Raw genomic sequence first — 57,671 nt, 5'->3', positions numbered from 1 at the left:
GAAAGAGACAGCTCAAAAGCAAGAGCTAGATAAAAAAGTTTTTAAACTGTTTAATAAACTTAATTTCTTCATTAAAGAAGATCAGAGCGATGATAAAAAAGATTTGTACTTAGAAGGAATAATTAAACTTTCATATAACTGGAAGAAAAACTTAGACGTTTTATACAAAGATCAAACTATTTTATTCAGATTGGGAAAAGAAAAATATTTTGATGATACAGAATATACAGATTTGAATTTGATCTTAAATGAAGAATTGGTCTTCACCCTAACTCTCTGTCGATCTAGAACCTATGATGTATTTGTGGGATATGAAGACTGGAGTATATTAAAGATTGATTCATATATCCCAGGGGAGTGGCAAGACCTCATAAATGAAATATATGATGAGATGATTAAAGTGGAACAAAAAAGAGAAAAGAGTAGAAAACTAGATTTAACAGAGACCAATGAATTAAAAAAGAAATTTGGAATTAAGTAATATATTACATTAAAGAGATAAGCTATGTGGTACACAAGACTTCAATCACATTCAGTAGAAGGCTGGGAGATGCAATTCGCATTCTCAATTCCATTTGTATTCCTAATTGCTTATTTTGTTACTCAGATACGCTTAGCAAATGAAAAACTTTCATTTGAAAGAGATGATCAGCGAAAAATCTTCTATATAAAACGAATCAGGATAATGAAGATCGGGATGGTAATAACATTTATTCCCTGGGGAGCAGTCTTGCTTCTCGCCTAGTTTGGTCTGGTCAACACACGAAATGCCATGAAATCAAATGAAATACGATGAGAGGAAAGAAAGGTAAACGACTGATTTTACTCCTAAGTCTTTGTTAATATTGAATTAGTTTTTGCGTCTGGATATCCCCTTGGGAGTACCAGTTTTATAAAGAAGCCAGACCTAGTCTGGCTTTTTTATTTTCTAGACCTTAGTTTTCATTAAATTAAAAATTTCATAGCTCATTAACGAGAATGGAATATCTACAGACTCTAAAATAAATATTTTCTAATTAGCTCAAAAAATTATAGTTAACTATCATATTGAAATTTCACTTTAAGTAAAAAAGGAATAGATAATGAAATATTTTATTGCTGGCGCTTCCCTATTATTCACATCAATGCTTTTTGCAGAAGAGAAGAGCTTTGAAATCTCAAAAGGTATACTTACCCTTGAAAACTCTAGTGGGAATGTTTCAATTACAGGTACAGAAAGTAGCTTAATGAAGATCTCTTACACAAAAAAAAGCTGGGACGAAGGCTGCAACTTAAATATTGAACAAAGTGATAATGTTGTAAGTGTAAAGGTTCAAAAGACTAAGAAAAAGAGCTCTGGCTGGTTTTCTGTTGGGCCACAGTGTGAAGTAAACTTTAATATTACAATGCCAAAACAAGTGAGGCTATTATCGAAACTAGGCTCTGGAGATACGTCAATTACAGGCCTTAATGCCAACAGTGATCTTAGCTCAGGTAGCGGACAAATTAACATTACAAACTCAGCAATGGACTCATTAAAAGCATTCCTTGGAAGTGGAGATATAAATGCTAAAGGTCAATTTAAAGAGGTAGGCCTTGAATCAGGAAGTGGTAATATTAAGCTTATCAATCCACAGATCAAAACACTGAAGGCCAATATTAGTTCAGGTAGTGGTGACATTACAGTGATTGTCCCAAAAGGCATGAAAGTGAATTCAAAGCTAGAATCGGCCAGCGGAAAACTTACAAATAAGGCCGGAAGTAGTGACGACTCAAAAATTTCCATTAAAGCAAGTACTGGAAGTGGTGACGTTACTATCGAAAACATATAAGAAACTCAGTTTAGAAAGCGCCATGATAAAAAGTGGCGTTTTTTATTTTTAATTTTAAGATATTAAAGAGATGGTCAAACAAAGACATCATGAAATAGAACAACAAAAAACGAGAGCTATTGAAAAGAATATCTCTAAATAGTTACTGAGGAATTATGAAAAAACTTATTTTAATTTTACCAGTTATCTTAATTGCGATTTATTACTTAGTCGTAAATCCTAAACAAGCACAAGATGACACTTTAGCGACAACAACAAATGAAGTATCAAAAGAAGTACAACAGGCATCGACAGAATCATCTTCGACTCCCCTAGTGGAAAATAATATATTAAAGAAAACAGTTGATACACCGGAAGTACTAAGTGAAAAGAAAGTGCTTATAAAAAAACTTTTGAAAGAAATATCAAAAGCTAAACTTAATCAAACATTTGAAAATGCGTTTAAGAATAAAAAGTTTAATGAGCAGGCTCCTGAGAAAAAAGAGAAGCTACTAGAACTTGTGAGAAATTTTCCATTTCAAGAAAAACTTGAGAAGTCATACGAGAACTTAAGTCTTGATGAGCTTCAAGCAATCGCAGAAATTCAAGATAGTGAGACTTCTAAAAAGCTGCAAGAAAATGCACAGCAAACTCAGGATAAAATAGTCTACCACATTACCAATGGGAAAGATTACGAGCTTACAGAAGACAAAAAAGAGTTAGTGAATGGCATTATTGATGAAGCCTCTCTTCTAGAGCAATCAACTGCCTCATCTAAGAGTTTAATCCAGGCCATGATGATTCATACTGAGCAGGAAAAGAATCCTACGATGAATATAAATGAGGTCGTTGCCAATGCTCAAAAGCAAACAGATGCGATCTTGGCCGCACAGGGAAAGAATATAAAGATGGCACTCGATATGTCATACGAAAGCCTTTCAAAAGAAGAGCTTGAAGCTCACCTTCATATGCTCCAAAAAGTCGATGCAAAGAAAGCCTACCAAGCGGCCCTTAAGGCCAGCAACTCCGTTTACAAGGAGTTTATGATTGAATTCTTAAAAGTTATGAAATAAACCAAGGCCGCTTCTTTAAGCGGCTTTTTTCTTCCCTTCAAAGTCACTAAATTTACGTAAATTCTATAACTTACTAAAATTACGTTAAGTAATACTGGACTAAATATGTACTTTTTTCAAATATAATGTATTGTATAATGATTATACTTTTAAGAGGTTATAACTACTAGTCAGTTAATTATGTTTGGACAGGACAAAATTTTGGTTAATGATTATTACCATTTAGATCAGAAATATAAAGAATTCTTCGAGATGCACTTTCTCGCAGTTCTCCTAATGTCTGTTCTGTATGTCGTCTTCTATTTTTACAATATTGAACCACACCTATTAACGACGTTCAATTATATGATCGCCTTCGATTCCATTATGGCAGTCGTCTTTTATAAGAAGCTTTTTAAGAATAACCTTACGTTTGTCATCTTTTTCTCAGTTGTTGTCGAAAGTCTAATTTGGTCGATCTACCCACGCCTAGCAGACTATACTGCTACAAGCTCCCTATGCTACATTGGTGGAATCATTGTCCTCGCTTTCCATCTTCAGCATACAAATATCAAGTACTGTCTCCTACATTTTATAATTATAGCTACAAATAACTACTTTCTTGACGACCAAAATCTCGTTCTCGTAACTTTTCTTCATATTTTTATAACGACAGTTAGTTCCATTCAGTCCATCACCTTCAAGAAGAATGCTAATCAGATTTGGCACAAAAAAGAACTTCATAAAAATATTTTAAACTTAAAGAGTTACTTTACTCACAATTTATTAAATCCTATCAACAATATGCTTGCGATGATTTCTTCCGGACTAGACGATAGGGATAAGATCAAAAATAGCTTAAGGGCCAACAGTAGTCGTATGGAGGACTTTTTAAAGAAAGAGTTTGATGATGTTGATCACTTACTCGACCATCAAGTTGATATATTTAATGTACCAATTTTTAATAATTTCAAAAGGTCTTCGATCATCGTAATCCTATCGATGAGCGTCTTCTATACTTTTTTTGCAGTTGAATTATTCAGGCCAATTTCAAATATTTCTTATACTGGCCTGGCAATTGTTTTAAATTTCTTACTCTTTGCTTTTCATTTGTATAGAACAACAAATCACTTTTCGATTCAAAAGATCAGCTATATTTACCTTTTTAATGCTCAACTACTATTTACTTTTAAATTCTACTTGAGCTCAAACTCACCGATTGCGCTTCCACTGCTTTTAAGTAGTTACTTATTTACGATTGTCTTGGCCGCCAACACCAGAGTTAAATATATCTATAGTCTCACACTGACAGCATGCCTACTGTCACTTGTCGTTAATGATATTATCGACTGTATTTTATTTATATCTTTTATTGTTTATTTTTCAAAAGTTGTACTTGGCTTCTTTCATAAACAAGAATCTATTTATAAAAGTATTAAGAAACTTGTTAAGCAAGAAACTTCAATGATGTTCTCTCAAGAGATTGAACTAAGACTCCTTCCTCTTTTTCAAAAGCTTCAAGATAGTATCGACCACTATTTGTATAATGAAGAGCTTGAAAGCGATACTGAAGAAGTCATCGAAAGTGCCCATAACTTCACAGAAGTTGTCCACTTATTAAATAATGACGATCATCTTAAAAGAACACAGGATAGCCTGTAATCAATGTGGAATTAGCTTCTTTGAGAAAGGGAGATTGCTTCTTGTATTTCATTACCCTTAAATCCACGACGTTCTATATAGCGCCTAAAGAAGCCACTGGCCTTCGCAACTAAAGTCTTGCGCTTTGGGATGACGACAAGTTCCGCTCTCTCTTCAATACCACTTATGATATCAGAGACAACCTCCTCAATAGTAATCATCTTCCAAGGTCCTTCTTTATTACCGCCCCATAGTTTGTTTCCTACTGGATCACTTGTCACTCCATCCATTAATGGCGATGGAAAAAAAGTTGGGTGATAACTTCCAACATCAATTCCCAGATGCTTCACTTCCATTCTAACGCTGTTACAAACGGCATGAAGCCCTGCTTTACTAGCGGCGTATGATGCCTGAAGTGGACAATGGACAAATGAGGCCATGGAACATATTGCGGCCATATAGCCAGAACTTTCAGAAATATAAGGAAGGGCAGCTTTAAAAGTTCGCCAAGGCCCATTGAGGTTGATATCGATTACCTGTGAAAAATCTTTTTCACTTGAAGAAATCATTGGGGCCATTTTTGTAATACCTGCATTTGCAATAATGATATCGATTTTTCCAAAATGATCATTGGCCTTTGCCATAGCGGCCTCAATTGAATCCAGGCTTGTCACATCAACTTCAAGCGCTAGGCCACTTAACTCACTTGCCTGTAGCTTTAGCTTTTCAGAATCGATATCCATTAGGGCCAACAAAGCACCCTTCTTTGCTAACTCTAAACTTAGAGCTTGGCCAAGGCCTCCTGTGGAGCCCGTAATGGCAATAACTTTATTCTTTAGGCAAATTCTATTCATAGTGGGCTGCTTATAACACCGAAGTGGCGAGCAATGAGATTTATTGTAAACAATACAAGACATTCTTAATTTAGTCCCTATAACATACTAAAATTACAGAGCTTCATTTTTCTAAACAAGCAAAGTTGGCCATCTATAAGCTGTGAGATATTGAAAGTGATACAATTGTTTAATGAAGTTGCTCTTCATCTTATCCCTATTCACCTTGGCCATCTCTACTTTTGCGCAAAGTAAGCCCAATAATGAGTTTTCAATCAAGATTGATAACGATGCTGCTTTTCAGACGGACCAGTACTATTCCAATGGCCTAGAACTCATGTATCAAAGGAGATTTTACTCCCAGGGCTCCCTTACGAAGTTTCGCCTCGGTGTCTCCCACAAGATCTACACCCCAGAAGCAACATTGAGTACGACAGTTGTTGAAGGCGATCATCCATATACAGGACTCCTCTACGGAATATTAGGGTTCTCCCACGTTAATAGTAACTATTACTTCCGCGCTGATCTTTGGACAGGACAACAAGGACCAAATGCGAAGGCCGGTATCTTACAAAATCTCTTTCATAAGATGACTCCCTCTTCACAAGTGAATGGTTGGCAAAATCAAACAAGTAATCAATATTTTTTCAATGGTGAGTTTAAAATTATTAAGATAAATCGTGGCCCAATTTTTGAGTTATCTCCATGGCTACAAGGACACTATGGCGGTCTCAAACGTGACATTGAAATTGGCCTAAAACTTGGAATGAGGCTTGGCTTCTTAGAATTCTTCGCCAATGGCTCAGCTGTTGCAAATTATTTTGATGCTGTCCTTCAGGGCTCAAAGAAAGTCGATTCGGTCTATGTTATTGCAGATGAAGACATGGAAGATATTTACTATAAAGTAGATGCAGGATTTAACTTCTTCTTTAGTGCTATGAGAATCACACTAAAGGCCAACTGGCATGGACCTCAGTTTAAAGGGGCCTCTGACCACACATATGCAACCCTTGAGACATCATTTTATTTCTGATCTTAAAATTGAATAGTACTTCATATCCCAATGCTTTCCACGATGATAGATTTCACTTCGAAGAAGTCCCTCATACTTAAAACCTAGCTTTTGCATGACCTTTTCACTTTGTATATTCTCGGCCTTACAACGACACTGAATTCGCTCAATATCAAAATTCTTAAAGCAGTAATTAACAACTTCCTGGGCAGCCTCAGCAACAATCCCCTTCCCCCAAAAGTCATCATTGAGTACATAGGCAAGCTCCATGCACTTATTCTTTGTTGAAACCCAAAAACAACCAACACAACCAATTAGCTTATCATCACCTTTAAGGGTAATTGCAAATGGCTCAGGAACCTGTTGTTCGTAGTTTGAAAAAGCATACTTCTCAATAAAGTCGACACTATCTTCCACCGTCTCATGAGGCTCCCAAAGGGTATACTTGGAGATATGTGGCTTCTTTCCATATTCAAATACTGCATCCTTGTCACTGAGCCTTACTTCTCTTAGAACAAGTCTTTTTGTTTCAATTTTTGGAGGTTGCCACATAATTTATCCTTCTTTACCCGATCTTAACTGACAGATTTTATTATATCGACAAAAGTTTTACACAAAAAGTGTATTTTTTTATTGTACGGAATTTAGGAAAGGAATAATATATAACCAAGTTATATAACTAGGATATATAATTACATTATATATTTAACATAAACCAATGAGGATTAATTATGAAAAAGTTATTACTTCTAGTTCTACTATCATCAGCTTTCGTTTCTTATGCTAATGAAGATTGGTCGGATTCAGTTGCTACAGATGAATCAGCAGTAGTTGAAGAGTCTGCTCCAGCAGCTGATTGTACAGTAACTGGTGATTGTGTTGAAACAACAGAAGCTTCAGATACATCTCTAGATGCTGAACTTTCAGACGATTCTGATCTGGAAGTTGTGCAATAATTAAAAACCCTTCCGCAGCAGCTCTCCAGCTGCTGCATTAATTTACGATCGGTGTCTCCTTGGTTTATACTAAAGACGTGAAAGACCTAGAATTTTCAAGAATACTTTTAGATGTAATGCCAATCATTATCCGCTCAATTCGTAGTGAGCTCAGACAAGCGGCATCCCCTCATATATCCTATCCTCAATTTAGGGCCCTCTCTAATATTGGAAGAGGATTAAATACTGTTGGGGAATTGGCCGACCACCACGGAATTAGCCAGCCGGCCATGACTAAAACAATTAATATTTTGGTAGATGAAGACCTTGTGACTAAGAATAAATCGAGTGAAGATGCGAGATTGACGATCTTAACTCTAAGTACAAAAGGTCAGAAGCTATACAATGATGTGTGGAGCGAAGTTCAAGAAAAGATTTCACTTAAGCTAAAAGACTTTCCAATCAAAAATCGCAAAATGATGGTTGCAAATCTTCAAAAGCTAAAGAGTATTATTGATTAATTTTTTTGAAAACGATTGATATACGTACAGTGCTGACAAAATTTCTCTACACGAATATTATTATCGAAGCCCTCTCTCATTGCGACCGCTCGAGGTGAGCTTAGAATACTTTTTAAACTCTCATCTAAAACATTACCAAGTGGTATCTGGCTCTCTTTATCAAGACAGCAAGGAACAACTGTACCATCTGCATGAATTCCAATATGAGTCTTTAAAGCGTGACACTTCCCTACTTCCCCTTGGTTAGGAAGGTCCCAAGATGGCCAATCAAAATGAGAGTCAAAATGAAGATATACCTTATTCCAAATTCTCTTACTCTTTATCGATTCAACTTGCGTACGACGATTTATTTCAATATCGTAGAAACGCTCGAGAGTTTGAAAGACCTCTTCATTTTCTTTCATGATTTGTTCACTTCGCCCCAAATTCCATAAACGATAATTTACATAAGTTTCAGGAGAAACTTCATGAAGTTCTCTAGAGAAGTCTAAAATTGGTCTTAGGTATGTATTAAAATCTCGATTAGGAAAGTTATCTTTATAACTTTGGATAGAAAAATTAATCTGTCTTAAGACTTTGCTCTTTAATAAAACATCCTTACGTCCTGCAATGACAACTCCATTAGTAGTAATCTGGACAGGAACACCATTGTCTTCACAGATGGCCATTATCTTTGAAAAATTAGGATGGGCCAATGGCTCCCCCATCAAGTGAAGACATACTTGCTTTGCCAGAGGCTTGGCCTGAACGAGAATTTTTTCAAAATCCTCTGGCCCCATAACTTTCTTATCGCGCTCAACAACAGGACAAAACGTACACTGTAAGTTGCAAATATTTGAAATTTCGATAAAGATTCTATCTAGCATGGGACTTTCTAACACGCTTCATCAAGATTTGTCAGGTTTTTTTGACGAAGAAGAATTACGACTCGATAATATTTATATTAAATAAATTTAGGGGGAAAGAGGTGAAACAAATTCTATTAGTCGTGATTATATCTTTAATCGCATTTGCATCGGAGGCCAATCTTGATTCATTCTGTGCCTCTAAAAAAGGCGATACTGGCCATTATAAGTCGGGAGATAATTACTATATCTTCAAAGGGCCATTTCTTTATAAATTCGAAGAGGAACAAATTAGGTTAATCTTTTCAAAGTACGAGATTCGTTCTGTTAAAGAATATAATGGAAAGCTCTACATTCTCACTCCTGATTATATCTTTGTTCATAGTCTTAATGATTACGAGTTCATCACAAGTTTCCCATCGACAAATCAGAAAATAGTAAAGAAACATCAAACAGCTCAAGATATGACTATTATGAATGATAAACTCTTTGTCGCTCATGGCTCACTTGGACTAATTAAGATTGATCTTACTGCTTATAGTATTGAATCAATTCACAGTTTTGATCTTCCGCATGATCCAAGCCAAGTATCGACTGCAACAGGTATCGACAATGATGGAGAAAAGATCTTTGTTATGCTCGATAATGTCACTTATAATTTTTCAACTAAGAAGAGGGCCTTTGAGGGGCTTGTCGTGTTAGATAATAATATGAATCAGGATAAAGTAATATCGATTCGTCAAAATAGAGAAGCTCTACATATGCCTAAGGCGATCGTTCATGACGGATACTTAGTTTCAAAAAATATTCAAAACCTTTATTTTTATAAGATCAGTGACTTTGCAAAGGCCAAGACTCTTTGGCCTAAAAGAAGACTCTATGATTTTGCAGGTGATGACCTAGCATCAACTCCTGCAATTATCGATGGGAAAGTTATTGGCTGCTTCAATCAATATGATGGAATAAGTTTTAAATACTTTCACAGAGAATTTAAATTATAAAAAAAGCCTAGGATCACCTAGGCTTTTTTTTTATTTCAATCCGTATAATGATTCTAATTTTTGATCAAGCTCTGGCACAGTCAATTTCATCTTAATATAAGTATCTATTAAGTTGTCATTAAGAAGTAGATTTAGGTCTTCACCATTTTCAAGTTGTTCATTGATATTGTGGCGAATCAGGTCACGTAATCCCTCAAGCCCTTCAATATCACCTCTTTCAATCATCGCCTCAACTTGTGCTCTTTCTTTTCTATTGAAATCAAAAAGATGTGAGATCCCAGATGTTGCCTGAGAAACAAGATAAAAAGCAGCTCCAACACCTTCGGATGTTAAAGTGATCCCTTTACCAGTGTACTCAGTACCCTTCTCAAGATTATCAGCGCCAATTAAAAGCTCAGTTAACTTTGACGATTCAACACTTGCCTTCTCAATTAATTCCAATATCTCTTCAAGAGTCATTCCAGTGATATCAATTGGCTTCTCAAGAACCCTTGATAGAAATTCATTAAGGTCAGTTAGTAGCTCACTCCCTTTAGTTGTTCCATCCAATGCTAACTCAATTAATTTTTCAATATGAGTCATTCGTGTCGCTTTTGAAAGAAGATCAGCGATCTCTTCAGTGGCCATTGTTGAAATATCAAGAGGCTTTTCAAGAACTCGAGATAAGAATTCATTGATATCTGTCAATAGATCCGATGCTTCAGATGTTCCCTCGAATGCGAGATCAATAATCTTAGTTAAGAACTCTTCTGACTTATCTGAACTAGGCTCTAAATAAACATAGATCTTTCTTGAAACCTCAAGAGAAGACTTCGTCGCCTTACCTGAGACTTCAAAAACCATAGCAATTCCGTCTGCAGTTAAACGGAATGCCGGCTTTGAGAACTCTGAGAGGTTAACAATTTCTTTAGCAACTTTTTCCGAAGCACGATACGAAGATTGAAGTCCTTTAGAGATAAGGGCCTCTAATTTTTCACGAGAAAAGTCTGCAACTTTAATCGTTTGTCTCGTTGTACTCTTACCTGCATCATAGATAGCTTCTGAAACTTTTGAAGAAGCATCAAATGCAGCGTCTCTTATATCAGCTCCTACTGCATGAAGAGATAAAAGAGTAAATAGAATAGTCGAAGTTGTTTTTTTCATTATTAATCCCTTTATAGTTTAAATTATTTTACAATTTGGTTACCGTAGATTTCTTCTAACTTAAGATCTAGATTAGGAACTGATAGTCTAAGCTTGATATAAGTATCGATTGCATTGTCATCTAGAAGTCTATTTAGATCTTCTCCATTTACAATTTCTTCGTTGATATTGTGTCTAATTAGATCACGTAGACCTGCAAGACCGTCTACATCTCCTCTCTCAACCATTTGCTCAATTTGCTCTCTTTCTTTTCTGTTGAAATCAAATAATTGAGAAATACCTGTTGTGGCTTGAGATACAAGGTAGAATGCAGCTCCAATACCATTTGAAGTTAGAGAGATTCCTTTTCCTGAGTACTCAATACCCTTTTCAAAATTCTCTGCACCAAGAAGAAATTCTGAAGCTTCAGAAGATTTCTCGCTTGCTTTTCCAATTAACTCAAATATCTCTTCAAGAGTCATTTTTGTTACATCAATTGGCTTCTCTAGTACTCTTGAAAGAAATTCATTGATATCAGTAAGAAGCTCAGAAGCTTCTGATGTCCCTTGGAATGCAAGTTCTAGAAGCTCAGTTAAAAATTCACCTGTTGCTTCAAGTGTTGGCTCAAGGAAGATATAGATTTTTTTAGATACTTTTAAAGTTTGTTTTGTTCCCTTTCCAGAGATTTCAAATACCATAGCAAGGCCATCAGCAGTAAAACGGAAAGCTGGCTTAGAAACTTCAGATAGTTTAACGATTTCTTTTGCTAGCTTCTCTGATGCCTTATAAGACGACTCTAAGTTTTTAGAGATAAATGCCTTTAGGTGCTCACCTGTGAAGTCAGCAACTTCAACTGTCTTATCAGTTGCGCTTTTTCCCGCATCGTAGATTGCTTCAGAAACTTTAGAAGAAGCACCAAGAGTTGCATCTCTTACTTCAATAGCATTTGCTTGAAGTGCAATTAGTGTCATAAGTGTAGCTGTAGTAAGTCTTTTCATAATTTTTCTCCTTTTTTGTTTTTTTATAAATTGTTATTTGCTATATGCTTTCATTGAAATAATTCTTGCTTGATCACGAATATTTCTAATTAAATCGAGTAGTCTTGCTAGGTCCTGAACCTCTTTTTCATAATTACTTTTTACGTCTTCTAGTAGTTGATTTTCGATCTTTTCAAGCTCGGCGCTTTTAACATTATGTCTATCAAAGTCAGAGTCTCTTAAAACTAATGGAATTCCGTAACTAGAGTCATTTGCCTTCACACGACTAGACTTTCTCATTTCATTCCATTCTTGGATTCTCTTACCAAGTGGAGTTTCTTCTTCCATATTCTTGTCTAAAAAGTTCCCAACCTCTTCATCAATTGAAGACTGTTTAATTTTAAAGATTGCGCCTGTTAGAATTGAAAGATCGTTTAGCTTTCCTTCAACATCAACAGTTTCACTTAAAGCATTTAATTCTTCGAATTTTTCAAATAAACGATCGACATCAAAGTCTTCTAAGATATCTTTAATAAATTTTTCTCTTTTTACTGTTTTGTACTTATGATCACGCCCTGGAATACGACGTCTTTTAATGTTGTAGTCTGACGCCTCAGTACCAAACAAAGACTTTTTCACTTCTTTAAGAAGCTCGATATCACTTGGAAAGAACATTCCTTTCTTTTGTGCCTTCTCAAGGTTTTCTAGATCATCTTCATTTGAGAATTCACTTTCAGTGAACTTATCGAGAAGTGAATAAGGTAGAATAACTCTTTCATAAGCAAATTCATTATTTGGTAGAGCTGATTGAAATAGCTCATTTGATTCTGATGCACAGTTATTAGTGATAAATTTATAATCACCTTCGTACTCCCAATAAATCTCTAAAACTTTATTGATGAAGTCCTTCTTTTGTTCCTCTGATAAATAGATTGGCTGACTAATAAGATCTCTTAACTCTCCACCGTTATACTCATTAATAACCTCAGGGAAAGAGAGCATGAATAAAACTGAGTCATATCCACCAAGAACACCTTTTAACATGTCACTTTTAATATCTGTTACGTTGGCACGGTAAGAAAGAACGACATGATAGAGCTTATCTTTTAAACATTTCTCGTCTACCTTCTTTCTAAAAGGAGCACAAAGAACTATTCTAAACATTGAGTGACCAAACCCAGAGATCATTGAGTCACCTTTTGAAGCCAGTAGGTAATCAATTCGATATACACGACTTGGATCGATATCTCTCGTCACCTTTAGGTCATCCAGAACGATCTCAGAAAAAATCTTACAGTCGTAATTAGGAAATGGAACATGATTAAGTAGTTCACTATAGAACTTGTAGTAAGATGGCCTTCTACACTTATACTCTTTATCCATTAGGAAGAACTCAAAGTTAACAGCATTATGCTCTTTTAAGTTTTCAAATTCATATGCATCCACAGATCTCTTCGACGAAAGATTCTTTGTCTTCTTAGAAAAGAAGCCTTTCTTCCAATTTGCAAGTTTGTAGAATGAAAACAATCCACTAATCGAGTTTCGATTCGTATCTTGGGAAAGAACTGCACGACACTCATCACTTAAATGATTGCGCTCTTCTTTTTCGTTACGACAAACTCTTGCTTTTTGCTTATGCTCTTTTGTTCTAACCTTTTTTAGATCATAGAGGTGTGCTAGCTCGTGTAAAATCGTTGCCTGTGCTTTTCTCACATAATTCTTATGGCCACAGTTAAACTGTTCAATACTTTCATCACCGTTAATAATTTCTTTGATAAACAGAGACGTAATCTTGATCTCATCGCGATTAAAATAACTCACACTTCCGTACTTAATAGGTACAGATTCGTTACAACGATCTTTTGGAAAATTTCTAATATTTTTATTCTCTTTAAAATCAGAGAAAGTTACTTCAACTTTTTCACCAATAGCATCTCTTACTGAAGCAGGAATTTTTTCATCAACCTGAGTGATAAATACTTCAAGAGTTTTCACAAATTCTTTTGGAACGCTATCCTTATTAAGCTTAAGAACTTGCCCACTATAAGCAAATGTCGCCCCCGTTAATAAAGTAGTCAGTAAACTCTTGAAAATTAGGTTTCGCATAATATTCCTTAAACAGTTGTACAAAGTTTGTTCAGCAATTAAGTCGATAGAAGGCTGTAACTTCGTTCAATTTCTTTTATTTGGAATATTATGTTGCAATAGGTATGCCAGTTTTGAATTGGTTCATTGCTATTTAGTAAAGACGAATTCGATCACTCTTCAATGTACTTAGCTCTTCACCGCAAATATTGATTGGTGCTTGCCCTTGCGGCCCGAGAGGAACTGTTTCCAAAAGGGTTCCCTCTACATCTCTCTCATCAACGTGCCCTCGGCATTCGATTGCACTAGATGTATATGAAATAACTTTATACTGGTAAATGCTAGCAGGTGCTCTTAGGGGGGAATCCACTCCCTCATTAAAACATGATAATAAGAGAATGATGAAGAATACAATTGAGAATATTTTCTTGAGTGACATAATCACTATTTCGGACAGCTTGCGATATGAGCAGACTTAATTAAAGTAAAAAGGGAGCCATAGCTCCCTTATTATTAATTCGAATTAAGTCCACCTAGTAAGTGGCGCGAAGTGAAGCGTATATAATCAATACTCTCCTCTGCTCCAAAGGAAGAAGTGTAAGCATGAAAGCTTGATAGGAAATGATGCCAAAGCATTCTTCTAAAACCTTCTTCCTCTTCAGTGCGAATAATAATTCCAGCACTTCTAAACAGTGGTTGCACCCACCCCCAATAAAGATCAACGATCTGTGGAGTCAACCTCGCAGCAACAGAGTCACTATCGGCCATATTCTTAGTATTGTACGCAAGAGATAAAAATTCATCAGCGATATTCTTATGAATCATTAATTCTTGAAAAATCGCTTTGTAATTATTTGCAAGATTATCTGCGTTTGTTTCATTTTCTTCAACGCGGAAAGGCTTGTTAGTAATTGCAGAATTTAAATTTTCTCTAAATAGACTGAAAATGACATCCTCTTTCGACTTAAAGTAATTATAGTAAGTTCCAATCCCCAATCCACACACCTGGGCCAATTCTCGCATTCCTACTTCATCAACCCCTTTTTGAGTAAATAATTCCATTGAGTTCTTTAGAATCATTTCTCGCGTTCTCTGTTTCTTGATTTCTCGTAAACCTGCCATAACACCTCCTTCATGGTCAGCGTAGAACAAGTAGCTCCCGAGCTAATTGGTCGAGAACTCTTTCTATTTTGATCATAGTCGATTCATGGATGACGCTCATCTTAATTAAGTTAAAAGATGGTAATTCGTAGGTAAAAATTTAGTCAGCTGATCTTCATCATTGCCCATTATATGGACTTTTTGAGAAGTTATTGTCTAACATATAAACACTGGTTTTTTTTAAATTGCTTAATTTACGAAGAATCTTAATTTTGAGATAATGGTTAAATGTCTATATTATTAAAGTTAGTTCCTACATTAGTTTCTTGGTACCTAAGATTTGTTAAATTCACATCAAAAGTTGTTGTTCTAAACCCAGAGAACTTAGATCTTGCTAAAAAGATGGGAAAGTACGGTAACTACGCTTTAGCTGTATGGCACGAGCACTACCCTACTTCAGTCTTAACAGAGCTAGACACTGGAATGGTAACAATGGCCTCTCAATCAAAAGATGGAAGCCTTGCCGCAGATACAATTTCCAAACTTGGTTTTACGCCAACTCGAGGAAGCTCTTCTCGTGGAGGGGCCAAGGCACTACAGTCCATGATTGAGCAAATTAATGAGAATAGACTCAATTCTGCCATCACTGTCGACGGCCCTCGTGGACCAAGCTATGTTCCCAAAAAAGGAATACTAGTCGTTAGTCACGAATGCGAAGCACCGGTTCTTTGCATCCAGTCAATATCAACTCGTCGTTTTTGTATTAGCAAAAGCTGGGATAAAACGAAGATTCCAAAACCATTTGGTCGCATTTATGTTGCCTATGGCCGTCCATTTCAGGTAGAAAACCTAAATAATGACTATTTAAAAACTTATAGCGAGCAAATTGTCACAACGCAACAAGCTCTTGCAGAGCAAATTCGTAAGCATGTAGAATACTAAGTCATTGAAATCATATTAAATTGTCGAGATTTTTTGATGAATTAAGTCGTGAAATAATGTGTCGTTAGTGGTACAAATTTAAGTTACTATTAAGATTTCAAAAAGATTTTATTATAATTAAGAATTGATCAATATTGTTTAAAAAGTGAGATGCTATGGCAGAGAATATGCTGGAAATTAAAAACCTTACAGTTGAATTTCAAACAGAAGATGAAAGAGTTAAGGCCGTAAAAAGCTTAAACCTAAGTATTCCTAAAGGAAAAACTGTTGGGCTTGTTGGTGAATCTGGTTCAGGTAAGTCAGTAACATCTTTAGCAATTATGGGGCTTATTCCTAACCCTCCTGGAAGAATTAGCGAAGGTGAAATTCTATTCAATGGTGAAGACCTAACAAAGGTTTCTAACGAAAGAATGAGAGAACTTCGTGGTAATAAGATTGCAATGATCTTTCAAGAGCCAATGACATCTTTAAACCCAGTTTTTACAACTGGTAATCAAATTGATGAAGTACTTATGCTTCACCAAGGAATGAATAAAGAACAAGCTCGTAAGAGAACAATTGAACTTTATGAAGAAGTCGGTATTCCTTCACCAAAAGAATCAGTTGATAAATATCCACACCAAATGTCAGGTGGTCAAAAACAACGTGTAATGATCGCAATGGCAATGGCATGTGAGCCAGAACTTCTAATTTGTGACGAGCCGACAACAGCTCTTGACGTTACAATTCAAAAGCAAGTTCTTGAGCTAATGTTTGATCTTCAAAGAAGACATAATATGAGTATGCTTTTCATTACTCACGACCTAGCAGTTATTGCTGACATTGCTGATGAAGTTGCGGTTATGTTCAGAGGTGATCTAGTTGAGCAAAATACAACAAAAGCACTTTTTGAAAATCCAAAACACCCTTATACAAAAGGTCTCCTAGCTTGTCGTCCAAGTCTAGATGAGAACCCAGTAAGGCTTCTTACTGTTGATGACTTCCTAAATGCAAAAGAAGATATTGATGTTTCATCTCTTGAAATGAAAAAACCAAGAGATATTAATGAAACTGATAACCCAGTACTTCTAGAAGTTAAGAACTTCAACAAGCACTTCCCAATTAAAGGTGGAATCTTTGGCCGTACAGTTGATTGGTTTAAGGCCGTTGACGATGTAACTCTTCAAGTAAGAAAAGGTCGTACACTTGGTCTAGTTGGTGAGTCAGGTTGTGGTAAAACAACTCTTGGCCGTACAATCCTTAGACTACTAGAACCAACAGCTGGTGAAGTAATTTACGACGGTATTAACGTAACTAATTTAAATAAAACACAAATGAGAGAGATGCGTGAGAGAATGCAGATCATTTTCCAAGACCCGTACTCTTCTCTTAACCCACGTATGACTATTGGTGACATTGTAACTGAACCAATGGTTATTCACGGTATCGGCGGAACAAAGAAAGATAGATATGCAGTGGCCGCTGACCTTCTAGAAAAAGTAGGTCTTAAAGGTGATCACCTTAACCGCTATCCACATGAGTTCTCTGGTGGTCAACGTCAAAGAATCTGTATCGCTCGTGCTCTTTCTCTTAAGCCAGAATTTATCATCTGTGATGAGTCAGTTTCAGCACTAGATGTATCTGTTCAAGCACAAGTACTTAACCTACTTCAAGATCTTCAAGATGAACTAGGTCTTACTTACATCTTCATTTCACACGACTTATCTGTTGTTAAGTACATCTCTGATGAAATTGGTGTAATGAACAAAGGTAAAATTGTTGAATACGGTCCAGCACACGAGGTTTACCGTAACCCACAAGATGAGTATACGAAGAAGCTTCTAAGCGCTATTCCTAGAGGCGTTCCAAAAGAGCTACTTTAATTAATTTTCTAAACTAAATTTTAGATAAATTTATAAGAAAGGAGGTCAATGACCTCCTTTTTTTATTTTCACTTTTTGCGCTATAATACGGAGATGGAGGAAACGAAATGCCTGTTATCGAATCAAGCTATACTTGTCATCAGTCTCTACAAAATGGTCACCTACAAACGATCATTCCATTCTTTATTAGAAGAACTCCAAAGCATAAATTTGAAAAGAGAACTCTAACGACACCAGATGGTGACTTTCTTCGATATTATAAATCATCAACTGACTCTCCTCTTGAGAAAAGACACCTTATCATCATCTCTCATGGACTAGAGGGTAACGGCCGCGATCGATACATTCTCGATATGATGAAGAAGTTTAACTCTCAAGGTTATGATGTCATCTCCTGGGATATGCGTTCTTGTGGAGGTACCCTAAACCGCACTCAAAAGTTTTATAATGCTCAAGACTATCATGACTTAAAATTTCTCGTTGATAGTGTTTCTGAAGACTACGATCATGTTTCTCTCATGGGTATAAGCCTTGGTGGTGCTATAACAGCAAACTACCTAGGACGACACCCAGAGCTCGTAAATCACAAGATTTACCGTGGCTTTATTCTCTCTTCTCCTATGGATTTAAATGGCTGTTCAGTGAAATTAAAAACTGAAATTTCACGCCATATTTATCGACATGTCTTTGTTTATTCCATGAGAAAAAAGGTTATTGAAAAGGCCAAGCTCATGGAGCTACCAGTAGATCTGAATAAAGTAAAAAATATTAAGCATATTGATGATTTTGATGAGTATGTTACTGCCCCAATTTACGGCTATCGCGATGGTTATCACTATCGTGAAGAGGCTTCACCTATCTCTCACTTGGAAAAGATTCGCGTCCCAATCTACATACTGAATGCTTACGATGATCCCTTCCTATCGGAAGAAAGTTATCCCTATGAGCTGGCACAAAGGAAAAGTAATTTATTCCTCGAGGTCCCAAGAAATGGTGGTCACGTGGGCTTTATCAAATCTCCTTCAGAGAAATATTATTGGTATGAACAGCGAATATTAGATTTTTTAAAAATGAAGATATAAGAAAGGCCTCCGATTGGAGGCCTTATTTTATTTTTTAAATTGAACTTTATATTTTGCTTTTGCTCCCGCGTAACCATAAACCTTGATATAGTAAGTATTAGAAGAATTCACTCTTAATCTCACGGCCTCATTGTCACTTGACGATTCTTTACGAGAGACAACTTTAAAAGATGATCCCATTTTCTTAAGAACTTCAAAGTCTAGATCACCTTCGCTGTGTGAGAAGAAGATTCTAAAGTCTAAAACTTCACCTGCTTTCATTTCAGCTTTATAGAAATCAACATCTTCTTCACTGTCGATTTCAACATTTTCAGAGAATCCTGAACCTAACTCTGTTGCCGTTTGTGCTGTATCATTATCAGAGCTTGGCTTATCTGTTGAATCGCTATCATCTTGATCTTGCGCTAAAACACTTGGGAAGTTTTCTAGGATAAATGGAACAATTCGACTCATTGATACTGCACCATTATAAACTCCGCGTCCTCCCCATCCGCCGTAACCAGCATGGTGGATAGCATATACCTTATCAGAGTCTGCATTAAATACTGGTGAACCAGATGAGCCTCCTAAAGTGTCAGCATCGTATAAAACATCTCCTCTAAGTCCTACAACCTTTCCTTCAGATACTTTCTTCGTCCAGTCACAGTTGTAATCAGTATAGTAATCACAGTTTTGGTGGATAACATAAACGCTATCTCCCTCTACTGGTTCAGTTGTATCTAAAACAACCTTACCGTAAGTCTGACCTGGCGTCCCTTCACACTTAACAAGTGCAAAATCTAATTCCTCATCATTACCGATGAACTCATCACATGTGATCTCACCTTGGCCTGACTTTGAAACACCTTTTTCATGTTTCATAAAAACTTTCATTCCCACAACATCTGCTGCACTTGTGATGCAGTGATGATTTGTCATTAGAACGTTATCCGAGATTAAAAAGCCAGTACAACGGCCAGTGTTTGAAAATTGAATATCAGCTACTGCTTTTGAGTTTTTTCTAATATCTGAAGAATCATCAAAAGCTATTACTTCTTGCCAGTTAACATCGCCAACAATGATTGAGCCTGTTGCTACATCTGCATCCGCTGAAGCTGGAACACTTTTCCCACATGAAACTGTTAAGAATGTGGAAACAACTACTAATAAAAACATGGAACTTCTTACTGACATTACCCTCTCCTCCAATCTTCCTTATGGAATCTTTCAAGCTCTTTTGTGAACTTGTTGATTGAGTAATTTATAGAAAAATAAACATGATATAAGAACCTGGGTGTCTTTTTTATAGGCCCATAATGCCTAAAGTTAAGCAAATGTAAGAAATTAACCAAAAATTACAACAAGCAGAGGTGTTAAAATGTCACCTAATCAATAGGAATTATTGAAAAATCGGCGTTTTTAAAGCTCTTAAGCTCTTTTGGAATAACTTTAAGGATCATTCCTTCCAGTACATCAATAACCTTCTCTTTGTAGAAGATTCGGCCGTAAACTATTGAAACTTCACGAGTTGGTACCGGAGGCGTAAATGAGCGAATCATTTTCTTTCGAACACCTGTTAAATCAAGCATATCGAGATGAGGAATAATCGTATATCCACTATCCTTGGCCACAAGGTTCTTAATTGTCTCAAGGGATCCACTTTCAAAGTGCTGAAAGCCTTTAACTTTCTGGCAAAGATTTAAGACCTGGCCACGTAGACAATGACCTTCTTGAAGGAGCCAGAGCCCATCTTTGTCTAGGTCAGAATATTCTAATTGGCTCTTGTGATAGAGTTCGTGATCTTTTGCAATAAAGCCATAGAGTGGTTCATAAAACAAAACTCTTTCAACAAGCTGATTATTATGAAGTGGAGTAACAAGAAGTCCTGCATCTAATTCGTCTCGATCAAGTTTTTCAATAATTTCATCAGTCGTTCTCTCTTCAATAATAAGATCAACTTTTGGAAATTCTTTTACGAAGCGACTTAAAAAAAGAGGTACAAGATACGGTGCTAAAGTTGGAATTACACCTAGTTTGAACTCGCCTTCTATACCGACTATTGGATCACTTGCAATATCTTTTAGTTTTTTAAATTCTTTATTAACAACTCTAGCTTGAGCAATAAAAGTTTCACCTTCAATAGTTGGAACGATAGGATTCTTAGAGCGATCAAATATAACAAAACCTAAGCTATCTTCTAGCTTCTGAATTTGCATACTCAATGTTGGTTGAGAAACATGACACTCTTCAGATGCCTTTCTAAAGTGACGGTGTTTATCGACTGCTAATACATATTCCAGTTGAGTTATTGTCATAACAAGAGTTCCTGAAGGTTGATTTATAATTTCTATACTATATCATACTCCATAATCGGAGACTATATGAACAACAGCATTGATTTATTTCAAAGTCTATCATCTTTAGACTTATTTATATTTTTTGCCATTTTAGGCTTAACTATAGCCAGTGTTATTTACGGTCAATATCGCATGAATAAATCCACAGAAAAAGAGTCATTCCTCGATCTTCTGATCATGGGAAGAAGACTCACCCTACCTCTTTTTGTCGCAACACTTGTTGCAACTTGGTACGGTGGAATATTTGGAGTAACTGAGATTGCCTTCAATCAGGGGATTTACAACTTTATCACTCAAGGTGTTTTCTGGTACATCGCCTATATTATTTTTGCATTCTTTCTCATTGATAAAATTGAGCCTTATCACGCGGTTACTCTACCTGATTTAGTTGAAAAAATGTTTGGGCCACGCTCAGCAAAACTCACCGCAGTTTTCAACTTCTTCAATGTTCTCCCAATTGCTTACGGAATTAGTTTAGGTATTTTTCTGCAACTAATTTTTGGAGGATCGCTATTACTTAACACAAGTCTTGGCGTTGGATTTGTTGTTCTCTACTCTATGTGGGGAGGGCTAAGGTCAGTTGTATTTTCCGACCTCATTCAATTCTTTGTTATGTGTCTTGCAGTTGCTTTAGTTCTTGGATTCTCTTTCTTTGAGTTTGGTGGCATCTCCTATTTAAAAGCAAATCTACCTGAGTCCTACTGGTCTTTAACGGGTAAAAACTCATTAGCAACAACTTTTGTCTGGGGTTTTATTGCCCTCTCAACTCTAGTTGATCCAAACTTTTATCAACGCTGTTTTTCTGCCACAAGTGGAGAAGTTTCAAAGAAGGGTATTCTGATCTCAACTTTCATCTGGTTTTGTTTCGATATCTGTACGACGTTTGGAGCGATGTATGCAAAAGCCGCAATACCAGATGCACAGAGTGCACATGCTTACCTAACATATGCAATTCAAATCCTGCCTCATGGACTTAAAGGATTTTTATTAGCGGGAATTCTTGCAACAATATTATCAACACTCGATTCCTACCTATTTATCGCTGGAACAAACCTGGCCTATGACCTTGCACCAAAGAAATACAAGGGTCGCATTTGGATTCACCACTTTGGAGTTATTTTTGTTGCCGTTTTAACAGTGATTATGTCTGAATACTTCCAGGGAAATATAAAATCTGTTTGGAAGACTCTTGGTTCATTTTCTGCATCATGTCTATTGCTGCCAGTTGTCTATGGTTACCTCTTTCCGAAACGAATTAGTGATAACCAGTTTGTGACGGCCTGTCTGGTAGGAGTTGTCTCAACGGCCACGTGGCGTCATATTTCAAAATCTGGCTTCTACGCCAATATTGACGAGCTCTATATTGGTATTATTGCAACAAGTCTAACTCTGTTCATTTATCACCTAATTAGGGATAAAAAACTAGTCGGATAAGGGCCAACAAGTGTATCCTTTGTACTTAATTTCGTAGGATTTTAAGTTCAAAGGATTACATATGACTGATAATAAAAAAGTCACAGACAAATCGAGCGCGGACGCTCAAAAAATTCAGAAGGCCCTTGATTACCACTCAATGGGTAAACCAGGAAAGATTGAAGTAGTTGCAACAAAGCCATGTTTAACTGCTTCTGATCTAACAAAGGCATACTCGCCAGGTGTAGCTCACCCATGTTTAGAAATTGCGAAAAACCCTGATGATGTTTACAAGTACACTGCTAAAGGTAACCTTGTTGGTGTTGTTTCAAATGGTACGGCCGTTCTTGGTCTAGGAAATATTGGAGCAGCTGCAGGTAAACCAGTAATGGAAGGAAAAGGGATTCTTTTCAAGCGCTTTGCTGACATCGATGTTTTCGATATCGAAGTTGAGGAATCAACTGTTGAAGGTATGGTAAATGTTGTTAAAGCACTTGAGCCAACTTTTGGTGGTATTAACCTTGAAGATATTAAAGCACCAGAGTGTTTTGAAATTGAAAAGCAGCTAATTGAAAAAATGGATATTCCTGTTTTCCATGATGACCAACATGGAACTGCAATTATTGCAGCAGCTGGGTTCCTTAACGCTCTTGAGTTATCTAAGAAGAAAATTGAAGAAGTAAAGGTTGTCTTCTCAGGTGCAGGTGCTGCTTCAATGGCATGTGCAAACATCTTCTTCGCTCTTGGAGTGAAGAATGAAAATCTTTTAATGACTGACTCTCGCGGTGTTATCTATAAAGGCCGTGCAGATGGAATGAATGAATATAAAGAAAAATATGCAGTAGAAACTGATGCAAGAACTCTAGGTGATGCAATGGTGGATGCTGATGTTTTCATCGGTTGTTCAGCTAAGGGTGTTTTAACAAAAGAAATGGTTAAAACAATGGCAAAGAGCCCAATCATTTTTGCAATGGCAAACCCAGATCCTGAAATTCTACCAAGTGAAGTTGAAGAAGTACGTGATGATGCAATTATGGCTACAGGACGCTCTGACTTCCCTAACCAAGTTAATAACGTACTAGGTTTCCCTTCAATCTTTAGAGGTGCACTAGATGTTCGTGCTCGTAAGATCAATGAAGAAATGAAACTTGCGGCAGTTCACGCTCTTGCTGATCTTGCAAAAGAAGAAGTACCTGATGAAGTTAAACTTGCTTACCAAGGTGAGGACTTCAAATATGGAAAAAATTACATTATTCCAAAGCCATTTGATACACGAGTTCTTGTTAGACTTGCTCCTGCTGTTGCAAAAGCTGCAATGGATACAGGAGTTGCAAGAAGTCAGATTACTGACCTTCAAGAATACTCAGAGCACTTAGCAAGTCGCCTATCGGCCTCTGGTGCATTCATGAAAACTGTTCGTGACCGTCTCGCTTCACAAATTAAAGCTCGTGATGGAAAAAAAGTTAGAATGGTTTTTGCAGAAGGTGTAAACACAAGAATTCTTCATGTTGCAAAAACTCTTGCTGAAGGTGATACAATTCAACCAATTCTTCTTGGACATCCAGATGATATTAGAGCAAAAATCAAGTCACTAAGCCTTGATGAGGTTCTAGATGAAAGTATAGAAATCATCCGTCCACGTAAGGCACCTAACTTTAAAGAGTTCTACACTGAATACTGTGAAATGAAACAAAGAGAGGGTGTCTCTTTAAGTGCAGCTGAAGACCTAATGATCCAAGAAAACTACTATGGATCAATGATGGTTAAGAAAGGGCTAGCAGACGCTTTTATTGCTGGACCAACTCTAAACTACAGTGACTGTCTAAAGCCAGCTCTAAGTGTAATAGGGGCCCAAGCAGGAAAGAAAGCTGCCGGTGTTTTCATCTTAGTATTTAAAGACCGTGTTCTATTCCTAGCTGATACGACAGTACAACCAGACCCTTCAGCTGAAGATCTTGTTGAAATTGCGAAATCAACTCAGCATCTTTACAAGTCACTAATGAGAAGAGAGCCAAGAATTGCTTTCCTAAGTTACTCAAACTTTGGGGATTCAAAACTTCCAGGTGCAAGGAAGATGAAGAATGCAACAAAGATGGCAAAGGAAAAATACCCAGAGCTTATCATTGAAGGTGAAATGCAAGCAGACGTTGCAGTTAATGCTGGAATCATGGATCACCTATTTGACTTTAGTGAGCTTGGTGGTTCGGCCGATATTCTTATCTTCCCTGAACTTAACTCGGCAAATATCTCTTACAAGCTACTTGCTCAACTGAGTGAAGCTTCTGCTATTGGGCCAATTCTTGCTCCAATGAATCAGACAGTTAATATCATTCAAAGAACAGCTTCAATTAAAGAGATCGTTGACTCTTGTCGCTTAACGGCCCTTAGGTCATTAGAAGAGCCAAAGCACGACTAATAGGAAGGATTATTATATGAGCTTTAAAAAGAATATTATTGCAACAGATAAGGCACCAAGCGCAGTAGGAACATACTCTCAAGGTGTTGAATATAACGGAACTTACTTCTTTTCTGGTCAAATTGGAATTGATCCAGCGACTAGTGAATTACAAGAAGGATTTGTTCCTCAACTAAATCAAATTATGAAGAATATTGATGGTCTTCTAGAGTCTCAAAACCTAACTCGTGAGCACATCATCAAAACTTCAATTTTTGTTACTGACCTGGCCAATTTTGGTGAGGTTAATGCTGCTTATGAAGCTTACTTTACAGCTCCATACCCAGCAAGAAGCTGTGTTCAAGTTCCAGCACTTCCTAAGGGAGCTGTGGTAGAAATTGAAGTTATCGCAGCGAAAGGATAGATAATACTGTTTTATGTTTGATAAGAAGTATGTATTTGAAACAAAACAAACAAGATCTTGGAGAAAGGCCCTCGAGCTTTTCTCCAAGTTTGTTATTTTCATCCTAGGCTACTCACTTCTTTCATATACCCTCATCCTCTACTCTCAAAATGAAAATGTTAAAACTAAAGAAACTTTCTATAAGAAGCGACCTGATATTATCGTCGTCTTTACTGGAGATAGAGGCCGTATTCAAGAAGCAATTCGCTTAGCGAAGGAATATAATCAAGAGAATATTCTCATTTCAGGAGTTCATACAAAGAATAATGTAAGTACTCTTATTCAAAGTCATCAAATCACTGATGAGATAAACCATGATTTTCTCGACATTGATTACAATGCGAAAAATACATATGAGAACGTATTAGAAACACTACAAGCTCTTCGCAAAAAGAGTAATATTGATTCAGTATTGATTGTGTCACATGATTACCATATTCTTCGAATCAAATCGATAATCGAATATCGTCGTCGTAAGAACGATCACTACAAGTTCTATTTCTGGGGAGTGAAGTCACCACTTACCTCTTTCAGAAGTCTTAAAATTATCTACAAAGAAGTATTTAAATACTTCAGAACACTTACTTACTTGGCCTTGGCCAGTGAAGATTAAAATTTAAATAGGAGGAATAATGAATATCGTTCCATCAATCATGGCAACTAAGAAAAGTGGCCCAAAAACACTTCGTTCAACAGTAACGAGAATTTACTTACTAACAGCTAGTGCATTAGAAGAAAGTAATATCACTCATTCTGAGCATATCCCTGAGTGGATCATTGACAGAATTGGAGAAGAGAAAGAAGTTAGTATCCTTGGTAGTGAAGGACCTATTATCTTCAAGGTTATTGAAGAAGTTAAAACTGAAGAGCAACATTATAATCTTATTGCGGATAGCAACTACTCTCTTGCAAGAGAGGCCCTAGGATCTCTTGTTGGTCAAATCACAAAAGAGAGATCAAAGAAAGTAGAAGTTAACTTCTACGGACTTGATAAAGAAATGATTACTGGTGCAATCGTAGGATTAGAACTCGCCCTTTACCGCTTTAAAGAAGAACTTAGCTTTGGTGCTATCTCTTTCTTTGACGACGGAAAGAAAGTAACGAAATCAACTGTAGACTCAGCTCTATCAGTGGCACAATCAATTAATACAGCAAGACACCTCGTTAACCTTCCAGCAAATATGCTAAATCCTGTAACTTATGCAAATGCTGTTAAGAAGTATTTTGCAAAATCAACGACAATGAAGGTTGCTATTTATGACGAGAAGAAACTTGCCAAAGAAAATTGTGGGCTAATTCTAAGCGTTGGACAAGCATCTGCAACTCCTCCAAGAATTGTTCACCTTAAATACAGGCCAGCAGGAGCAAAGGGGAAACCTACTGCAATCGTTGGAAAAGGAATCACATTTGACTGTGGTGGTTTAAATGTTAAAAGTGGCGCCGGTATGGGCGTAATGAAAAAAGACATGGGTGGTTCAGCTACAGTTATGGGCTTTGCTACTTGGCTTGAAAAATCAGGCGTGAAAAAGAAGATAGACCTTTACCTAGCACTTGCAGAAAACTCAATTAATGAATTAGCTTCTCGTCCAGGCGATATCTATACTTCTCGCAATGGCCTAAAAGTTGAAATTGGTAATACTGATGCAGAAGGAAGACTAGCTCTTGCGGATGCTATGGATATTGCAATCACTCAAAAAGAAAAGCCAGAAGTTTTAATTGATTTTGCAACATTAACAGGAGCCGCAAAAGTCTCGATGGGTGATTTTGTCACAAGTATGTTTGCAAACGATGACGAGCTTGCAGACAAACTTCTAAAGGCTTCACAAAAGAACGGTGACCTTTCTTGGCGTATGCCTTTATATAGACCTTACTACAAAGGCTTCAAATCGAATTTTGCCGATATGAATAATATGTCTAAGGTAAAAGGCGGCTCAATTGGTGCAGCACTTTTCCTAGAGAAATTTATTGGTGACACTAAGTGGGCACACTTTGATATCTTTGGTTGGACAAGTGGATTTAGACCTTCACTGGCCCAAGAAGGTGGTTCTGGTCAAGGTGTTGAAACTTTAATTGGATACTTTCAAGATTAATTGCATAAGAGGAGCTTTCCCATTACTCCTCAGACAACAAAGCCGGGCTTGAACCCGGCTTGTTGAATATAAATTTCATTTTATTGCGATGGTTCGCTATCCTCTTGTAACAGAGATCACGGAGTCTAGTGCTTCAAGTCCAGAAATCGTCTTAAGAAGTTCCGAATAATCCTTAACTTCAATTTCAAAAATTAAGCTACCCTTTCTATCTTGCGTTGACTTCGCCATCGCTGAGCGAATATTAACACCAAGATTTCCAATTTCTTTAGAGATCATTGAAAGAATACCTGGACGATCATGAGTAAGAACTCTGATATTTACTGGATGCTTGAATGTGAAATTCTCATTCCATTCAACGGCAATCTGTCTTCCAACATCACCTACATCGTAGCGAGTACAGTCTGAACGATGAATTGTAATTCCACGTCCACGAGTAATATAACCAATTATCGGATCACCAGGAATTGGATTACAGCAACGGGCCATACGTACCATTAAGTCATCCATCCCATCAACAATTACTGCATTATCTTTATGGGCACGCTTCTTAGCTGTACGAGAAATAGTTGAAGTAAGAGATGAGATCTCCTTCTTTTTCGCATCATCAACTTTTTCGTCTTTAAGACCTGGAATACATTCGATAACCTTATCAACATGAAGTTTTCCAGCACCTACGTTATTATAGATTTCACTATATGTTTTTACATTCGTTAAATTTTCTTTCGCATAATCAAGCTCGTTACGCTTTAAAACTGCTTTTAAAGTCGTACCAAGTACCTTGAATGCCTTATCAAGAGTTTCTTTACCAACTTCAATATTGCGCTCTCTTTCGGCCTTGAGAAGCCATGATTTAATCTTGGCCTTTGCCTTAGAAGACTTAACAATATTAAGCCAATCTTTATTAGGTGTTTGAGTTTTAGAAGTTAAGATCTCAATCGTATCACCTGAGCGAAGAACGTACTTTAATGGTACCATTCTGCCGTTTACTTTCGCACCAACACAACGATGTCCAATATCGGTGTGGACACGATAGGCAAAGTCTAGTGGTGTTGAGTTATCTTGCAATTCAAAAACATCTCCATTAGGAGTGAAAACAAAAACTCCACCAACATCTAAGTCATTCTTAACATGTGACATGAACTCAGAACTATTGTCAGTATCTTTATTATACTCAAGAAGTTCTTGTACCCAATCTAGTTTCGTCTTACCAGAAGACATCCCTTCTTTATACTTCCAGTGAGCAGCAATCCCTCGTTCAGCAACTTCATGCATCTCTTGGGTACGAATCTGTATTTCAATTCTTTCTGCCTTAGGCCCAACAACAGTCGTGTGAAGAGACTGGTAGTTGTTAACCTTTGGAATCGCAATATAGTCTTTAAAGCGGCCAGGAATAGGAGTGAATGCAGAATGAATTACACCAAGGGCCTTGTAGCACTCTGTAATATTATTAACTATAATTCTAAAAGCTAGAATATCGTGAATTTGTTCGAAATCAACACCACGAGAAACCATCTTCTTATAAATTGAATAGAAGTGTTTAGAACGCCCTGTAATATCGGCCTTCACCGAGTATTCGAAAAGCTTTTCAGTTACGACACCAATCGTGTCTCCAATATAGATTTCACGATCACTCTTTTTCATCGCAACTTTTTCGGCCAAACGATAATAAACATCCGGGTGTAAGTAGCGAAGACAAATATCTTCAAGTTCAATCTTAACTGAGTTGATACCTAGTCTCGATGCTAAAGGAACATAGATATCAAGTGTTTCTTCCGCAATACGCTTTTGTTTTTCTTCACGTACATACTGAAGGGTTTTCATATTGTGCATACGATCTGCAAGCTTAACAATAATAACTCGTAAGTCTTGTGCCATCGCAACAACCATTTTACGGAAGTTTTCCGCTTGTGATTGTTCCTTAGACTTAAACTTCATTTTAGAGATCTTAGTTAGGCCAACAACAATTTGAGCAATTTCAGTCGTAAATTCTTTTTCAATTTCTTCAGGAGTGACACTGCAATCTTCCACGACATCGTGAAGAAGGCCTGCAATAATCGTATCAAGGTCCATATGAAGCTTAACTAAAGTTGCAGCAACATTCAGCGGGTGAATGATATACTTCTCTCCAGAGCTTCGCATTTGTCCCTCATGGGACTTTTCTGCAAAGAGATAAGCTTTTCTTAAAAGAGTGAAATCCGCGTCTGGATAATAAGTTTCGACACGTCGACAAAGTTCATCAATATTTAATTCGCGCTCATGGGCGAAATCGAGTTGCTGGTACATTACTTTCTTAAGATTCCTTCAAAAATATCTTTTAATTCAATATATGCCGTCTCAAGGTCGTCATTAACCACAAGATAATCGTAATCATTCTTTCTTAGTAATTCACGTTTTGCATTATCAAGACGAATATTTAAACTTTCATCTGTCTCTGTACCGCGGCCACGAAGCCTTTGCTCTAATGCTTCAACACTAGGTGGTGCAATAAAGATCACACGTGCTCGGTCACCAAAGTATTCCTTAAATGAGTCAGTACCCTGAACATCAAGATCGAAAAGTAGATTATGCCCTTTGGCAATTTCACTCTCCACGAACTCTTTTGATGTACCGTAATAATTTCCGTGAACTTGTGCCCACTCTAAGAATGCATCTTGCTCTTTCATAGCAAGAAACTTTTCTTCCGTAATAAAGTTATAGTGCTGTCCATTTTCTTCACCTTCACGTGCCTTACGTGTTGTAAAAGAAACAGATTCCAAAAGATCGTGGAATTCATTTTTAATTCTCTTAATCAGAGTTGATTTCCCTGATCCAGATGGTGCAACAATAACTATAATTTTACCTTCACTCATAATACTACTCGAGGTTTAAACCTTGCTCTCGAATCTTTTCTAACTGAACCTTCATTTGAACAACGGCTTCAGAGATCTCTTGAAGAGTTGACTTCGATCCCGTTGTATTCGTTTCACGGTTAAGTTCTTGAATAAGAAAATCTATTTGACGGCCAACTTCTCCACCTTTTGTAAGGAGATCATTAAGTTTAGAAAGGTGGGCATTAATACGATTAATTTCTTCGTGAATATCCATCTTTTCTAAGTAGAAGATTACCTCTTGCATAAAGCGAGGTTCATCTACTGGCATCGCCGTTTTATATTCATCAAATCGCTTCTCAAGCCTTTCCTTTACGGCCGCTTGGAATTCATCTGACTTATCATTTACAATATTAAAAAACTCTTCATAAGATTGCTGATGCTTCTTAATAACATCGACCATTTTCTGACCTTCAACCTTACGAGACTCTTTTAAATTTTCAATGGCACCCTTTAGGGCATCAATTGCAAATGTATTCATCTCATCAATTGAAGACTCATCGACTTCTTTCATAAATTCATTACGTAAAAAATCAGTTGGCTTAATATCAAGTTGAACATCATTCTTATCGGCCAGATGCTTCATCGAGCTGATAAAAGCGTTCACTTTTTCAGTATCAATATCATCAAAACGTGATTTCGTTTCTAGGCGTTTATAACTAACGTTTATATCAAAGCTTCCGCGTTTGAAATTTTGTGAAATAAGATTTCTCATTTCAAGTTCAACACTATTGAATAGTGAAGACATTTTAAATCGAATATCTTTAAAACGATGATTTACAGTCTTGATCTCGACTGTAACCTGAAGGCTTTCACTACCTGCTTCGGCCTTACCAAAGCCAGTCATTGAATAAATATTTTTGGCCATTTCCTCTCCCAATGAATGACTTTTTTAACTCAAATACACAGCGATATCAACCGCTAGAAGTAATAATATTCGATATTTATTATACTTCCTTAACTATTGGCCAGACTACTCCAGAGACCAACCTTCAACCTTTCCTTGGCTAAAGTAGACATATTTACGGTCTCCATTTTCAAAGAAGGTCCATCGCTCATTTTCAAGCTGTGGATTACCTGCTGTGTCAACGCGATGAGGGTTACCCCATCTATCAATTACATTCTTTTTATCCATTCCCAGAGCTATTTCGCGGTGGGCCTGAGCTCTTGGTGAATAGTGAAAAATTGAAGCAGGCTTACGTGCCTCAAACTTTCTTTGTCTCTCGTACTGCACAAGAGTTTTTCCATATTGATGCTGCTCAACTCTGGTCAAAGTTAAGTAGTAGAGCTTCTGTGAGTCATTATCAAACATCCTTTCCTTGCGACGAAAAGCTTCTCGATCTTCCGGGCGCATACTATCTAGTTTTGCTTGAAGCTCCATTTTTAATCGCTTTTCTTGCGACCATGCAGGATAATCCTCCTCACTAGATGGCGTTCTTTTCATCATCTCATCCCTACTATATTTAACATAGCTTGGGTCTCCACCAACCGTATCAAAGGCCTGACCGGGGCTAAATAGTGAGAATCCCTCATCTTCTTCTCCCATAACATCAAGAAACTGGCGATCTATCGAGATCGGCCCACATGAAACAATGGCCAAAAGTGAAAGTAATGTTAATGCTCTAAGCATGTCTTCTCCTTAAATAATTCTCCCCATCACCCTTCTTTACGGTGTAATTATTGGGATTTCTTAAGAATCCATTCAGCTTCCTCCACATCCAGAAAAAACTTCCTAGCCTATTAAATTACTCAGGAATTGACTCCACAGACTCAGGTATTTTGACCACTTGCCGATAAGCACTATAGAGATAGATTTGGGGATATTTCGTAATGATGAATAAATGGCTAAAAATTGAAAAATATTTAAATGGTTTGCTTACAAATCTGGCCAATTTCTTTACGGGAATCACACCTGACAAGATCAAGCATCTCTATCGTAATTTCTTGGCCACAATTACCGGCCTTATCAAAAAGATTTTATCTCTACCAGAGTTTCTGACTGGACCAGCGAGGAAATGGTTTAGGCTTAAGCTTGCTGCATTCGTCACATTCATGCTGGCAAAGAAGCAAAGTTTGGCCACTATTGGCGAGGCCTTCAAAAACTTTAAGCTTTCCGGAGAAATTCCTCATATGGCATACAATGCAGCCAAGGGATTTTGGTCAAAGAATGTAGCGATGAAGCTTGCAGCAATCTCACCAGCAAAGGCCGTTGGTATAACTTGTACCCTAACAGTGTTTTCACTCACAGGGATTTCTGTTTATCAGAATATTCAGGAAATCTCAGATAAAACTTCTCCTAAGCAAGAAAGAAAAATCGCAAGTGCAGATGAACTTGAAAAAGCTAAATGGGGCCGTTCTCGTTACCGTCTTGCAAATAAGAGAACCATCTTTTTGAGAAACGTGGATGTTCCTATTTATATTAAGAATAGAAATGGAATGAAGTCTCTTCTTATTGATGTACTTCTAGAGACTAATAACCGCTACACAGCACAATATTTCTATAAACCAGAAAATGAGATTTTAATACGTGACCGTCTTAATGAGTCACTTCAAGCAGTTGTACCGAACTTTCCCCTTGAGCCTGAAGGTAAGAAGATCATCAAAGAGAAAGTACGCTACGAAGTCAACAAATTGATAGAGGACTTAAAAATCGACGGCCACGTTGAAAGAGTTTATATCGATTCAATTCTAAATGGATAAAACAGTTCGAAGTGTCTGATTTGTAACTCCTAAGACCTTTGCTGAAGCTTTAATATTCTGATCACAATGATTATATATTTTTAGAAAGTAATGATACTTCATTTCTCGATAGGAATAAAAATGATGATCATCTTGAGATACCATTTCCATTTGATTTAGCTTCATGAGAGATTCATCGATCTCACAATAAGTCAGAAGATTAGTCTTCCCTTTCAAGTGCTTCTTTCTAAGGTGAGCATTGAGTTGTCTAATATTTCCAGGCCATGAATAATTTTGGTAAAACCTTTTTAGTTTCGGATGAATCGTAATACCATGTTTAAATTCATATGAGTTAAGCAGTTGATCTAAACGCTTCTCACAATCACGTAAAGAATCAAGTCTGATCACTTCCTCCGAAGACACTCGAAAGAAAAAGTCGGCCCTCATCTGCCCTTGCTGGACTAGTTTTTCAAGAGGACGACCAGAGGCAACGATAACCCTTGTCTTTATAAATTCAGCTTGATTTGATCCAACAGGATAAAAAAGCCCATCATCGAGAAATAAGAGCAGCTTAGCTTGTGTCTCTTTTGAAATTGAGTCAATTTCATCTAAGAATAACGTCCCTCCACTTGCAATTTTTAATGCTCCATCTTTATCACTTAAAGCACCTGTAAATGCCCCTTTCTTATGGCCAAATAATTCTGATTCTAAAATGTTTTGAGAATATGAACTCAAGTTTAAGTGCACAAAATTTCCACAGACTCCACTTTGCTCGTGTAGACTTTTTGCTAAGTGTGTTTTCCCTGTTCCAGTTTCACCTTCAATTAATACGTTAAGCTTTGGATGAACTCGATAGTCCAGGCCAATTTCCTGCTCAACATCATCACTTAAGCAGCGAATACGATTACGGCCAAAGGCGACTTCATCACCTTTTCTTAAATAGGCATGTGATGAAAAAGTGCCATTGATTCTAAATGTCGCTCCATTTATACCTGAAAGACAGAATGTATCACCAACATTAGTCTTCACAATTGATAAATTAAACTCGGCCTCCTCATTTTCTGATAGTATTGGTAGAGTGATTCTTAAGGGCCCTACAATGAGATCTTTTCCTGTTAAATCAATATGATAGGCTGTTCGATTCAATAAAATTCGACGTTTTGGGCCAAATAAAGGTGTAATCTCTATAGAATTTCCATGGGCACAAAATGTGTCTTTTACAAGCTTGTCTAACTTTGGTACTTCTAGCATATATAACTCCTTAGAATTTAAGCAGAATCGTTGATAAACGGAAGAGAAGTAAAATGGAATATAAAATTGCCAAAGGGACAACTCAATTCAGATACGGAATGACAGACGTTAACCAATTAATCGAATGGTTAAACGCAGAGAAACCAATTGGTGTAAGTTTTATTGGCCGCTCTAATGCGGGGAAGTCATCAACAATTAACTCTTTATTCGGTAAGAGCACAGCTGTTACTTCTAAGACTCCAGGACGTACACGCCAAGTTAATATTTTTTCTTTTCAGTTAGAAAAAGAAGGTAAGATTGTAGATAATATTCCACCGTTTTACCTATTTGACCTTCCAGGTTATGGACACGCGAAAGTATCAAAAGAGATCCATGCTCATTGGGCAAATCTAATGGATGAGTTCTTCAGAAATTGTGGGGAACAAAACCTAATGCTTAACCTGCAAGATGCTCGTCACCCTAACCAAAAGGCCGACCTAGTTTTTAGAGACTACCTAAGTCCATTTGGTCATGAAGCATTTTTATTATTTAATAAGCTTGATAAACTTAAGACACAAAAAGATAGAGCGGCTTTAAATAAGTTAAAACCAGCAATCTTTAAAGAGCACAAGTGGGTAACTCAGATTCACTTTATTTCGGCACTGAAAGGACAAGGTGTTCCTCAACTAGAAAATGCCATCATTAATTATCTGTTATTACAATATGAGCTAGCAAATACTCAACGAGACTAAACTACTCTTTTGAGCATTTGGACTTAATATTAGAGACATCTTCTTCCATGAGGTGAAGTTGATCTTCATATTCCTTAATTTCTTTTAAGAGCTCATCAACCCTTGGGTTTTCCCACTCAAGAATCCCAGACTTTAAGTGCTTAGCGGCCAGTTGTCCCAACTCTTGATACTTCTCATTAAGCAAAGTATTTGTATGGGATGCCGTAAGCATCTTCTTTCCAATTACAGTTGCCTTTGATAGTTCCTGAGAACACTCGTCAACTATTTTCTTAAGCTTGGTTTTCCATTCCTCTTTTTGCATAATTCACTCTTTCAGATAGAATAAATAATAGATCGTCCCCTATTTTACAAAAAGATAAGTATGATTTCATTAGATTTTTTAGCAAAAAAATTTTCTTCTTTTGAACAGGTTCTTGAAAGCAAGCTTGCAAGTTACAAGGACATGCTCACTAATGAAGAAAAAGATAATCTTGAAAAAACTTATCAAAGTCTATTGGAACTATATGGACAAAGTGAAGATCCATGGGGACTTAGTATACCTAAAGCGCGTAAAAGCTTTGAGATCCTCTACACCATTTATCGCCACTACTTTAAGGTGCGTCTTTTTGGAAAAGAGAATATCAAAGATGAACAGTATATGGTCATTTCAAACCACTCCGGTCAAATTGCCATTGATGGCCTAATGATAGGATGTGCCTTTGCGTTCGAAAATGAACCACCACGAGTTCTTAGGCCAATGGTTGAACGCTTCTTTACCGCCCTACCATTTATCAACAAGTGGTCTTCAGAATGTGGCGCAGTTCTTGGTGATCGCGATAATTGCCTAAATCTTTTAAAGCGCGGGGAATCTCTTCTCATCTTTCCAGAAGGAGTTAGAGGAGTTTCAAAAAGCACAAGTAACTTTTATAATGTCCAAGAATTCACACCAGGCTTCTTTCGCATGGCCCTTAAAAGTGGAGTAAAGATTCTTCCCGTTGCCGTAGTCGGTGCTGAAGAAATCTTTCCTTATGTCTATCAGGCAAGCTCTGTTGCGAAGTTTTTAAAATTACCAGCTCTTCCAATAAGTGCTAATTACTTTCCACTACCGTCTCCTATTGATATTCACGTAGGGAAACCAATTGAATTACCAACTGATATCAATTCAGACAGTGAAGACAGCTTAATCAATCCACATATTCGTGAATTAGAGCGAGTTATCCAATCAATGCTTAATGAAGGAAGAAAGACTCGTAGGCCATGGGCCTTTACAAAGAAAGTGACAAAGGAAGAGGCCGATGAATAGCAAACGTTCAATCCTGATCATCGGTGCTTCAGGTGGCCTTTCAAATATTCTCTGTGGGCTACTCGCAAAGAGAATTCCTGATGCGAGAATTATTGGAATTGACTCAAGAAGAATGAAGAATGAAGTAGATTTTGAAAATTTCACTTTTCATCGCATGCGCTATACTCGTAGAAATTTTGAAAAACTATTTCGTGAAAATAGATTTGAAACAATTTATCAGATCGGTAGAATAACTCCACCAGGAGGAAGTGCCGAAGAACGCTTAAGCTTTAGCCTTATCAACACAAGTAAGGTCTTAGAACTTGCTGAGAAGTATTCTATAAAGAAATTCATTATGCTTAGTACCTTCCATGTCTACGGTGCCCAAGCTGATAACCCAGTCTTTATTAATGAAGACTATCCTTTAAAAGTTAGTATCAAGCATCCAGAACTTCGAGATGTGACAGAAGTCGATGCTCTTTGTACAAACTGGATGTGGAAAAATAGAGAAAATATTGAAACCGTTGTTCTTAGGCCATGCAATATTATTGGGCCACAAATTGATAATACGATATCAAGATACCTTACCTCTAATATGACTCCAGTACCTATCGATTTCAATCCAATGATGCAATTCATTCATGAATATGACATGGCAAATATTTTATTTCAATCTCTCGACAAGCTACCAACAGGTGTCTACAACGTTGCCCCTAGTGAGACAATCTCTCTGCAAGAGGCAAAGAAAATAACTGGCACTAGAGACTTTCCATTTCCTGTTTTTACCTTGGAAGTACTATCGAAAGCGATTCGAAAGATCTGGCCATTTCCTAGCTACTTCATCGATTTTGTTATGTACTCATGTATTATTGATAACTCAAAAATAAACCAATTTATCCCTGAAGATATTTATCAATATAACAGCAGAAAAACCCTTTCGCTAATACGAAAGGGCTAAGTCTATTTATTCCTCTTCACTTGCAAGAGTTCTTTCTTTTACTGTATTTAAAGCTGGATCGTTTTCCCAATCATATATAACATCGAAATTAGAAAAGGCTTCAACAACTTCTTCTCTTGTCCCCTTTTCAATTCCTATATCAGCAGAAGCAATAAAGTCATCGACTGTACCGAAATTATTATACAGCTTTGTAAATGTATCTTTATTCATATGAACTTCCAGATCTTTCATCTTATCAATTTTTCTTCTATCACTTACAAAGTCAACTACTGCATTTCTAATATGTAGGCCGTATTTTTCACCATAACCAAGATTAATGGCAATGAATTTATCTGTCCCTTGCGCTCGACCTGGGTTAATTCTAATACGATAATTATTCACAAATGAACTAGCATTACCTCTTACTTGATTAAATGTAGCTGGAGCATTCTTAATAATTGCAACCTTTCCTTCTGCAGCTCTGGCCTGGCTTAATGCCCAACTTCGTGCAGTTGTTGCAAGGCTTCGATAACCAATTTGTTTTAAACAATTTGCTTTAATTTGATTATTGTCACTGCTCTTATTTACGCGAACTAAGTAATTCGCAAGCTGACAAGACCACTGGTAGTCTCCATCTTTGTATGCATAATCCGCAAGGGACTTGACTCTAGTTTCCCCTCCCATAGCAAGAACGATCCTCTTCGCCTCATCATCAGGGTGAAGACGGTAGAGAGTTGTTGCATCACGATTAAATTGTCCAAAAATGGCATTATAAATTCGTGGTGGCATTGAAGAAATTGGACCATAATTTTCAATCAATGTTGGTTCTGTTTTTAGGTAGTCTGGAATTGTCACAAAGTATCTTAGCTCATCCGGACCCATACCCAGTGAAATACCTTTTAGAGTTTGATCTAAAACAAAAGAAAGCCCGTCTTGGTAATTTTGTAAGCGTTGAGCAACCCTATCGCTACCTTTTATACTCGTAGAATGTGTACTCATTAGGATTTCAGGTTTTAGCTTCTTAATAAACTCAACAGACCTTTTCCAATCTTCAGGGTTTCGATACTTTCCGCCACGAAGACTATAAATATTTGGAAACCATCCCCACATGACATTATTGAGAACGGCCTTCTTCGAAGGTATATGTACTAAAACTTGGTTAGAAGTATCTGTCCCAATATCTTTCGTATAAAATGTCATTCCAATGCCTGCTATCGTTAACTTTTGGCCATTTCTCACAGGTGTGTTTACTGGAACAAAACCATTATTATCGGGGATGATCGTATTCTTAAATCGCGCATCGTCTCCCTTATCCGGTAAATAAAGATTGAATTGCTCAACTGACCTGGCCATCAGCACTCCACCAACTTCAGGATGAAGGGCCTCAACACCACCAGAAACGGCCATAACTTTATTCGTATTTGGGTGGCCAATAATCTTGATATTTTGATTCCCTCGTCGCCTTTCTTGATCAACAAAGAGCTTGGCACCAAGGCTATAATGCTCATGAGAATAGATGATTGCCCTAACAGGAAGTCTTGTTACCTTTCTCATTTCGTTATAGAAAACATTAGCATCGTGCTCATTATCACCAGTGTCGTACACAATCACGCCATCTTTACCGATAATGAAATGCGAGTTAACAATGCTGTCACTTCCAACAGTGAAGAGTCCGCTTCCTAAGTTAACGGTTGTTAATTTATCATAGGAGCCACGCTTTTCACTTTCCTGTGCTAAATTCCAATAATTCATCGTCTCGCTATCAACAAGTGCACCATTTTCAAGTTTTGATAACTTCTTATCTTTGGCCTTCATCATAGGATTATCGTGGATGAGGGTATTTACACTAAGAGCACTTCCCATAAAGGATGTCCCTCTTCCCACAAAAAATGAGATTGCACACAGAATAAAAACGAGAAATCCAACTTTCATAATTCTTCCTTTGTAGAGTTTCTTCAATGAGTCTTTCGACATCTAACAAAGAAAGAAGAACCTAAGTTCAGTTAACAATAGTGAATTAATTTTAAGCACCACAGAGAAGACACAGGGCAAAAATAAAAGTTAGAAATTATTAATAATTGACTGATTTCCATGAAATGAATAGACTTATTCTATTCTCAATGGCCCGGTGGTGGAATGGTAGACACAGCGGATTCAAAATCCGCCGGTAGCAATACTGTGCGAGTTCAAGTCTCGCCCGGGCCACCATTAAAAAGACCTTAGGTATGAGCGTAGCGATTATCTAAGGTCTTTTTTATTGTTGCGTGGGTAATAGATCTTTAACTTGATTCGAGTTTAGGAGCAGGATGCGACGTATGTCAGCGAAGGCAGGAGCCGAAGCTGACCAAGTCTCGCCAGCATAAAGACAAGCCCCTACTCTAAATCATCAAATGAGATAGTCCACTTGTAAGGATTAAATCCACAAGAAGAACCAGTAATTGTCGCTTTTGAAACTTGTGTAAATGAGTTAATCATTACCGAAGGAACTTCGACACGATCAAAAAGATATACTAGGCCAGTCGCTTCACTATCTTCTAAAAGATAAGTCATATAGCCTGCATTTAAGCTCCATACAGCTGGATTGTATCCTTTAATACTATCGATAATATTAAATTCAACCTTAGTACATGGGCCACTTACTTGAAGCTCAACTTTATATTGGTTAGCAAGATTAACGACAAGTTGAGTTTCTTCATTAGTTAAATTCTTTGTTACAGACTTTGCCATAACATTTACTGATACTAGTGAAATTAGAGCTATGATCATTGATTTCATCAATTATCTCCTGATTTAAGTATTAATAATATTTTGTGACTTATAGCACGCAAGAACAGTTAAACAAGACACCCTAAATAAAATACATATAAAAAAAGGCCAGCTAATGCTGGCCCCTAATTATCTTGAAATTGTCGAAAGGTTTGAACATTTATGGACTTTATAGAATTTTTGAAGCCCAACTGTTTTGTCACGATTATTAATGATTTCCATCATAATCTGACCAAGTCGATCTCCTCTTAATCCCTTTTGCCCAAATTTATTATCAAGGTAGTCCTGCGCTTCTTCTAGCGTAAGACTCTTCCCATAAAATTCAATATTACGAACAACACCTTCTGCTTCTGTAAGAGAGTATTTCTTTCCTTCAACTTCAACATCTTCACGCCCAAGCTCTCTTTGCATTGCAATCTTCTTTAGGTAGTTTCTTGCTGTGATAATACGACGAGCAAGGATGGCCGAATCATTATGTGACTTAATTCTCTTTCTATCAGCATTGTCTGCATCACCAAAGATATCGTTATTTGTTGCAATGAAGTCATAACCAAGCTCAGAAAGCTTTTGAGCATAAACCCAAATCTCTCTCGTTGTCTGTACATCAACACAAGCATTTAATTGTGCATCTTCGCCAAGATCTGCTGAGTCACCAGAATTAGTGATTTCGTAATTCTTTTCTAGGTCTTTATACTTTTGATTAAAGTTTTTATTTTGCTCTTCTGAAAGACTTCTCATCTTATCTAAGAACTCACGTCCATACTTTCCATAGACGTGATTGCGAACGATATCAAGAGACTTAATAATTTCTCTAAGGTCACCATCTTTTGAATCTTCAGAAGAATACTCTTTCTTTGCAATAATGGCCGCTAAACGATTATCAACTTCTGCAATTGCATTATAAGCGTCAGTAATTCCCTTTTCTCTCTTTTTAAGATCATCACTCTTTAGAAGTTCTTTATACTCTTTAACTGAGATACTTTCTTCACCAAGTGAAATCATATAAGTATCATCGAAGTTATCACGGGCCTTTTTTCTCTTTTCTTCAATATTGTTTAGAACACGATTAAATGAGCTGGCCATATCTGTAAGAAATTGCTGATTGAAATCCTTTACACTTAACTCCATTAACTCCATTGCATTGTCTAGCTTACTTAACTTCTGCTTAAATAGCATATTTAAGAAACGATCCGCACCTTGAGATTCTGCGATATATTCATCTAAGTACTCTTCTAGTAGTGGTTTAGAGTAAGCAAGCTCTCCAAGGATTTCAGCTTGTTGATATGTAGCTGATTTTCCCGGCTTATCAGAAAGAGGACTTTTCATTTTTTCATATAGACCAGCAATTAGCTTCTCAACGTCAGCATCAACTTTAGCAACTTCAGCTTCCTTGATCTTTTCGAACTCGACTTCAACACTGTCTTTAGCTTTCTTCAGTGACTCTAGCTCTTTCTTCACTTGAGCAACAAGTGCCTTTGATATTTCTTTGTCTGTATAGTGTCTATCAGTATCAATATCAAAAACCTCAAGTGCTTTTACTTGGTTTCTAACATCATAGTATGCACAATTAAGTTTAACGAAAGTATTGATATCTTCTTCGTTTTCAAACTGGAAACGGTCATTAAAAATATTATTCACAAATCTTAGAATTGAAGCGACTGCTAAACCACCATAAGCAACTGTTACACCAGATGGAGAATAGAGACCGAATTGTGAAAATGTCTGAATAACATCAGCAGAGCGTTCTAGGAAAGAAGTACGATCAAGGCTTGAACACTTATTATTTGAAAAGAGTGTGTTTACTCCATTCATAACCTGCATTAGAGGAATACCATTGATATCAACTTCATCAGCAGAAGGAATCACATCAACTGTTTCTTTCCCCTGTTCTTCTTTTAACTTATTTAATTCCTCTTCAAGTTCATTTGAACTATTAAGCACTTGCTCAATTAAGGATTCGTTTCCATCAAAACAATCGTCTTTGAAAACTGTAACAATTGCCTTTAGGCTACTTAGGGCCTCTTCATAAGAGCGCGTATTATTTAAAGGACAAAACTCTGGACGAGTAAGTGGAAGCTTATTGCGAGTAACAATATTCTTAATATCTCCACCAAGCTTAGAGTCGAGCTTGCTATACTTTAAGGTTTTTACATAATTCTCAAAATCACCGGCCGTCGCACTAACTGATGTGACCAATAAAAGTGACGACAGAAATGTAGACATTACTCTTTTCATAATTATCTTCCTCCAAAATTACGCATAGCGCGATTATGCCAGTTTTATGAACGATAATTAGAAAATAAGAGTTATGCTGTAATTATTACTAAAGATAAACAGCTGAAATTGCGTACTTTCAAGTACTTAACTGAGTTAAATAAGAGGTTTACTCTTTGTTCATTAGAACTTTAACTTCCTTGAGAACCTTTCGGATTTCGCTATCATTTAAGTTCAATGCCTTCAGGCACGCCCGATTAATATGCTTAATAATAACAATTCCCTTGTCCAATAATTGCTTTTTTTCTCGTGCTCTAAGGGTAGACAAGACAGTAATAGGATAAATTCGATAGCGCTGGATTAAATGACAGAATGTATTCTTCTTTGGGTAATTCATTGAAAAGAGAAGTAGGTCTACACCCTTAGCATACTTAATTGCATCTTCTGAGAATTGTGTATTTGAGATTAGAGCATATTTAAAATTCAATTCAGGATTGGCCTCTTTAATATCTAAGTAGCGGGCATGAACATAAAGAGGTATCTTCACATCATTTTTATAATACTTTCGATTATGAAATTTACATTCACAGTAAATATCACCGTCAGGCCTAGTTGCAACAACATCAACCTCATGGCTAACAAACTTACCTTTCTTAATAACAGAAACTTTTGTTTTATAACCTTTCGATTTTAACATCTCAGCACAAAGTATTTCAAAAGGATAACCTGTAGGCCCTAATTTATAGATGGCCCTTTTGATATTATAATTAGCTGCATCTAATTTAGACCTCTTCCTCAGAGCTTGATAAGTCTTCTGGTGGATGGCATTAGTTGTTGAAAATGGGTCCAACTCTTCTGAGATCTTCTTAACAATTTCTTGAGTAGCTTCTTCAGAAACCCCGGCCGCCTCTAAGCTTTTCTTAAACTTTTTCTTATCAAATTCTTCAAAAGTACGATTCACCTTTTGAACGATAAATTTTAATTTCTTAGCTTTCTTGCTCTTTTTCGTGCTTTTCATTATTTAACAACTGTTTTCAAAATCTCAACACCACTTATGATTTTATCCATAAATGACTTTTTGCTATCAACAAAGTAAAAGTTCGGATGAACAGACCAAATCTCTTTTAGCTTATGATCTAATTCAATTGCCTGACGATTTGTTTCACTACGATAGATATTATTACTCGTGATATCACCACCAGAGTTTGCACCAGTTTCAAAAAAAATAACGGCGTCATAACGATTTAGTTCGTGATCATAAGTTGAATTGATTTTATCAAAGAATGATCCACATTCATCTGGCCAATAGGCCATTCCATCAAGGGTTCCACGGTCACAGAGTAAAATCTTATCAGGATTCTGTTTCTCATATATTGATTCTAGATTCACTTGATAGTCATAGATCATTTTTTGAATATCTTTTACAACTTCAGGTCTCTTATCTCTAGCAACACCACTTTGAAAAACAGAAGTTGCAGCTTCAGGAACAACAACAATATTTTCTACTAACTCTCTTTTAAAAAGATCAAGCGCTGTAGTTTTTCCTCCACCAGGACCACCAGTAACAACAATTTTCATTATTCCCCCAAAATATAATCGATACCATCTTCAACATTGACGGCCTCAAATCCTAAGCTCTCTTGAATAGTCTTTACAAAGTTTTCGACAACAGGCTCTTCACCGTGATTAACAAAAACTTTCTTTAAACTAGTTCCTGAGTTTTTAATATAATCTAATAATTCATCGCGATCGGCATGGGCCGAAACAGATTCCAGTTTTTCAATATGTGCTCTAACATTCATCGTGTGACCTAAGAGGTAAATCTCTCTTTCATCATCCACAAGTTTACGCCCAATAGTTCCCTCTCCTTGAAAGCCAGTGATGAGAACAGTGTTATTTTCATGTTTTGCGTACATATCCATATACTTTAAAATTTTACCACCGCTAATCATTCCGGAAGAACTGATTAAAATAAATGGCTTTTTCGCTCGTGCAAGTTTCTTTGAATCACTACTATATTCAACAAAACGAACCTTTTTCATGGCATCGATAAAGCGCTTTGAATCAACTTTTAACTTCTCAGCTTCTTGCATATATAACCTAGTTACTCGCACCCCCATCGGAGTGTCGAGATAGATAGGAATTTCAATTTCAGGATATTTTTCAAAAAGCTCAAATAGCTCATAGATAATGACTTGCGTTCGGGCCACTGCAAAGGCAGGGACCAAAAGCACACCTTGTGTCGAGATGATTCTTTTAATATGTTTTTTTAGTACCGATTGCGTATCTACTTTCTTATGAAGACGATCTCCATAAGTCGATTCAATAACGAGATAGTCGGCCTCTGTTTCCTTATGTGGTGGCAGGTGAATCAAGTCATCCTTACGTCCAACATCACCAGAAAAACAAATCTTAGAATCACCATTATCAAAAGTAATACTAGTGGCCCCTAAGATATGGCCGGCCTCTTCAAAGATATAGCGAAAGTCCTCACCTAGCCATTTGCCTTTCTCAACCACTCTAAAGTGAGTCATGGTTTTATCGACATCATCTAAATCATAAAGAACTTCACTTATTTTCTTTTCTTTGAAATCATTTTCTTGAATATTAGCTGAATCCCTTAGAATTATTTCAACAATCTTCTTCGTCACTTCTGTACAATATATCTTTCCCCTGAATCCATTTTTTACTAATACAGGAAGATAACCAGAGTGATCATAGTGAGCATGAGTAAGGAAGATCGAATCAATTTCCGCAATATCAAAATCAGGAAGTTTACTATTTAACTTATTAGAGTCTTTTCCACCTTGAAACATTCCACTATCAATAAGAATATTCTTACGATTAATTGTTAGAAAGGTTTTAGAACCAGTGACAGTAGATGTCGCGCCATAAAATCTTAGTTTCATTTTATCCATGAGGATAATTATATCGACAATTCACTCAAATTCAAAACTAAAGTAAACAAAAAAGGGCCCGAAGGCCCTCTCTTAAACTAATATCTTAAGAAATTAAGTGTTTTAGATGATCTTCGATAAAAGAAGCGATGAAGTAGTAACTATGATCATAACCTTCACGGTAATTAACAACTAATTCCTGATTAAAATCAGCGCAAACATTCTCGAAATTCTTAGTTTTTAACTGTTCTTCAAAGAATTCGTCAGCAAGACCTTGTTCTATTAAGATCTTTTTAGAGTGAGTTTTCCCACTTCTAATTAGTTCACAAGCATCGTATTGTTTCCAATCTTCTTTATTATCTCCGAGATAGCCTGCAAAAGCTTTCTTTCCCCAAGGAACTTGAGTAGGATTAACAATTGGAGAAAATGCAGAGATAGCATGAAATAACTCTGGGTTATTTAGGCCTATAACAAGTGCTCCATGTCCTCCCATTGAGTGTCCAGTAATAGAAAATCTCACATCACCATAAGACTCTTTAAGCATTGGTATAAATTCACTAACGATATATTCATACATCTTATAATGATCTTTATAACCTTCTGTCGTTGCATTGAGATAGAAGCCTGCACCTGAGCCAAAGTCGTAACTATCGTGTTCACCTGGTAGGTCAAGTCCACGAGGAGAAGTATCTGGACAAACAATCATTGTCTTACTATCAGCAAGATAGGCCTGTGCTCCAGCTTTTGTAATAAAGTTTTCTTCCGTACATGTTAGACCTGATAACCAGATAATTATATTTTCAATTTTATCACTAGCAGGCTTGAAGTATGAAAACTTCATCTCTGTCTTTGTTATATTTGAAGTGTGAAGACAAAAAGCCGTCTCCCCACCAAATGATTTATGTGATTTCAATTTTTCAAATTTCATAATAATCCTACATTGTGTAATCAATTACAGTTCTAATTGCCTTTCCTTCGTGCATTAGATCAAATGCCTTATTGATCTCTTCTAATGGTAACTTAAATGTTACAAGATCATCTAGGTTAATTTCACCAGACATATAACGATCAACATAACCAGGAAGCTCTGTTCTTCCTTTTACGCCACCAAAAGCACTACCACGCCAAACGCGTCCAGTTACTAGTTGGAATGGACGAGTACTGATCTCTTGTCCAGCTCCGGCAACACCAATAATAATTGATTCTCCCCAACCTTTATGACAACACTCAAGGGCCGATCTCATTAAATTTACATTACCAACACATTCGAATGAGTAATCAACTCCACCGTCAGTTAATTCAACAATAACTTCTTGAATCGGCTTATCGTAATTTTTTGGATTAATGAAATCTGTTGCACCAAATTTCATGGCCATTTCTTTCTTGTCGTCATTAATATCAATAGCAATGATTCTGCCAGCTTTGGCCATCTTTGCACCTTGAAGAACTGATAGACCAATTCCTCCCATACCAAATACTGCAATAGTTGCACCTTCTTCTACTTTGGCAGTGTTGAAAACAGCACCAATACCAGTTGTAACACCACAACCGAGAAGACATACTTTATCAAGAGGAGCTTCTTTACTTACTTTTGCAAGAGAGACTTCAGCAACAACTGTGTACTCGGCAAAAGTAGAAGTTCCCATATAGTGATGAATCATTTTTCCATCTTTAGAGAAGCGACTTGTCCCATCTGGCATAAGTCCTCTACCTTGAGTTTCACGAACAGATGAACATAGATTTGTCTTTCCAGACTTACACATCTTACACTCACCACATTCAGCAGTGTATAGAGGGATAACGTGATCACCGACTTCCACACTTGTTACACCTTCACCTACTTCAACAACAACACCGCCACCTTCGTGACCGAGGATAACTGGGAATAAACCTTCAGGATCGGCCCCCGAAAGAGTAAATGCATCAGTATGACATACACCAGTAGCATGCATCTTAACTAGAACTTCACCTTTCTTTGGTCCCTCTAGATCGACTTCTTCAATTTTAAGTGGCTCATTTGGTCCCCAAGCAACAGCTGCTTTTACTTTCATATTTAGTACCTCCGGTATTTGTTAATTAATTGATCTATTTTAGGCCCATTTTAGATTGTTGACAATCGTGACGTTACTCGACAAATTGTTTACATATGGAAACAATAAAAGACCTAAGTCATATCTATAGTTTTATAAAAGTTGCACAATATCGATCATTTACAAAGGCAGCTGATGCCCTAAATGTGTCACGTTCACATTTAAGCAAGGCGGTTAAAGAACTTGAGGACAAGTTAGGACAACCACTCCTTAAGAGAAATACGCGCTTCATCGACTTTACTGACTTTGGTAAAAATTACTATGAAATTTGTGCGAATCATATCCAAGAAATAGAAAGATTTACTAAGCAATCTAAAGAAAGTTTTGAGGCGACTAAAGATAAAATAAGAATCTCTTTGGCCGGTGCATATGGAGAGGATATCATTGCTCCGATGATCTCAAATATTATGATGAAACATCCTGGTATTGAGGCCGAATTAGTTTTCTCTACTGAGTTAATTGATATTACTTCTCATGAGTTTGATCTTGCCATTCGAGTAACCTCTAAAAAACCAAAGAAAGGCTTTGCAATTCAAATCGCTGATCGTATGGAGTTTGTTTGTGCTTCACCAAATTATATTAATAAATTTGGACAGCCAAAGAAACCAAAGGATCTTAACTCCCACAATTGTCTAATTGGAAATAACGATACTTGGCAATTTTCCAATGATGGCCAAAAAGAAAGTATAAAAATTAAAGGGAATTTTAAAAGTTCTAATGGACGTGCTCAAATGAATGCTGCCTTACAAGGCCTAGGCATTTGTAAACTTCCGGCTGTCTATGTTTTAGATCATATTAGAAATAAGACTTTACTGCCTTTGCTTAGTGAGTACACAAATCAGTCAATTCCAATTTGGGCAGTAACGCCGTCAAAGAAGTCAATTTCACCTACAGTGAAATTGATTCTTCAAGAGTTTGGTGTTGTACTTTTCTAGATAGCGGCACCATTTCTATTTTCATAATTTGAAAGAAATGAATACATAACTTCATTTTCGTAATTCATATGCCTACAGAGATTATCAACGGCCTTCCTTACTTTCTTATAAAGGCCTTCCCATTCAGGACAAGTCTTTTCTTGAAGCTCATAATCTTGTACCATTTTAATCAGGCCTCTAAGTTCTTCCTCTTGTTCCATATGCTCTTGAGTCATTTCTTTAATATACTCATATGCATCACTACAATTTCCCCTAAGTATTAAAGGGAAAATATACCTTTCTTCATTTTGCATATCTGCTTCAAGGGTTATCCAAAATCTTAATAGAAATTCTGAGATCCCACGAGGGGCCCCTGGCCTATCTTTTGAAGATTCCCCTACTGCCTGCGATAAAATAATTAGACTTTTAAATTCTGTACGAATTTGTTGATGAAAAGAAACAAGCTTATCGACTTGCTCTTTAAAATTTGAAACTTTACTCACTTACTTTACCCCTGCAGTAATAACTAAACTTCTAATAAGTATAGCAACCTACGCAGGGCGCAACATGATTTACATCAGCTTTGTGATTTTATGACATAAATCAACTTGTCGTATTTAGTGTTTTCTTGATCTATTTAAAGATATCTAATTTAAGGTCTAAAATTTCACCCATCCACAGAGTATTTTGAGTATGATCAAGATAATCATTTCCCGTATTAGCATGTGTAAAAACAGTTAAGTCATCTCTATTTTCAAGTAACCAAGGAATCATCTCGTTTAATTTATCCGCGGCAAAAAGAAACTGACAGCTCCAACGCGGGTGTGGCCCAACCTCTTTCTGGTGCGCTCTTCCGACTTGAACATAATCTAAAGTCTTAACTTTCTCTATAACCTGTAAGGCCTTCTCATAAGTCGATTCATCGTAATATAAATGTGCATGATATGATGTAATTTCCATGACCGCATCTTCTTAAATTTTTTCTTAAATTGCAACATTCTCATCATCACCATTAAAATTAATTTATTTAAAAGGGAAAGCTATCATGAAATATGAAGTAAAAATCATTAGGCTTATTTGCGTTATTGCAATTGGTGCATTCATTTGGAGTCGATCGATACCGGACGGCCTTGAACCAAAAGCATGGCATCTCTTTGCCATATTCTTAAGTACGATTTTAGGAATTATCATTAAGGCCATGCCCATGGGATCGATGTGTATAGCGGGACTTTCAATAGGTCTACTGACACAGACACTTAAGATAAAGGGTGAGGCCCTGACAGGCTTTTCCAATAGCACCATATGGTTAATTGTTACGGCCTTTTTTATTGCACAAGGCTTTGTCAAAACAAGACTTGGATCTCGTATTGCCTACTACTTCGTCTACCTACTTGGAAGAAGAACACTAGGCCTTGCTTACGGCCTAGCAATAAGTGACTTGATTCTTGCACCTGCAACACCTTCTAATACAGCAAGAGGTGGAGGAATTATTTTTCCAATCATGAAGTCTTTAAGCCTCAGCTATGATTCGAAACCCAACGATCCTACCAATCGTAAAATTGGACACTACTTAACTCTTAGTTGCTTTCAAGTTTGCATGGTGACGTCTGCAATGTTTATTACTTCAATGGCGGCCAATCCACTTATCCAACAATTTGCCGCAGATAATGGAGTCAAGATAACATGGGGAGGTTGGGCCCTTGCTGCCATTGTACCAGGTATTGTTTCCTTAATTATTGTTCCTCTAGCTATCTACTTTGTTTATCCACCAACAATAAAAGAAACTCCTGGTGCACAAGAAATTGCAAAAATGAAACTTGAAGAAATGGGTCGCATGAGCAAGCAAGAATGGATTATGATAGCGACTTTTATTTTCCTTATCACTTTTTGGATCTTAGGCAGTACATTGAAAATAAATGCAACAACAACTGCCTTTGGGGGCCTATCGATTCTTCTTATTACTGGCGTATTAAATTGGGATGACATCAAGTCAGAAAAGGGAGCTTGGGATACGCTAATTTGGTTTGGTGTCCTTGTCATGATGGCCGACTACTTAAATAAGTTTGGCTTTGTCCCGTGGTTTAGTAAGTATGTGGCAATGGAAGTGTCTGCTCTCACTTGGACACTTGCCTTTCCCATTTTAGCAGGGATTTACTTCTACTCGCACTATTTCTTTGCATCGGCCACGGCCCACGTCACAGCAATGGCAGCAGTCTTTATAGGAGTCGGAGTGCAAGTAGGGGTGCCTCCCTACTTAATGGCAATAACTCTTGGTTTTTTCTCAAACCTCTTTGGTTCACTAACACACTATGGGTCAGGACCTGCCCCAGTCTTCTTTGGCTCAGGATATGTTGAGCTATCGGACTGGTGGAAGATGGGATTTCTTATTTCCATCATAAATATCTTAATCTGGATGATTATTGGCGGTACCTGGTGGAAGCTACTTGGACTATTTTAAGACCTTAGCTTTTAAAAGATTAAAATTCATCCTCGCAATATTTGAGATTGAAATTCCTTCAGGACATTCAATTTCACATGCACCAGTAAAAGAGCAGTGACCAAATTCCTCTAACTCCATTTGCTTCGTCATTGCCAGTGTTCTTCTACCTTCTTCAACCTTTCCCTGGGGGAGGAGGTTTAGGTGAGTTAATTTCGCTGAGGTAAAAAGAGCAGCGGATGAATTCTTACAAGTTGCGATACAAGCTCCACACCCAATACAAGCGGCTGAGTCCATTGATAGGTCAGCAACTTCTTTTCCAATTAAAATTGAGTTAGCTTCAGGAGCAGTTCCTGTTTTAGCAGTGATATAACCACCACTTTCAATAATGCGATCAAGAGCACTTCTATCGACAACTAAATCCTTTACAACCGGAAATGACTTTGCTCTCCATGGCTCGACAACAATTACTACATCATCAGTAAAACTTCTCATATGTAATTGGCAAGTTGTTGTATTAGCATGTGGCCCATGAGCTCTACCATTGATAAAAACTCCACACTGGCCACAGATCCCCTCACGACAATCATAATCATATGCAATAACCTTCTCGCCTTTTAAAACGAGACTTTCATTTAACATATCGAGGGCCTCTAAAAAGGACATATCTTCAGTAACGTTATCAAGCTCATACTCGACAAATTGTCCTTCTGACTTTGAATTTTCTTGACGCCAAATCTTAAAAGTTACTTTCATTATTACCTACTTATATGATCTAATCGTTGGTTGTATATATTCAAACTCAAGTTCTTCACGATGCAGTCGATAGTCTCCATCATTATATTCCCAGGCCGACACATAACTATAGTCATCATCATTACGAACGGCTTCACCTTCAGAGCTTTGAAATTCTTCCCTGAAATGTGCTCCACATGACTCTTCCCTTTGAAGGGCATCCACACACATCAATTCGCCAAGTTCAAGAAAGTCGGCCAAGCGTAGCGCCTTTTCGAGCTCTGGATTTAGCTCCTCATTAGCACCAGTTACTTTAACATTCTTCCAAAACTCTTCTTTTAAATCTCTAATTTGAGAAATTGCCTTTTCTAAACCACTACGGTTTCTACTCATGGCACATTCTTGCCACATTATTTTCCCAAGTTCTCTGTGATAATGATCGACAGTTTTCACTCCATCAATCATTAGTAGTTTCTTAATTCTTTCTGATACCTTCTCGATACATCGATCAAACTCATCATGAGAAATATCCGGTTGCTCACTCTTCATTTCATCTGCAAGATAATTATTGATTGTGTTTGGCAGAATAAAGTAGCCATCAATACTCGCTTGTAATAATGAATTTGCTCCGAGGCGATTTGCTCCATGATCTGAATAGTTACACTCCCCCACTGCATAGAGCCCTGGAATAGTAGTCATTAATTCGTAATCGACCCATAGTCCGCCCATTGAGAAGTGAGCAGCAGGAGAAATCTTCATCGGCTCTTTATAAGCATTGATGCCTGTAATCTTCTCATACATTTGAAAGAGATTACCGTAGCGATCTTTAATAACGTCAACTCCGAGCCTTTCAATCGCATGCTTAAAATCTAAATAAACAGCATTCTTTAAGGCCCCAACTCCGTGGCCAGCATCTATTTGTTCCTTAGCTGAACGTGAAGAAATATCTCTCGGTGCCAAGTTTCCAAAACTTGGATACTTTCTCTCTAAATAATAATCTCTGTCTTCTTCTGGGATATCATTTGCATCGCGACTATCCCCTGCTTTCTTAGGAACCCAAATTCGTCCATCATTTCGTAAAGACTCTGACATAAGAGTAAGTTTTGATTGTAACTCACTTGACTGCGGTAAGGCGGTAGGATGAATTTGTGTAAAGCTTGGAGCAGCAAAGAAAGCACCTTTTTTATGAGCGGCCCATATAGCAGACCCATTACAACCAATAGCAAGTGTAGAAAGCCTAAAAACTCGTGAGTAACCACCGGTTGCGAGAACGACAGCATTTGCCATAAACTTCTTAATTTCACCTGACTCTAAGTTTCTTGTGATAATCCCTTTGGCCTTCCCATCGATAACAACGAGATCAAGCATCTCTGTACGTGGATACATCTTAACATTTCCTGCTTTGACCATTTTTGAAAGTTGAGAATAAGCGGCCAAAAGAAGCTGTTGACCGGTTTGACCTCTGGCATAGAATGTTCGTTGAACTTGAACTCCACCAAAACTACGATTAGTTAAAACACCACCATACTCTCTAGCGAAGGGAACACCTTGCTGGGTAAAGTGATCGATAAGAGGGGCCGACAATTCAGCTAAACGATAGACATTGGCCTCTCGAGAACGAAAGTCACCACCCTTTAAAGTATCGTAGAACATTCTCCAAACACTATCACCATCATGTTGATAATTCTTTGCTGCATTTACTCCACCTTGTGCTGCAACAGAGTGTGCACGTCGAGCAGAATCTTGATAGCAGAAACAATCAACATTATAACCAAGTTCACCGAGGGTAGCGGCAGCTCCTGCTCCGGCCAAACCAGAGCCGACAACTATGATTGAGACTTTCTTACGATTTGCGGGATTAAGAAGCTTGCTCTCAGCTTGATAGTTAGACCACTTCTCCTTCAAATTTCCTTTAGGGACTTTAGGATTTAGCATTACATAACCTCCCTAATGAAGATAACAATGGGAATGAGAACAAAACCGATTGTGATAAAGTATGAGAACATTTTTGCACTACAGTCTATTATACGAATATGACTTAAACGATAAAAGCCTAGAGTTTTAAAGGCACTTGATAGCCCATGGTTTAAATGCGCTCCTAAAGGAACCATTAAAACACAATAGAAGATCACATAGAATGGATTCCTAAATAATGTCGTCGTTAAAAGATAAACATCTTTATATCCATTTGAGTCAGGATAAAGACTTCCTCCAAGACCAAATTTAATTTTCGCCCAGAAATTTGCCATGTGAACAACGATAAATAATAAAATGAAAAAGCCTAAGAAACCCATATTTTGAGAGGTCCAAGTTGAGATTTCTCTATTATCCTTAAGAGCATACTCAACACCCTGTGAGCGAGAATTCTTTAAGGTAATAACAATGGCCATATAGGTATGAAGAGCAATAGCAAAATAAAGAATAAATGAAACGGCCTTTATAAATATATTTTCGGCCAAAGTATGGGAATAAAGATTATACAAAGAATGTGCATATTCTTGTGGTAATAAGAGTATTAAATTTCCGCAGAGATGAATGAGTAAAAACAGGCATAAGAATAGCCCAGTAACTGCTAAAACATACTTTCTAAAAAACAACATACAAACATCCCTTCTTTACATTAATTATAAAATAGAGAGTTCATAAAACCTAGATAAAATATGGTAAAAAAAAGGGCACAACAAATGTGCCCTTCTTCTATTTAAGATATTTAAAACTTTATGCTGCTTTCTTTGTCTCAGTTTCTCTTTTAGTCTTATGAAAATTAACGACATTATTAACTGCACGTCTCGCAGACTTTATTTGAGCAATTATTAACCCTTTTAGATCTGTGATATCCTCACCAATATGATTAACCGATTGGCTTAGCTCAGTTGAGGCAGCATTTAAGTCATGTGCTGATTGACTTGTTAAGCTTGCAGAACTTGAAATTTCTTGCATCGCCTTACTTACTTCTTCAACACCAATTAGCTGTTCTTTTGAAGCATTAGCAACTTCATTTGAGTTTGCAGAAACTTCATCAAAATTTCTAAGTACCTGAGTAAAGACTTCTTGACACTGATTACTGATCTCAACACTTTTATTAATTTTATCTCTACTCATATTTAAAGATTCATTAACATCACGACTTGAGATATCAACAATATCTGTAACCTTCTTTAAGCTATCGACAAGTAGCTTTGAAATCTCATCAGCAGATTCACCACTCATCTTAGCAAGGTTACCTACTTCTTCGGCCACGACAGAGAAGCCTTTCCCATTTTCACCAGCTCTTGCTGCTTCAACAGAGGCGTTGAATGAAAGTAGCTTAGTTTGAAAAACGATATCATTAATAACTTGAGTTTTAACATTAATCTCTTCAAATACTTTAACGATTTCATTTAATTCACTATTACTTTTCTCAACTGTATTTGCTAGTGCTGTTGTACTATTATCGACATCTTTAACACCACGTCCTAGATCTCCTAGAGACTTTACACCATCAGTTACTAAGTCCTGACTTTTCTTAATTAGAGAAGCAACATTATTAGAACCATCTGTATTGCTCTTAATCATTTGAGAAATCTCATGTAAAGAGCTTGATGTTTCTGTTGCTGCCGCAGAAAGTTGTTCAGAAATAGAACTTAGTGCGACAGACTTATTCTTAAACGTATTTGAAACATTCTCTAGGTTTTGACCTTCATTAGAAATTGACTCAACGATATTATTGATTCGTCCATCAATTCGTCTTGCCATAAAAATACAGATCCCAACAGAACCAAATAAACTAATAATTGAAATAATCGACATTAAAAAGATTGAATCAGAGTAAGTCTGATCTGCTTCTTTAAATTCTTCATCACCCATTCCAAGAATTAACTCTTGAAGTTGATCAAGGCTATCTCTAGCTCCTTCAAACTTAGAGTTCACTGGACCTAATGAGTTTTTAATAAGTTCTGTTCTAGTGAACTTACGAAGATGTCCTTCTTTATCTAGAGGAAACTTATCTGCTGCCGTCTTTTCAAAAGCTTCTAACTCTTCATTAAATTTCTTAGAAATTTCAATTTCTTTAGGTGAGTCACCTAAGACAGTATACTTTTTAAAACGATCAACAACTTGTTGCTTATTAGTAAAGTAGTCATCGGCCAAAGATTTTCTCTGTTTATCTGATAATCCCTCAAGAAGTAGTGTTCTTTCGGCCACTAGCATCTGCTGAAAGTCTCGATCAGCTTGTACTAGACTGTTGATACTTGGAAGTCTTTTTGAAAACACTGTATACAAGTGCGACTTCACTGATGTTAATGATTGATAACCAACAAATGCAATAATCAGCTGAATGGTAAGCATTGTAGCTGATAGAGCAATTAATTGTTTCTTAATTGTCCATTGTCCCTTCATAAATAACCCTCAAACTCCCTCAAAATTCTATTTCTTCGCAACCCTCGTTAAGATTTGCTCAGTAATTTTATCCAGCGGTAGTGAAATACACGAAGCACCTAATTCAAATGCTTTCTTTGGCATTCCATAAACAACTGAACTCTCCTCATCTTGTGTAATAGTAAAAGTATCATTCTCTTTCAACTTAAGAAGCCCTTTGGCCCCATCTGCTCCCATTCCCGTTAGAAGTGCTGCTGTTACTCGATGCCCTTTTAGTTGGGCAAGATTTTCGAATAAGTAGTCAACGCTTGGACGGTGTCCAGAATATATCGGAGTTTCACTGTCTAACTTGATCATTAATTTACTCTTTCCAACAACTCCCATATGAATTCCACCTGGGGCAATATAGACAGTATTATGCCTTACCTCTTCTCCGTCTGTTGCTTCGACGACGTCAAACGGACATAACTCGTTTAGACGATTAGCAAATGCTGTCGAAAATACTGGAGGTATATGCTGAACGATAAGAACTGGTGGAAACTCTTTTGGGAAGCGCATTAGTAGTTGCTTAATCGCTTCCGTCCCTCCTGTTGAGGCACCAATTGTAATTAACTGACTTCCAGAGAAATCGAAGTTATTAGACCCAACCCAGCTTGTGAGCTTTTGTCTCTTTGACTTAACAATACTATGATAAGCAAGGTCAATTTTTTCGAGTAAGGCCTTCTTGAATTTAAAGATATCGTCAAAAGATGGCTTCTTTAAATAATCAAACGCACCATCTTCAAGACATCTCATTACGATATCACCATCGCTCTTGCTTACAGAACTAATCATGATCGCCTGTAGCGACTGATCCTTTGGTAGATTTTTAAGAACGTCATGCCCGCTCATTTTTGGCATATTAATATCTAAGGTAATAACGTCTGGCTTAAGTGCTTTAATCTTTTCTAATCCATCTTGTCCGTCGACAGCTTCACCTACGACCTCATAGCCTGGATCACCAGTAAGACACTTCTTAATTAGCTTTCTTACAGTACCAGAGTCATCGATAATGAGAATCTTCTTCACCTGAGCTTCTTTCACTCTAAGACTTCTTTTTGTTTCATGATTTGTCTTAAAATAAATTGACTGACCAAGACTTTGGAAGCCTTCATGTCGTCTTAGGGTTTCAGAAATCCCAATTAAAAGATATCCCTTATTTGTGACACAGTTTGAGAACTTTTTGATAACTTTATCAATTTGTTCTTCATTAAAGTAGATAAAGACATTACGACATAGAATCAGGTCGTATTTGTCACGATACTCAGGACTATTTTGATCTATTAAATTATGAACCTTAAATTTACAAAATTTTTTAAGATCATCACTGACTTTAACAAAGGGTGCGATCTCGCCGCTGCCTCGATACCAGTTGCCTTCGAGATATTCCTTAGGAACCTTCTGAAGTTCTTTCCAGTAATAAACACCTTTCTTTGCGTGCTTAATTGATTTCTCACAAATGTCAGTAGCAATAATTTCAAATTTAAAGCTAGGATCAATCTCTTTGATATGTTTTTTAAGAATCATAGCAAGACTATAAACTTCATCACCCTTGCTACAGGCCGCACACCAAATCTTTAATGTGTCACGCCCACTATTTTTTACTCGTTCAACCATCTTAGGAAGGGACTTGATGATAAAATCAAATTGATTTCTCTCTCTCATAAAGAACGTGTAGTGCGTTGTCAGAAGTGATATTAGCTCAGTCTTTTCCTGATTACCCGGAGATTTAATTAACGTTAAGTACTCATCAGCATCTTTTAAACGAAGCTCGACAATTCTCTTGTCAATACGGGACTTTACCATTGCATCATTTTGCGCTGTAAAGTGTGTCCCTGTCTCCTGTGACATCATTTGAGCTATTTCAATATAACTTCTAGCAAGATTACTCATTCAATCTCTTCCTAATTTAAATTAATTATTTTTAAACGGCCTTATCAAACCTAGCATCGTTCTCACTTGGGTATTCATCAGAATCCACTTCTAGTACTGGATCATC

At 37.0% G+C, this 57,671-nt stretch carries 55 protein-coding genes and 1 tRNA gene (2 of these 56 running past the window's edge); 24 read left to right on the top strand and 32 right to left on the bottom strand.

Annotation, left to right across the window (positions count from 1 at the left end):
• The 5 genes from ABMA76_RS00795 to ABMA76_RS00775 all read left to right on the top strand — a co-directional run.
• Positions 1-481, top strand: partial view of a hypothetical protein gene (locus tag ABMA76_RS00795; protein WP_392910450.1) — the 3' portion only. 197 nt of this gene lie to the left of the window's left edge; only the last 481 of its 678 coding nucleotides appear in the window; the start codon falls outside the window, past its left edge; its stop codon occupies positions 479-481.
• A 24-nt stretch (positions 482-505) separates the two neighbouring features.
• On the top strand, positions 506-745 hold the full coding sequence (locus ABMA76_RS00790; protein ID WP_392910451.1) for a hypothetical protein: 240 nt from the start codon (positions 506-508) through the stop codon (positions 743-745).
• A 337-nt stretch (positions 746-1,082) separates the two neighbouring features.
• A complete protein-coding gene (locus ABMA76_RS00785; RefSeq protein WP_392910454.1) occupies positions 1,083-1,811 on the top strand; it encodes a DUF4097 domain-containing protein in 729 nt (242 codons plus the stop codon).
• 155 nt (positions 1,812-1,966) lie between these two features.
• Complete coding sequence (locus tag ABMA76_RS00780; RefSeq protein ID WP_392910456.1) at positions 1,967-2,863, top strand: hypothetical protein; 897 nt, start codon at positions 1,967-1,969, stop codon at positions 2,861-2,863.
• A 201-nt stretch (positions 2,864-3,064) separates the two neighbouring features.
• Positions 3,065-4,504, top strand: a complete 1,440-nt coding sequence (locus ABMA76_RS00775; RefSeq protein WP_393060643.1) for a hypothetical protein — start codon at positions 3,065-3,067, stop codon at positions 4,502-4,504.
• A gap of 11 nt (positions 4,505-4,515) precedes the next feature.
• Here the strand turns inward: ABMA76_RS00775 and ABMA76_RS00770 are convergent, their stop codons facing one another.
• Positions 4,516-5,337, bottom strand: coding sequence for an SDR family NAD(P)-dependent oxidoreductase (locus tag ABMA76_RS00770; RefSeq protein WP_393060641.1), 822 nt, complete (start codon positions 5,335-5,337; stop codon positions 4,516-4,518).
• A 172-nt stretch (positions 5,338-5,509) separates the two neighbouring features.
• On the opposite strand from ABMA76_RS00770, the gene ABMA76_RS00765 reads away from it, so the two are divergent.
• A complete protein-coding gene (locus ABMA76_RS00765; RefSeq protein ID WP_392910461.1) occupies positions 5,510-6,349 on the top strand; it encodes a lipid A-modifier LpxR family protein in 840 nt (279 codons plus the stop codon).
• Here ABMA76_RS00765 and ABMA76_RS00760 read toward each other — a convergent pair.
• On the bottom strand, positions 6,335-6,880 hold the full coding sequence (locus ABMA76_RS00760) for a GNAT family N-acetyltransferase (protein ID WP_392910464.1): 546 nt from the start codon (positions 6,878-6,880) through the stop codon (positions 6,335-6,337). The genes ABMA76_RS00765 and ABMA76_RS00760 overlap by 15 nt on opposite strands.
• A 179-nt stretch (positions 6,881-7,059) precedes the next feature.
• Here ABMA76_RS00760 and ABMA76_RS00755 point away from each other — a divergent pair, with 179 nt between their 5' ends.
• Both ABMA76_RS00755 and ABMA76_RS00750 read left to right on the top strand, forming a co-directional pair.
• On the top strand, positions 7,060-7,284 hold the full coding sequence (locus tag ABMA76_RS00755) for a hypothetical protein (RefSeq protein ID WP_392910466.1): 225 nt from the start codon (positions 7,060-7,062) through the stop codon (positions 7,282-7,284).
• A gap of 77 nt (positions 7,285-7,361) precedes the next feature.
• Positions 7,362-7,784 (top strand): MarR family winged helix-turn-helix transcriptional regulator, encoded by a 423-nt coding sequence (locus ABMA76_RS00750; protein WP_392858325.1) that lies wholly within the window; start codon positions 7,362-7,364, stop codon positions 7,782-7,784.
• Here ABMA76_RS00750 and ABMA76_RS00745 read toward each other — a convergent pair.
• A complete protein-coding gene (locus ABMA76_RS00745; RefSeq protein ID WP_392910468.1) occupies positions 7,781-8,650 on the bottom strand; it encodes a radical SAM/SPASM domain-containing protein in 870 nt (289 codons plus the stop codon). The genes ABMA76_RS00750 and ABMA76_RS00745 overlap by 4 nt on opposite strands.
• A gap of 101 nt (positions 8,651-8,751) precedes the next feature.
• On the opposite strand from ABMA76_RS00745, the gene ABMA76_RS00740 reads away from it, so the two are divergent.
• Entirely contained in the window at positions 8,752-9,630 is an 879-nt protein-coding gene (locus ABMA76_RS00740) for a hypothetical protein (RefSeq protein WP_392910470.1), read from the top strand.
• 30 nt (positions 9,631-9,660) lie between these two features.
• Here the strand turns inward: ABMA76_RS00740 and ABMA76_RS00735 are convergent, their stop codons facing one another.
• The 5 genes from ABMA76_RS00735 to ABMA76_RS00715 all read right to left on the bottom strand — a co-directional run bounded on the left by ABMA76_RS00735 (position 9,661) and on the right by ABMA76_RS00715 (position 14,936).
• Entirely contained in the window at positions 9,661-10,773 is a 1,113-nt protein-coding gene (locus tag ABMA76_RS00735; protein WP_392910472.1) for a hypothetical protein, read from the bottom strand.
• 23 nt (positions 10,774-10,796) lie between these two features.
• The gene (locus ABMA76_RS00730) at positions 10,797-11,750 is read right to left on the bottom strand and encodes a hypothetical protein (RefSeq protein WP_392910474.1); all 954 of its coding nucleotides are present in this window, start codon (positions 11,748-11,750) and stop codon (positions 10,797-10,799) included.
• Between the two features lie 33 nt (positions 11,751-11,783).
• Entirely contained in the window at positions 11,784-13,835 is a 2,052-nt protein-coding gene (locus ABMA76_RS00725) for a DUF4105 domain-containing protein (RefSeq protein ID WP_392910477.1), read from the bottom strand.
• Between the two features lie 133 nt (positions 13,836-13,968).
• The gene (locus tag ABMA76_RS00720) at positions 13,969-14,253 is read right to left on the bottom strand and encodes a hypothetical protein (protein WP_392910479.1); all 285 of its coding nucleotides are present in this window, start codon (positions 14,251-14,253) and stop codon (positions 13,969-13,971) included.
• A gap of 74 nt (positions 14,254-14,327) precedes the next feature.
• Positions 14,328-14,936 carry a TetR/AcrR family transcriptional regulator gene (locus ABMA76_RS00715; protein WP_392910481.1) on the bottom strand — a complete coding sequence of 203 codons (609 nt, stop codon included), beginning with the start codon at positions 14,934-14,936 and terminating at the stop codon, positions 14,328-14,330.
• 267 nt (positions 14,937-15,203) lie between these two features.
• Between ABMA76_RS00715 and ABMA76_RS00710 the strand changes: the two genes are divergently transcribed.
• The 3 genes from ABMA76_RS00710 (at position 15,204) to ABMA76_RS00700 (ending at position 18,801) form a co-directional block, all read left to right on the top strand.
• Entirely contained in the window at positions 15,204-15,857 is a 654-nt protein-coding gene (locus ABMA76_RS00710) for a lysophospholipid acyltransferase family protein (RefSeq protein ID WP_392910483.1), read from the top strand.
• 155 nt (positions 15,858-16,012) lie between these two features.
• A complete protein-coding gene (locus ABMA76_RS00705; protein WP_392910485.1) occupies positions 16,013-17,719 on the top strand; it encodes an ABC transporter ATP-binding protein in 1,707 nt (568 codons plus the stop codon).
• A 107-nt stretch (positions 17,720-17,826) separates the two neighbouring features.
• Positions 17,827-18,801, top strand: coding sequence for a YheT family hydrolase (locus ABMA76_RS00700; protein ID WP_392910487.1), 975 nt, complete (start codon positions 17,827-17,829; stop codon positions 18,799-18,801).
• A gap of 27 nt (positions 18,802-18,828) precedes the next feature.
• On the opposite strand, the gene ABMA76_RS00695 is transcribed toward ABMA76_RS00700, so the two are convergent.
• Both ABMA76_RS00695 and ABMA76_RS00690 read right to left on the bottom strand, forming a co-directional pair.
• Positions 18,829-19,974: a trypsin-like serine peptidase gene (locus tag ABMA76_RS00695; RefSeq protein ID WP_392910489.1), complete on the bottom strand. Its 1,146-nt coding sequence runs from the start codon at positions 19,972-19,974 to the stop codon at positions 18,829-18,831.
• Positions 19,975-20,165: 191 nt separating this feature from the next.
• Positions 20,166-21,095 carry a hydrogen peroxide-inducible genes activator gene (locus ABMA76_RS00690; protein WP_392910491.1) on the bottom strand — a complete coding sequence of 310 codons (930 nt, stop codon included), beginning with the start codon at positions 21,093-21,095 and terminating at the stop codon, positions 20,166-20,168.
• Positions 21,096-21,269: 174 nt separating this feature from the next.
• Here ABMA76_RS00690 and ABMA76_RS00685 point away from each other — a divergent pair, with 174 nt between their 5' ends.
• From ABMA76_RS00685 to ABMA76_RS00665, 5 genes are all read left to right on the top strand, one after another.
• Positions 21,270-22,571: a sodium:solute symporter gene (locus ABMA76_RS00685; protein ID WP_392910493.1), complete on the top strand. Its 1,302-nt coding sequence runs from the start codon at positions 21,270-21,272 to the stop codon at positions 22,569-22,571.
• Between the two features lie 61 nt (positions 22,572-22,632).
• Positions 22,633-24,966 (top strand): NADP-dependent malic enzyme, encoded by a 2,334-nt coding sequence (locus tag ABMA76_RS00680; protein ID WP_392910496.1) that lies wholly within the window; start codon positions 22,633-22,635, stop codon positions 24,964-24,966.
• Positions 24,967-24,982: 16 nt separating this feature from the next.
• Positions 24,983-25,369, top strand: a complete 387-nt coding sequence (locus tag ABMA76_RS00675) for a Rid family detoxifying hydrolase (RefSeq protein ID WP_392858290.1) — start codon at positions 24,983-24,985, stop codon at positions 25,367-25,369.
• A gap of 13 nt (positions 25,370-25,382) precedes the next feature.
• Entirely contained in the window at positions 25,383-26,021 is a 639-nt protein-coding gene (locus ABMA76_RS00670; protein WP_392910498.1) for a YdcF family protein, read from the top strand.
• A gap of 19 nt (positions 26,022-26,040) precedes the next feature.
• A complete protein-coding gene (locus ABMA76_RS00665) occupies positions 26,041-27,498 on the top strand; it encodes a leucyl aminopeptidase family protein (protein ID WP_393060639.1) in 1,458 nt (485 codons plus the stop codon).
• A gap of 96 nt (positions 27,499-27,594) precedes the next feature.
• Here the strand turns inward: ABMA76_RS00665 and ABMA76_RS00660 are convergent, their stop codons facing one another.
• The 4 genes from ABMA76_RS00660 to ABMA76_RS00645 form a co-directional block, all read right to left on the bottom strand.
• Complete coding sequence (locus ABMA76_RS00660; RefSeq protein WP_021268329.1) at positions 27,595-29,781, bottom strand: bifunctional (p)ppGpp synthetase/guanosine-3',5'-bis(diphosphate) 3'-pyrophosphohydrolase; 2,187 nt, start codon at positions 29,779-29,781, stop codon at positions 27,595-27,597.
• Positions 29,781-30,347, bottom strand: a complete 567-nt coding sequence (gmk, locus tag ABMA76_RS00655; protein WP_392858280.1) for a guanylate kinase — start codon at positions 30,345-30,347, stop codon at positions 29,781-29,783. Before gmk ends, ABMA76_RS00660 begins: the two co-directional genes overlap by 1 nt.
• A 4-nt stretch (positions 30,348-30,351) precedes the next feature.
• Positions 30,352-31,233, bottom strand: a complete 882-nt coding sequence (locus ABMA76_RS00650) for a YicC/YloC family endoribonuclease (RefSeq protein WP_393060637.1) — start codon at positions 31,231-31,233, stop codon at positions 30,352-30,354.
• 105 nt (positions 31,234-31,338) lie between these two features.
• The gene (locus tag ABMA76_RS00645; RefSeq protein WP_393060635.1) at positions 31,339-31,995 is read right to left on the bottom strand and encodes a hypothetical protein; all 657 of its coding nucleotides are present in this window, start codon (positions 31,993-31,995) and stop codon (positions 31,339-31,341) included.
• A gap of 200 nt (positions 31,996-32,195) precedes the next feature.
• Here ABMA76_RS00645 and ABMA76_RS00640 point away from each other — a divergent pair, with 200 nt between their 5' ends.
• Positions 32,196-33,065 carry a flagellar basal body-associated FliL family protein gene (locus ABMA76_RS00640; RefSeq protein WP_393060633.1) on the top strand — a complete coding sequence of 290 codons (870 nt, stop codon included), beginning with the start codon at positions 32,196-32,198 and terminating at the stop codon, positions 33,063-33,065.
• On the opposite strand, the gene ABMA76_RS00635 is transcribed toward ABMA76_RS00640, so the two are convergent.
• Positions 33,054-34,295: a sigma 54-interacting transcriptional regulator gene (locus tag ABMA76_RS00635; RefSeq protein ID WP_393060631.1), complete on the bottom strand. Its 1,242-nt coding sequence runs from the start codon at positions 34,293-34,295 to the stop codon at positions 33,054-33,056. The genes ABMA76_RS00640 and ABMA76_RS00635 overlap by 12 nt on opposite strands.
• Before the next feature lie 53 nt (positions 34,296-34,348).
• Between ABMA76_RS00635 and yihA the strand changes: the two genes are divergently transcribed.
• Positions 34,349-35,026: a ribosome biogenesis GTP-binding protein YihA/YsxC gene (gene yihA / locus ABMA76_RS00630; RefSeq protein ID WP_393060629.1), complete on the top strand. Its 678-nt coding sequence runs from the start codon at positions 34,349-34,351 to the stop codon at positions 35,024-35,026.
• 1 nt (position 35,027) lies between these two features.
• On the opposite strand, the gene ABMA76_RS00625 is transcribed toward yihA, so the two are convergent.
• A complete protein-coding gene (locus ABMA76_RS00625) occupies positions 35,028-35,327 on the bottom strand; it encodes a hypothetical protein (RefSeq protein WP_392858265.1) in 300 nt (99 codons plus the stop codon).
• A 60-nt stretch (positions 35,328-35,387) separates the two neighbouring features.
• On the opposite strand from ABMA76_RS00625, the gene ABMA76_RS00620 reads away from it, so the two are divergent.
• Together ABMA76_RS00620 and ABMA76_RS00615 are read left to right on the top strand one after the other, a co-directional pair.
• Entirely contained in the window at positions 35,388-36,308 is a 921-nt protein-coding gene (locus tag ABMA76_RS00620) for a lysophospholipid acyltransferase family protein (RefSeq protein WP_393060627.1), read from the top strand.
• The gene (locus ABMA76_RS00615; protein ID WP_393060625.1) at positions 36,301-37,245 is read left to right on the top strand and encodes an NAD-dependent epimerase/dehydratase family protein; all 945 of its coding nucleotides are present in this window, start codon (positions 36,301-36,303) and stop codon (positions 37,243-37,245) included. Before ABMA76_RS00620 ends, ABMA76_RS00615 begins: the two co-directional genes overlap by 8 nt.
• 6 nt (positions 37,246-37,251) lie before the next feature.
• Here ABMA76_RS00615 and ABMA76_RS00610 read toward each other — a convergent pair whose 3' ends face one another.
• A complete protein-coding gene (locus ABMA76_RS00610) occupies positions 37,252-39,156 on the bottom strand; it encodes an alkyl sulfatase dimerization domain-containing protein (protein ID WP_393060623.1) in 1,905 nt (634 codons plus the stop codon).
• 190 nt (positions 39,157-39,346) lie between these two features.
• Between ABMA76_RS00610 and ABMA76_RS00605 the strand changes: the two genes are divergently transcribed.
• Positions 39,347-39,432, top strand: a tRNA-Leu gene (locus tag ABMA76_RS00605).
• 165 nt (positions 39,433-39,597) lie between these two features.
• Here the strand turns inward: ABMA76_RS00605 and ABMA76_RS00600 are convergent.
• The 7 genes from ABMA76_RS00600 to ABMA76_RS00570 all read right to left on the bottom strand — a co-directional run bounded on the left by ABMA76_RS00600 (position 39,598) and on the right by ABMA76_RS00570 (position 47,152).
• A complete protein-coding gene (locus ABMA76_RS00600) occupies positions 39,598-39,999 on the bottom strand; it encodes a hypothetical protein (protein ID WP_393060621.1) in 402 nt (133 codons plus the stop codon).
• Between the two features lie 120 nt (positions 40,000-40,119).
• On the bottom strand, positions 40,120-42,225 hold the full coding sequence (locus ABMA76_RS00595) for a hypothetical protein (protein WP_393060619.1): 2,106 nt from the start codon (positions 42,223-42,225) through the stop codon (positions 40,120-40,122).
• Positions 42,226-42,373: 148 nt separating this feature from the next.
• A complete protein-coding gene (locus tag ABMA76_RS00590; protein ID WP_393060617.1) occupies positions 42,374-43,222 on the bottom strand; it encodes a restriction endonuclease in 849 nt (282 codons plus the stop codon).
• Entirely contained in the window at positions 43,222-43,782 is a 561-nt protein-coding gene (locus ABMA76_RS00585; protein ID WP_392858239.1) for an AAA family ATPase, read from the bottom strand. Before ABMA76_RS00585 ends, ABMA76_RS00590 begins: the two co-directional genes overlap by 1 nt.
• A complete protein-coding gene (locus ABMA76_RS00580; RefSeq protein WP_393060615.1) occupies positions 43,782-45,122 on the bottom strand; it encodes an MBL fold metallo-hydrolase RNA specificity domain-containing protein in 1,341 nt (446 codons plus the stop codon). Before ABMA76_RS00580 ends, ABMA76_RS00585 begins: the two co-directional genes overlap by 1 nt.
• Before the next feature lie 85 nt (positions 45,123-45,207).
• On the bottom strand, positions 45,208-46,029 hold the full coding sequence (fghA, locus tag ABMA76_RS00575; protein WP_393060613.1) for an S-formylglutathione hydrolase: 822 nt from the start codon (positions 46,027-46,029) through the stop codon (positions 45,208-45,210).
• Between the two features lie 7 nt (positions 46,030-46,036).
• On the bottom strand, positions 46,037-47,152 hold the full coding sequence (locus tag ABMA76_RS00570) for an S-(hydroxymethyl)glutathione dehydrogenase/class III alcohol dehydrogenase (protein ID WP_392858233.1): 1,116 nt from the start codon (positions 47,150-47,152) through the stop codon (positions 46,037-46,039).
• A gap of 95 nt (positions 47,153-47,247) precedes the next feature.
• On the opposite strand from ABMA76_RS00570, the gene ABMA76_RS00565 reads away from it, so the two are divergent.
• Positions 47,248-48,126, top strand: coding sequence for a LysR family transcriptional regulator (locus ABMA76_RS00565; protein ID WP_393060611.1), 879 nt, complete (start codon positions 47,248-47,250; stop codon positions 48,124-48,126).
• Here ABMA76_RS00565 and ABMA76_RS00560 read toward each other — a convergent pair.
• Both ABMA76_RS00560 and ABMA76_RS00555 read right to left on the bottom strand, forming a co-directional pair.
• On the bottom strand, positions 48,123-48,608 hold the full coding sequence (locus tag ABMA76_RS00560; protein WP_393060609.1) for a hemerythrin domain-containing protein: 486 nt from the start codon (positions 48,606-48,608) through the stop codon (positions 48,123-48,125). The two genes, ABMA76_RS00565 and ABMA76_RS00560, sit on opposite strands and share 4 nt — an antisense overlap.
• A 130-nt stretch (positions 48,609-48,738) precedes the next feature.
• Positions 48,739-49,065, bottom strand: a complete 327-nt coding sequence (locus ABMA76_RS00555; RefSeq protein WP_392858229.1) for a DOPA 4,5-dioxygenase family protein — start codon at positions 49,063-49,065, stop codon at positions 48,739-48,741.
• An 85-nt stretch (positions 49,066-49,150) separates the two neighbouring features.
• Between ABMA76_RS00555 and ABMA76_RS00550 the strand changes: the two genes are divergently transcribed.
• Entirely contained in the window at positions 49,151-50,563 is a 1,413-nt protein-coding gene (locus ABMA76_RS00550; RefSeq protein WP_393060607.1) for an anion permease, read from the top strand.
• Here the strand turns inward: ABMA76_RS00550 and ABMA76_RS00545 are convergent.
• From ABMA76_RS00545 to ABMA76_RS00520, 6 genes are all read right to left on the bottom strand, one after another.
• A complete protein-coding gene (locus tag ABMA76_RS00545) occupies positions 50,555-51,298 on the bottom strand; it encodes a succinate dehydrogenase/fumarate reductase iron-sulfur subunit (RefSeq protein ID WP_393060605.1) in 744 nt (247 codons plus the stop codon). The two genes, ABMA76_RS00550 and ABMA76_RS00545, sit on opposite strands and share 9 nt — an antisense overlap.
• A gap of 6 nt (positions 51,299-51,304) precedes the next feature.
• Positions 51,305-53,212 carry a fumarate reductase/succinate dehydrogenase flavoprotein subunit gene (locus ABMA76_RS00540; protein WP_393060603.1) on the bottom strand — a complete coding sequence of 636 codons (1,908 nt, stop codon included), beginning with the start codon at positions 53,210-53,212 and terminating at the stop codon, positions 51,305-51,307.
• Positions 53,212-53,877 (bottom strand): succinate dehydrogenase cytochrome b subunit, encoded by a 666-nt coding sequence (locus tag ABMA76_RS00535; protein WP_393060601.1) that lies wholly within the window; start codon positions 53,875-53,877, stop codon positions 53,212-53,214. The genes ABMA76_RS00540 and ABMA76_RS00535 overlap by 1 nt, the downstream gene beginning before the upstream one ends.
• A gap of 118 nt (positions 53,878-53,995) precedes the next feature.
• Entirely contained in the window at positions 53,996-55,654 is a 1,659-nt protein-coding gene (locus tag ABMA76_RS00530) for a methyl-accepting chemotaxis protein (protein ID WP_393060599.1), read from the bottom strand.
• A 27-nt stretch (positions 55,655-55,681) separates the two neighbouring features.
• Positions 55,682-57,565 carry a chemotaxis-specific protein-glutamate methyltransferase CheB gene (gene cheB, locus ABMA76_RS00525; protein ID WP_393060597.1) on the bottom strand — a complete coding sequence of 628 codons (1,884 nt, stop codon included), beginning with the start codon at positions 57,563-57,565 and terminating at the stop codon, positions 55,682-55,684.
• Positions 57,566-57,596: 31 nt separating this feature from the next.
• Positions 57,597-57,671: the 3' end of a methyl-accepting chemotaxis protein gene (locus tag ABMA76_RS00520; protein ID WP_393060595.1), read on the bottom strand. Its footprint extends 2,031 nt past the window's final position; 75 of the gene's 2,106 nt are visible here — the last part of the coding sequence; its start codon lies off the right edge, out of view; it ends in the stop codon at positions 57,597-57,599.

This window comes from Halobacteriovorax sp. ZH5_bin.2 (genome assembly GCF_043196375.1).
Classification (GTDB): domain Bacteria; phylum Bdellovibrionota; class Bacteriovoracia; order Bacteriovoracales; family Bacteriovoracaceae; genus Halobacteriovorax_A.
The sequence above is the reverse complement of the archived record's forward strand: the minus strand, read 5'-3'. Positions and strand labels throughout refer to the sequence as shown.

What these genes read in the sequence shown, in the direction of transcription:
- ABMA76_RS00790 (WP_392910451.1), top strand. Translation starts at nt 506, where the DNA reads ATGTGGTACACAAGACTTCAATCACATTCAGTAGAAGGCTGGGAGATG.
- ABMA76_RS00785 (WP_392910454.1), top strand. Translation starts at nt 1,083, where the DNA reads ATGAAATATTTTATTGCTGGCGCTTCCCTATTATTCACATCAATGCTT.
- ABMA76_RS00780 (WP_392910456.1), top strand. Translation starts at nt 1,967, where the DNA reads ATGAAAAAACTTATTTTAATTTTACCAGTTATCTTAATTGCGATTTAT.
- ABMA76_RS00770 (WP_393060641.1), bottom strand. Translation starts at nt 5,337, where the DNA reads ATGAATAGAATTTGCCTAAAGAATAAAGTTATTGCCATTACGGGCTCC.
- ABMA76_RS00765 (WP_392910461.1), top strand. Translation starts at nt 5,510, where the DNA reads ATGAAGTTGCTCTTCATCTTATCCCTATTCACCTTGGCCATCTCTACT.
- ABMA76_RS00760 (WP_392910464.1), bottom strand. Translation starts at nt 6,880, where the DNA reads ATGTGGCAACCTCCAAAAATTGAAACAAAAAGACTTGTTCTAAGAGAA.
- ABMA76_RS00755 (WP_392910466.1), top strand. Translation starts at nt 7,060, where the DNA reads ATGAAAAAGTTATTACTTCTAGTTCTACTATCATCAGCTTTCGTTTCT.
- ABMA76_RS00745 (WP_392910468.1), bottom strand. Translation starts at nt 8,650, where the DNA reads ATGCTAGATAGAATCTTTATCGAAATTTCAAATATTTGCAACTTACAG.
- ABMA76_RS00735 (WP_392910472.1), bottom strand. Translation starts at nt 10,773, where the DNA reads ATGAAAAAAACAACTTCGACTATTCTATTTACTCTTTTATCTCTTCAT.
- ABMA76_RS00730 (WP_392910474.1), bottom strand. Translation starts at nt 11,750, where the DNA reads ATGAAAAGACTTACTACAGCTACACTTATGACACTAATTGCACTTCAA.
- ABMA76_RS00725 (WP_392910477.1), bottom strand. Translation starts at nt 13,835, where the DNA reads ATGCGAAACCTAATTTTCAAGAGTTTACTGACTACTTTATTAACGGGG.
- ABMA76_RS00720 (WP_392910479.1), bottom strand. Translation starts at nt 14,253, where the DNA reads ATGTCACTCAAGAAAATATTCTCAATTGTATTCTTCATCATTCTCTTA.
- ABMA76_RS00715 (WP_392910481.1), bottom strand. Translation starts at nt 14,936, where the DNA reads ATGGCAGGTTTACGAGAAATCAAGAAACAGAGAACGCGAGAAATGATT.
- ABMA76_RS00710 (WP_392910483.1), top strand. Translation starts at nt 15,204, where the DNA reads ATGTCTATATTATTAAAGTTAGTTCCTACATTAGTTTCTTGGTACCTA.
- ABMA76_RS00705 (WP_392910485.1), top strand. Translation starts at nt 16,013, where the DNA reads ATGGCAGAGAATATGCTGGAAATTAAAAACCTTACAGTTGAATTTCAA.
- ABMA76_RS00700 (WP_392910487.1), top strand. Translation starts at nt 17,827, where the DNA reads ATGCCTGTTATCGAATCAAGCTATACTTGTCATCAGTCTCTACAAAAT.
- ABMA76_RS00695 (WP_392910489.1), bottom strand. Translation starts at nt 19,974, where the DNA reads ATGTCAGTAAGAAGTTCCATGTTTTTATTAGTAGTTGTTTCCACATTC.
- ABMA76_RS00690 (WP_392910491.1), bottom strand. Translation starts at nt 21,095, where the DNA reads ATGACAATAACTCAACTGGAATATGTATTAGCAGTCGATAAACACCGT.
- ABMA76_RS00685 (WP_392910493.1), top strand. Translation starts at nt 21,270, where the DNA reads ATGAATAAATCCACAGAAAAAGAGTCATTCCTCGATCTTCTGATCATG.
- ABMA76_RS00680 (WP_392910496.1), top strand. Translation starts at nt 22,633, where the DNA reads ATGACTGATAATAAAAAAGTCACAGACAAATCGAGCGCGGACGCTCAA.
- ABMA76_RS00675 (WP_392858290.1), top strand. Translation starts at nt 24,983, where the DNA reads ATGAGCTTTAAAAAGAATATTATTGCAACAGATAAGGCACCAAGCGCA.
- ABMA76_RS00670 (WP_392910498.1), top strand. Translation starts at nt 25,383, where the DNA reads ATGTTTGATAAGAAGTATGTATTTGAAACAAAACAAACAAGATCTTGG.
- ABMA76_RS00665 (WP_393060639.1), top strand. Translation starts at nt 26,041, where the DNA reads ATGAATATCGTTCCATCAATCATGGCAACTAAGAAAAGTGGCCCAAAA.
- ABMA76_RS00660 (WP_021268329.1), bottom strand. Translation starts at nt 29,781, where the DNA reads ATGTACCAGCAACTCGATTTCGCCCATGAGCGCGAATTAAATATTGAT.
- gmk (WP_392858280.1), bottom strand. Translation starts at nt 30,347, where the DNA reads ATGAGTGAAGGTAAAATTATAGTTATTGTTGCACCATCTGGATCAGGG.
- ABMA76_RS00650 (WP_393060637.1), bottom strand. Translation starts at nt 31,233, where the DNA reads ATGGCCAAAAATATTTATTCAATGACTGGCTTTGGTAAGGCCGAAGCA.
- ABMA76_RS00645 (WP_393060635.1), bottom strand. Translation starts at nt 31,995, where the DNA reads ATGCTTAGAGCATTAACATTACTTTCACTTTTGGCCATTGTTTCATGT.
- ABMA76_RS00640 (WP_393060633.1), top strand. Translation starts at nt 32,196, where the DNA reads ATGATGAATAAATGGCTAAAAATTGAAAAATATTTAAATGGTTTGCTT.
- ABMA76_RS00635 (WP_393060631.1), bottom strand. Translation starts at nt 34,295, where the DNA reads ATGCTAGAAGTACCAAAGTTAGACAAGCTTGTAAAAGACACATTTTGT.
- yihA (WP_393060629.1), top strand. Translation starts at nt 34,349, where the DNA reads ATGGAATATAAAATTGCCAAAGGGACAACTCAATTCAGATACGGAATG.
- ABMA76_RS00625 (WP_392858265.1), bottom strand. Translation starts at nt 35,327, where the DNA reads ATGCAAAAAGAGGAATGGAAAACCAAGCTTAAGAAAATAGTTGACGAG.
- ABMA76_RS00620 (WP_393060627.1), top strand. Translation starts at nt 35,388, where the DNA reads ATGATTTCATTAGATTTTTTAGCAAAAAAATTTTCTTCTTTTGAACAG.
- ABMA76_RS00615 (WP_393060625.1), top strand. Translation starts at nt 36,301, where the DNA reads ATGAATAGCAAACGTTCAATCCTGATCATCGGTGCTTCAGGTGGCCTT.
- ABMA76_RS00610 (WP_393060623.1), bottom strand. Translation starts at nt 39,156, where the DNA reads ATGAAAGTTGGATTTCTCGTTTTTATTCTGTGTGCAATCTCATTTTTT.
- ABMA76_RS00600 (WP_393060621.1), bottom strand. Translation starts at nt 39,999, where the DNA reads ATGAAATCAATGATCATAGCTCTAATTTCACTAGTATCAGTAAATGTT.
- ABMA76_RS00595 (WP_393060619.1), bottom strand. Translation starts at nt 42,225, where the DNA reads ATGAAAAGAGTAATGTCTACATTTCTGTCGTCACTTTTATTGGTCACA.
- ABMA76_RS00590 (WP_393060617.1), bottom strand. Translation starts at nt 43,222, where the DNA reads ATGAAAAGCACGAAAAAGAGCAAGAAAGCTAAGAAATTAAAATTTATC.
- ABMA76_RS00585 (WP_392858239.1), bottom strand. Translation starts at nt 43,782, where the DNA reads ATGAAAATTGTTGTTACTGGTGGTCCTGGTGGAGGAAAAACTACAGCG.
- ABMA76_RS00580 (WP_393060615.1), bottom strand. Translation starts at nt 45,122, where the DNA reads ATGGATAAAATGAAACTAAGATTTTATGGCGCGACATCTACTGTCACT.
- fghA (WP_393060613.1), bottom strand. Translation starts at nt 46,029, where the DNA reads ATGAAATTTGAAAAATTGAAATCACATAAATCATTTGGTGGGGAGACG.
- ABMA76_RS00570 (WP_392858233.1), bottom strand. Translation starts at nt 47,152, where the DNA reads ATGAAAGTAAAAGCAGCTGTTGCTTGGGGACCAAATGAGCCACTTAAA.
- ABMA76_RS00565 (WP_393060611.1), top strand. Translation starts at nt 47,248, where the DNA reads ATGGAAACAATAAAAGACCTAAGTCATATCTATAGTTTTATAAAAGTT.
- ABMA76_RS00555 (WP_392858229.1), bottom strand. Translation starts at nt 49,065, where the DNA reads ATGGAAATTACATCATATCATGCACATTTATATTACGATGAATCGACT.
- ABMA76_RS00550 (WP_393060607.1), top strand. Translation starts at nt 49,151, where the DNA reads ATGAAATATGAAGTAAAAATCATTAGGCTTATTTGCGTTATTGCAATT.
- ABMA76_RS00545 (WP_393060605.1), bottom strand. Translation starts at nt 51,298, where the DNA reads ATGAAAGTAACTTTTAAGATTTGGCGTCAAGAAAATTCAAAGTCAGAA.
- ABMA76_RS00540 (WP_393060603.1), bottom strand. Translation starts at nt 53,212, where the DNA reads ATGCTAAATCCTAAAGTCCCTAAAGGAAATTTGAAGGAGAAGTGGTCT.
- ABMA76_RS00535 (WP_393060601.1), bottom strand. Translation starts at nt 53,877, where the DNA reads ATGTTGTTTTTTAGAAAGTATGTTTTAGCAGTTACTGGGCTATTCTTA.
- ABMA76_RS00530 (WP_393060599.1), bottom strand. Translation starts at nt 55,654, where the DNA reads ATGAAGGGACAATGGACAATTAAGAAACAATTAATTGCTCTATCAGCT.
- cheB (WP_393060597.1), bottom strand. Translation starts at nt 57,565, where the DNA reads ATGAGTAATCTTGCTAGAAGTTATATTGAAATAGCTCAAATGATGTCA.